The sequence below is a fragment of the Halobacillus sp. GSS1 genome (assembly GCF_017307035.1).
GTDB classification, from domain to species: domain Bacteria; phylum Bacillota; class Bacilli; order Bacillales; family Halobacillaceae; genus Halobacillus; species Halobacillus litoralis.
In genome coordinates, this window is sequence record NZ_JAFLHE010000009.1 from 57,672 (window position 1) to 108,989 (window position 51,318).

Here is a 51,318-nt window from a genome sequence, read left to right on the forward strand (position 1 = left end):
GTTAATCGTACCATTCAAAACAGGAGAGAACTGAATGCCGTCATAGATTACGCCATTCAGGGAATCTGGGAAAAGATCACTTTCCACACGGTTTAAAACAACTGTGGCTACGGCAACCTTACCTGAATAGCTTTCACCCTTCGCCTCTGCTTCAACTAGACGAGCGAGTAAATCTTTTTCAGATTCACTAAGAGCAACGGGAAGCTGCAACTGCTCCCCAGGATAAATTTCTGCGTTCGATTTATTGTTCATGGCCTGCAATTGTTGGGCAGAAACACCATGTTTCATAGCAATTTTATAAATAGAATCGCCCTTTTGGACGGTGTGTGTGTTGGCGTGGGCAAAACTTTCGACAGGGAAGGAAAAAGCGAGCAAACTAACGGTAGCAATTCCTGTCAGCATCAATTTTTTGAACATTTAAAATCTACCTCCTTATCAGGTTCCCTAATAAGGTAACATAGGCGGATTGAGAGATTCATTATTAATTCTTTCCATCGTTTCCATGGAAATTTTCAGTATAAAAAGAGGCCCCTAGAGGAGCCTCTTCCCAATTGTTAAGCTTTTTGCCAATCTACATTCAGGGTAACCCCTGCTGCTTTCAGTGTTGTGAAAACAGGACAGCGTTGGTCAACGATTTCCTGAAGCTCTTCAATACGCTCTTGGGGTTCTGATGTTTCTACTTCCGCTTTAATGTTCACCGTGTCAAAGTAAGGCTTTACATCTGCCGTCCCCATCAACCCTCGCATATCCAGAGTTCCATTGATATCAAACGAAATGCTTTGAAGATCAAAGTTCATTTCCTTAGCCACCATGTTCGCAACGACCGTTTCACAGCCTGCGAGCGAACCTAACAGCGTTGCAAGTGGATCAGCACCTTCGTCTGTCCCACCCATTTGCTTCGGTTCATCAATCGTCAATGAATGTTTTCCTGCCTCGATTTCCGATTTCATCCCTTGAGACTTACTCGTGATCGCTACTTTATGTTCGGACATGTACAATTCCTCCTTGTTTTTGGTTACAGGGATACTATACACCCTGGCCATTTTCGGCAAACCTCATGTGCTCACCGTTGTAATCTGCCTTACAAAAGAAGCAAGGTGATTCTATTACCAGGGAACATGTGCTATCGTCTAAAGGAAGACCAATTAGGGTAAAGTGGTAACAAGACGTTGATATTATTTGCTAAAGCAGGTGTTTTTTATGCTCGATACCCACGCAAGGAAATTCGTTCAACCATCCATTGAACGAACCGCTTCTTACTTTCTACAAAAAGGGCGCTCCGCCAATGAGATTACCGTGCTCGCTTTGTTTGTCGGGCTTGGTACAAGTGTCCTCTATGTGCTCGGTTTTCCGATATTAGCGGTCGTATTTTTGTGGCTTTCCGGATTTTTAGACGCCGTGGATGGGACAATGGCCAGGAATACAAAAACCTCCCCCTTCGGAACCGTCATGGATATTACATTCGATCGAATCGTTGAAATCGGGATGATCGTAGCCATTGCTTATGTTCACCCAGAAGTCTTATGGCCCCTTCTCCTTCTCAGTGTGTCCATCATCGTGTCGATGACGATCTTCTTAGTTGTAGGAGCCGTTTCCGAAAAAGCAGGAATTAAATCCTTCTACTATCAAGCGGGACTTGCGGAGAGGACAGAAGGCTTCGTTCTGTTCAGTGTGATGCTCTTATTCCCTCAATTCCTCTTCTGGTCAACACTGTTGTTCTTTGCTGTAGAATTGTTTACAGGTACTCAAAGGTTCATGGAAGCAAAACGAATATTAAAATAAAACCCGTCCCGGCTTATGTCACCACTAAGCCGAGATGGGTTTTTGCTTTTTCTGCATCAATGGATAATACTTGATCCTTTTTCAAATAGCCTTCCTTGTTCAAACGACTGATCTCTGCACTCGTTGTCTCCCTAGTTGCACCGATCATCGTCGCGATGTCCTGATGGGTCAACTTCACCTCGACGGTTTGTCACTCCTGGTGACGACGGCCGCTTTTTTCACTAAGCATGAGCAGCAGATAAAGAATCCGCTCCCGCACCTCACCTAAAGCAATCTTCTCACTTCTTTTGTAAAAATCGTTCAATTTGGACGAAAGTAACTGAACGAGACGAAGCGTGATCTTGGGGTACTTTTCCATAAATCGTTCGAACTCTTCCCTGCTCATCAAACATACATATGTATCAGTCATCGCCTCTGCGTACATTTCATAATCTGTCAGAGTCAGCGTAGAGGCCTCCCCAAATAGATTTCCGTCTTTCAGTATGTCCAATGTGAACTGTTTCCCCTGCTGGTTTGTTCGGTATAAACGGATCTGTCCTTTTTTCAAAATATATAAATGCTCAGCTGGATGTTCAGGGGAGAGAATTACTTCACCTTTCCCTACTTTTTTCATTTCACTGATGGCATCTACGTCCATTAGTTCTTCTTTTGTTAATTCTTCAAACAAATTCACTTCGGATAAGAGGGTCTGTTTATCCATCATTCCACCCCTTTCAGTACCATCAATATACTTGATCCAAAGGCGCACGCAAAGTTAAACGTCCAAGGTCGCCTCCCCCACCCGTTTCACACCACGGATTTTCGAAAAGTCTTCGACAAGTTTAGAAAGGGCGCGGTCCTTTTCTTTCGCTTCAATCATAAAGTCTACAGGTGTGCCGAGATCCTTCAACTCTTTCAGGAGAGGGCGAATGAAATCAGCATCCACAAAATCGGCATGACTCCTGTACGCCTTTTCCGACTTCGGCGACGAAATATGAATTTTTGGTGGAAGGCCCAGCCTGTCCCACGTTTTATAAAAGCGAGGCAGGATTCCAGAAAGAGGTTCATCTTCGGTGTGATTCGCCATGTAATGGTGGTAATCAAACATCATCGGAATGTCCTCTTTTTCACAGACATCAAGGGTTTCCGTTGTCGTATAGGTTTTGTCATCATTCTCAAGTGTCATCTGCTGTTTAATTGGACCCGGGAGCTTTTTAATATTTTCATGAAAACGAGAGACGGCTGCTTTTTTATCCCCATACGCGCCACCTACATGTAGATTGATATGTGATTCATTGTGCAGCCCCATCGCTTGAAGCATCGCATAATGGTACTCCATGTCCTGGACGGCATTGTCCGTCACATGAGGGCGGTCACTCGTGAAAAGGGTGAATTGGTTTGGGTGAAAACTCGTACGCATATTGTGCGCCTTTACCAGATCACCAATCTCCTCGAACAGATGGCGGAATGGCTCGATATAATCCCACTCCACTTCATCATGAGTAGCGAGTGGAATGATAGAGGAAGAAAAACGGTACAAATGGATTTCCCTCGCAATGTTATAGTGGATGATCCGACGTGTGCGCTCCAAGTTCATTTCCGCAATTTTATGAAGCTGCTCAAGCGCAGTTTCGTGACCCAGTTTCTTATAACGTGCAAATGTCATTGTCTTCGCTGGCGTCGCTTCCCATAGGTCGAGCGCATGCGATACGTAACCGAACCGGATGATCATACAAAAGCTCCTTTATCGAAAAAGTGATACCTTTATGTTCCCCATATTTGGTGGGAATAACATAAGGGTCGGTTTATGGAGTTTTGCTAGCGGGGCCTTCGCACCTTGCGCGCGGGTCCTGGCCCCTTGCGCGTGTTCACTCGCTTCTTGCGCGCGTTCCTGACTTCTTGCGCGTGTTCACTCGCTTCTTGCGCGCGTTCCTGACTTCTTGCGCGCGTTCCTGACTTCTCGTGCGCGTTCCTGGCTTCTTGCGCGCGTTCCTGGCTTCTTGCGCGCGTTCCTGGCTTCTTGCGCGCGTTCCTGACTTCTCGCGCTCGTTCCTTGCTTCTTGCGCGCGTTCCCGGCTTCTCGCGCGCGTTCACCGGCTTCTTGCGCGCGTTCTTGACTTCTCGCGCGCGTTCCCGACTTCTCGCGCGGGTCATGCTATTGCCTAGAGCAGATACTTGATATATTTTCCTCCACCAACCGTACTTCTTGCATATGCAGAAAGAATTCGGTAAGCCACATGCCTGGAACTTATTTTAAGGAATTCTTGAGCTTCTTTATTACTAATTACTTTGGATACTAATGCAGCATATTCTCGCAAAGCTTCTTCATGTGAACTGTAAGAGCTATAAGAGCACACGGCACATATCCATTTCCTTTTTGCCCTCCTCATAAAATACTTGCCACACTCCGGACACCTCACACCTTTCTGCAAATCAGAGTAACTCAAATTGAACCGCTTCATATAATCAGGGACAAGCTCTTGATGATCTTCAGCAAGCGCACGACCTATGCGCATCATATCAGCCCGAGTCAGAACTTCTTCCTTATAAAACTCCTTCTTCCTTTCAATCGCACCCACCAACGATGTAGCGCGTATGACTTTCTCATGAATGCTAGGGTCTGAAGAGTCAAATTCAAGAACGCACCTTCGATTCGTAAAAACAACTAAGAAATCTACCGGTACCTTAAGCCCCGTATGGCGAAGCAACCATTCTTCGAGTAAATCTTTTTGCCGCTCCACCTGCTCCACGGGATCCTGAAAGCCTTCCAGGTCGCGACGCATTTCCTTTTTCTTGCGGTGAATGGATATTTGACCTTTCATATTCTTTGCTTCAATGATCAGGATGAACGAAGGGAACAGGAGAAGGGTGTCCATTTGGAAAAAGTGGTGGCCATCATGAAGGCGAAGATTGTGAAGGATGATAGGAGAGTCTTTCAAGTAGTCCAGGTGAAAGTCGAGAGATTGTTCGCCGTTCCAGCCGGCCTGTTTGGTGGAGAGCATTTCTTCTACTTGAGGAGTTACAGGGTGGTTAGGTTTGAGACGTTTCAGCAGCATACTTAAATGGGTAATATCGGGTGGGATGACGCGGGGTTTTATAATCATGTGTCCGCTCCTTTCTCCTATATTAAAGTTGATCCTCTTCCTTTTGTCCACAAAAAAAGACTGCCGCTTAATGCGGCAGTCTTCCTCTATTTATCTTACGTTCATTTCAGATGGTTTCGGGCCTTTGCGCTCGCCGCGGTCCAGCTTGTTGATGGCAGCCATGTCGTCTGCTGTCAGGTCAAAATCAAACACGTCGAAGTTCTCTTCGATGCGGGATGGCGTAACAGACTTCGGAATGACAACTGTGTCGTTTTGCAGGTGCCAGCGGATGATGACTTGTGCTGGTGTTTTGCCGTGCTTTTCAGCGATCGACTGGATCGTATCATTTTTCAATACTTCTCCACCCTGCATAAGCGGGCTCCATGCTTCAAGCAGAATGCCATTGTCGCGGCAGAAGTCTTTCAGCTCGTTTTGTGCCAGGAATGGGTGGCACTCGACCTGGTTGACTGCCGGCTTCACTTCACACTCGTCAAGCAGACGCTGTAAGTGATCGATATCAAAGTTACATACGCCGATGGCTTTGACTTTGCCGTCTTTTTGCAGCTGTTCAAGCGCTTTGTATGTTTCTACGTAATCATCATATTCTGGTGTCGGCCAGTGGATCAAGTAAAGGTCCACATAGTCTAATCCAAGTTTATCAAGGCTCGTTTCAAAAGCCTTCAATGTATTTTCATATCCTTGATCTGTGTTCCAGACCTTTGTCGTAATGAACAATTCGTCACGAGCTACACCGCTCTGGCGAATCGCTTCTCCGACCTGTTTTTCGTTTCCATAAATCGCAGCGGTATCAATTGCACGATAACCTGTTTCAATCGCTTTTGTAACGGCTGGAACCGCATCTTTTTCTTCGACTTGCCAAACACCAAAGCCTAGTTGTGGCATTTCGATGGTGCTATGCAGCGTAACTGTCTTCATTGATCATTCTCCTTTTCTTATAAAGGTTTCACATGGGTAAGTGTAGCACAGCGACTCCCAGCAAGCTTTTATTCTGCTCATAGACAAAAGAAAACTCCCCACAGAAGCGGGAAGTTATTTTTCAAACTGGATGGTCCAATTTGAACCTGTGCGGATGTTGTAAGCTCTGGCAAATGAGCCTTGATTGATGGCCACCGCTAAATTATCAAGACTGTTTACATAGACGAGCGGCTCGCCCTTGTGGGTATCTGCGAATGAGCGTCCGAAGGTCATGGAATTATGATAGACCTCATCACCATTATGCAAAATGGACACGTTCAGGGTATCTCCGTAATGGATCTCCATTTGCTTGAAAAATTCACGCGGAATGTTCGTCCAAAGGTTGCCGAACCGGATATCAAGGATATCGATGATGCCGGAGACCGTGGATTCGTCCACATAAGGGTCTTTCACAGAGATACGCTCAATAGATCCAGGGTCGAGGGCAGGGCCTACTTCTTCAAAGGTGATGACACCGGCCGCCAAACGCGCTCCCGTGTAGGCATAAACATCTCGACCATGGAAAGTGTAGGATTCTCCAGAGCGTGGCAAGCGGTTCACTTTTTCATCAATTTCTCTTACTTCAACGATTCCCTCCGTACGGGCGATATGAGTCAATGTTCCATTATCCGGAGTGATGACAAAATGCCCGGATCCTGTTTTTACACCGATACTCTTGCGTGTGGATCCTACGCCCGGATCGACCACAGATACGAATACTGTCCCTTCTGCCCAGTAAGCCATCGTCTGCCACAGCCTGTAAGACCCTTCCCAAATATTGAAAGGGGGGATGTCGTGCGTCAAATCGAAGATCGACAATTGATGATCAACAGAATGTGCCACCCCATGCATGGCACTTACGGCTCCATCACTGATTCCAAAATCTGATTGCAATACTAACGCTCTCGTCATCATACCCCCACCTTTTTTATTAAATAATGAATATTCTAACATATAGAAAAGATAAATAGAAAAAGTACCCGCAAGAACTCAAGGTTTTGCGGGTACTTTTGGATAAACCGTAATCATCCGATACATGTAGTACACGAAGATCGCCATAAAAATAAGGGCGCTGATGGCGTTGGATACGGTCATATATTTTAATAATACGCTTAGAATTAATGGCAGTGTACAAGCATAGGCGGTCAACTTCCAAAGCTGCTGGTAGGCAAGCTTCCTGGAAAGAGCTTTTCGCATAAGCAGACTCCCCCCGGCAAGAATGGATACGCCGACAAGGATAAGGAAAACGATCAGCAAAGGATAGAAAACGAGAAACTGTGCAATGTACATCCCCCGCGATACCTCTGTCAGGTTCGTCTCTAAATACAAGATCGATGCAACCATATCCGGTAAAAAGAGGAGCAGCAGCAATACGAACAAATAACCAATCGTATGAGTAATGCCTTTCCGATTTAAATGGAACATTGCTTCTTTTTTCGGCAAACGTAAGCTGTTGATCAGTGAATCAAAAAAACCCATGGTCTTCTCCTGCCTTATTCAGCGTAAATCGCTAATTCTTCTTCGATTTTTGTACGGATTTTCTGTAAAGCTTCTTCAGGTGTTTTTCCAAACACCCGCTGATTATTGACTAGGGCGTACGGACGGAGGGCACACATGCCACAGAAGGACAGGCATTCACTGATGAGTACCGCCACTTCCGGGTATTCGGATTCAATGATGCTCTCGATATCCATTTCATTGATCAAGTTTCCATCACAAACTTCAACAACGACAATTCCCATGGTGCTTCCCCCTTTCTAAGATGTCAGTATCGTTTATAATCCTAAAATTGCACGAGCATTCTTTTCATCCTGATGCATTTGTTCAATCAATGCATCCATACCGTCGAAATTCTCTTCATTGCGCATGTGGCGCAGGAATTGGACGGTCACTTTGTGGTCGTACAGGTCACCGGAAAAATCCAGAAGATAAGCTTCCACTTTATAGGAATCACCATTGACCGTTGGACGATAGCCGGCGCTGATTAACGTGTAATAGTATTCCGGTGCTTCCTGGACTTTTTTCACAAGCCCGAGATAGACCCCTGGTTTAACTTTGACATATTCCTCAATATCTCCGATGTTTAATGTCGGAAAGCCTAGTTGTCGTCCAAGCTGTTCGCCTTTTTCCACGACCCCTGTGATTTCAAAAGGTCGTCCGAGCATCGCTTGAGCGGCTTCCATCCGTCCTTGAGTCACATGAGTACGGATATCTGTACTGCTTACTTTTCGGTCGTGAAGCTGGACACCCGGGACAATCGAAACATCAGCACCGATTTGCTGGCACAGCTCGGCCAGCCCTTCAGCGTCAGATCCTCTCCCTTTGCCGAAACGGAAATCTTCCCCGACGATCACATGACGGACGTTCAACCGGCTCAAATGCTGAAGCACGAATTCTTCAGGAGATGTCTTTGCATATTCTTTTGTGAAATGGACGTGATAATAACGATCGACACCGAACTGCTCCAAGCGGGTTTGGCGATCTTCAATCGTTGATAATGAATATTTGTATGATTCATCACCTCGCAGTACCCATTTTGGGTGATCAGAAAAACCATACACAGCGATTTTATCTTCCTCTGTGGCCAGCCTTTCTGCCTCCTGTAGAAGAGACTGATGCCCTAAATGCACACCATCCATTTTCCCGATGATTAGAACGACGGGCTCTGAGTTGTGAGGCGGTTGTCCTTGTACTTCAATCATTTCCATTTGCAAAGCATCCCCTTCAACCTGTTGATTAAACCTATTAATTATATAATATCCATTCTTATTTAATCAAGCTTTATCACTTTTTGCAATCATTCTGCCCCTTTATTTGTTATGATGAACAAAAAAAGGGCGTGTCGTCGATGATTGAAAAAGCAAAGGCATTTGCAGCTAAAGCCCACGAGGGGCAGAAGCGTAAAAACTCCACGGAAGACTATGTCATCCATCCCATCCGGGTTGCGAACCTCTTAGAACAAGCAGGATTCCGTGAAGAGCTGATTTGTGCCGGCTACCTCCATGATGTGGTCGAAGATACCATCTATACCCTCCAGGATATTGAACGTGAATTCGGAAGAGACGTGAGAGGTTTCGTCGCAGCTCATACGGAAGATAAAAGCAAGTCATGGATGGAAAGAAAACAGCACACGATTGAAACCGTGTGGAAAGCTCCGTTTGAATTGAAAGCGTTAATTGTAGCCGATAAGCTGGATAACTTACGCTCTCTACAAAAAGACCTCGCCACCTACGGAAATGAGGCTTGGAAAAACTTCAACGCAGGTGCTGAAGACCAAAAATGGTACAACCAATCCATCGTTGCCGCCATGACAAACGAACGGAATCCTGATGAGCTTCCGAATTACTTCTATGAATACAAACAATTGGTTGAACAAACGTTTGATTAACGAGAAAAACATCCAGCCTCAGGTCCGGAGGCTGGATGTTTTATTGAGCGACAGATGGAAAAAAGCTTTCGATGATCTTTTCATCTGAGTGAGGAATTTCTTCACCTTTAACAATCTGCGAATTGTTGATGCAGCCACTTGTCAGCAGGATAATATCCCCTTCCTCTCCTAACTGCATGGATTTACGAACACCTTCTTCTCTTGTGAGGGTGGGATGAATATTCAAAGCCGTTGGATTGCTGAACCCTGTCATCACCTGATCAACGATGGTTTGCGGGTCATGATAGCCGGGGTGATCGACCGTGACGATCACTTCATCCGCTTTTCCTTCAATTGCTTTCGCCATCTTCGGCATTTTGTTGAAATCACGAATTCCAATGCCTGCGATCATGACGATCAAGCGTTTGTGTTCAAGTTTCTTAACTTCTTCCAACAACCTGTTCAAAGCTACGGGGGTATGAGCATAATCCAAAATCACTTTTTGCTTGAGAGGTGTTTCAATCACCTGGAATCTTCCTTCCGGTCCTGTCAAAGTTGGAAGCACGTCCAACACTTCCTCCCAAGAATAGTTGAGATGGAAGGCTGTAGCAATCGCAGCCAGAACGTTTGCGACATTGTAGGTGCCATAGACGGGAACGAAGACTTTCTTCGTGTCTCCCTTATAGGTAAGGTCAAAAAGTGACCCTTTTTCCATAACCTCAATGTTTTCTGCTGACAAATCAGCCTCTAGGTGACCCTCAATACTGTATGTCAGAAGGCCATCCTTCCCCATCGCCAACAGTTCCGATGCCATTCCGTCATCATCAATATTAACGACACGGTGGTTCGCCTGTTTGAACAAACGCATTTTACATTCTCTGTAATGATCGATTGTTCGGTGGTATTCCAAGTGCTCTTCAGAAAAATTCGTATGAACGGCCACATCATACTGAATGCCTTCTACCCTGCACTGATCGAGAGCAATCGATGAAACCTCCATGACCGCCCCTTCATCATCCAGGTTTCTTAAGTCCCGAAAAATCCGGTGGAGATCCAGGGACTCAGGTGTTGTTGGTGTGCTTTTCTTATAGTGTAATTTCTGTTTTGATGACCAAATGCCCGTCGTGCCGATCGAACCAGTCGGAAGACCAAGTAATGTCAATAGAGAACGGATATAGGCTGTAACCGTCGTCTTGCCATTCGTTCCGGTGACCCCAATGGTTTTCAGTTCATCATCAGCAAATCCGTAGAAATCCTTTGAAAAAACAGACATGACGGAACGGACATTGTCTACAAGTAAGAACGTTGTGCGGTCATAGATCTTTGAGAGCTCCTCCAATACCTCTTCATCACTGCCAATGATTGTGGCAGCTCCCAGGCCTATAGCTTCTTCGATATATTCATGACCATCAAAGTTCTCCCCTTTTAAACAAAAAAAAGCGGCTGCTGGTTCGACTCTTTTTGAATGAAAAGCAAGAGTTCTCACCTCTTGTTGAAGGGGGCCGTAAATATGTCTGATATGAAGTTTTTTTATATGTTCGAATTGTATCTTCATAGTCATTATCCTCACTCTTTATATATGGTTTATCGTCGTCTTTTCGTAGCAAAAGTATGTATGGGAGACGGGTGGTTTTGACGGAAACACAGCCACAATTTACCGTACGTCCATAAGGCCCTCTTCCCTTTATCCCCCTGCTCACAAACCCAAAAGACACACACAAAACAAAAATGGTTCACCCTGACTAGTTTTCTTCCAAATAAAACCACACCAGGTCATCCAGTATTTGGATGACCTGGTGTGAAAAAAGGGATCTATATATCATCATTTATCTTTCATGAGGAGGATGGTAAGACTGATGAGGGTGACAAGAATCGTTGCGCCCATATCAGCCAGAATGGCGAACCATAAAGTGAGCCACCCTGGAATGGTTAGAAGAAGGGCGATCACCTTCAAACCAAGGGCAATTCCGATGTTCCATTTGACTACGGCATTCACCCGTTTCGCGATACGGAAGGCATTCGGCAGTTTACCGAGGTGATCCTGCATGAGCACGATATCGGCGGTTTCAATCGCACTATCCGTTCCTTTCCCCATCGCAATCCCTAAATCAGCCATTGCGAGAGCAGGAGCGTCATTGATTCCGTCTCCAATCATGGCGAGTTTGGAATTTCTTTTTAATTCATCGACTTTTTCTACTTTTTGATCGGGGAGAAGCTGCGCATAGATATCAGTGACGCCGATTTCTGCAGCCACTTTTCCAGCCGTTTTTTCGTGGTCACCCGTCAACATGATCGTGTGCTTAATCCCCAGAGAATGGAGACGCTTCATCAGGGTTCGACTTTCTTCCCGCACTTCATCTGCCACTCCGAACATACCCAGTACTTCTTTTTCATCCGAAACGATAACAAGGGTGAATCCATCTTCTTTCAGCTTGTCGATGTCTGCTTTTACATCCTCTGAAGGGTTGAGATGCGTAAGCGTCTGCTCGCTTCCCACGTAGTACGTCTTTTCTTCAATGACCGCTCGAACGCCTTTCCCAGGAATCGTATCCACAGAGGAAGGTTCCAAAGAATTTGCCTGTTGAACACGAGAATCTTCTAAGATCGCTCTCGCAATTGGGTGAGAGGAATTTTTCTCAACGGCTTGAGCAACTGAAAAGAAACGCTTCTCCTCATAAACATTCACAGCATGAACTTTTGGCTCTCCTTTTGTCAGCGTACCCGTCTTATCAAAAGCAATGCTTTCAATTTTTCCAAGTTGTTCAAGAAAGGCTCCCCCTTTAACGAGAATGCCGTTCCGAGCATTTTTCGTAATCCCGGATAATATAGCAATGGGTGAGGACAAAATCAATGCACATGGGCAGCCGACAATAAGAACCGCCAATCCCTGGTAAAATGAACCTCCCCAGGTGGCAGAGAAAAGCAATGGTGGAATGACCATGACAAGACCGGCAATCACCATGATTAATGGGGTATAGTATTTAGCAAATCGATTGATGAAGAGCTCTGTCGGTGTCTTTCTTTCCTGCGCTTCCTCAACCAACTGGAGGATTTTAGCGAGAGAAGAGTCATTGTAAGCCTTTGATATTTCAACTTTCATCAACCCTTCATTATTAATGCTTCCTCCAAAAAGCTTTTCTCCAGGCTTTTTGTCTACTGGAAGGGATTCTCCTGTGATTGCTGCTTCGTTCACGGAACTGTAACCTGCCATGACCACACCGTCTGATGGGATTTTCTCGCCCGCTTTAACAAGGACAAGGTCTCCCTCATGCAGTTCTTCAATCCCTACGATTTCTTCCGTTCCATCTGCGAGAAGGCGAGTCGCTTGTTTGGGGGCGACCTTCAATAATTGTTCCATTGAACTCCGTGCCTTTTCCATTCCGAGACCTTCCAAATATTCATTCAGCCCGAACAGAATCGCTACAAGGGTCGCTTCTTTCCATTCACCGATGGCCACAGCTCCGACGAGAGCAATCGTCATCAGCGTATCAATATTAAACTTCAAACGGATTAAGTTTTTCAAACCTTTCCAGAATGTCTGGTAACCACTAATCGCAATCGCGGCCAAATACAGGCCGATCATAACGAAAGGAGCAACCCTTCCTTCCAATAAAAACGTTGCGCCAAAGATCAGCGAGGAAATAATGACGAGCTGCTTCATGTTCGGACCATGACTGTGATCGTGTCCGCCCTCATCATCGACAAGAGAAGCCCCGTCAGATTTCAGAATCCGGCGTACTTTCTCCATATCAATACCGTCATGAACTCTTAATTTACTCGATGAAAACTGAAGTTCAGAACCTTCCCCATGATGGAGCTTACGGATTTCGTCTTCCATCTCTGCTGCGCAGTTCGCGCAGGATAAACCTTGCAGTTTGTATTCCTTCATTCTCTTTCTCCCCTTTAATGGTGAAGAGCGTGGTTGATGGTTTGTCGCAATAGATCGATGACGTGTTCATCATCGTGGGAATAAAATAATGTCGTACCTGCTCTTCGATACTTCACTAAACGTAAATTCTTTAGAAACCGCAGCTGGTGGGAAACGGTCGATTGGCGAAGTTCTAATGTATCAGCGATTTGATTTACGGACATTTCTTGTTCACATAGTAAATGCAGGATTCTGATTCGTGTCGGATCAGAAAGCGCCTTGAACGTCTGTGAAACGACGAATAATGTTTCTTCATCCAGTTCACTGGCATGCTTTTTTTCCTGATCTTCTGTTTTATTTTTATCTTCACTCATGAATTCGACACCTTCCTTATATGCGCATATATTCATATATACACTTATCGTATGCGCCGCATGCCATTTTGTCAATGTGTGCTCGCCCATGTTTGATTGATTTAAAAACGGGAAAATTATTTTATGTGCGACAAAGCAGAATGTTTGGCACTGTCAATTTTCACATATTACAATGACACCCACTACCAAAAAGGAGGACAATCATGTCTAAAAAAGTACTAATGGTCGTTACGAACCACGAAAAGATTACGGATGAACAGCCGACAGGGCTTTGGTTATCCGAATTCGGTGAAGCCTATAATGAGTTCCAAAAACACGGCTATGAAGTGACAGTAGCAAGTCCGGAAGGCGGCCGTGCACCTGTCGATCCAGGTAGTGTCAGCGAAGATGAACCACAGGAGATTTTAGATACAAAACCACATTTAGAAAATACCACGCCGATTGCAGACGTCGAAGCCGATGACTACGATGCGATCTTCTTACCGGGCGGTCACGGAACCATGTTCGACTTTCCGGATAATGAAAAACTTCAAAAGCTGCTTCGTAACTTCTATGAAGCGGATAAACTCGTCGCAGCCGTCTGCCATGGTCCCGCAGGGCTTGTCGGAGCTACCTTGTCTAACGGTGAACCACTAGTCAAAGGAAAACGCGTCAATGCATTCACTGACGCCGAAGAAGTAGAAACAACGCTCGATCAACACATGCCATTCCTGCTTGAAAGTAAGCTGAATGAGCTGGGAGCGACCTTTGTGAGCGGTCCGAACTGGTCCGAGCATTTTGAAGTGGACGGCAACCTGATCACCGGTCAAAACCCTCAATCCACAGAAGTCGTTGCCAAAGAAGTCGTGAAACAACTGAATTAATAGGTAAAGGGGTCCTGTGTTGCAGGACCCCTTTTCTTATTCATCGTCGTCTTTCCAACGGCCGAACAGATACGCGTACAGCTTTTGAGCTACACACACATATGAAACGAGCCAGAGGATCAACAAGCCGATGACGATCAACCCTTTGATCCACGTCAATCCAGTAACAATAGTATAAATCGATGTTCCGAATAAAAGTAGACTGACAACCACGTGCAGGGCAGCGGATGACAGGATCTTAAAACTATTGCTGATCCAGGCAGGCATATAAAATCACCTCCTGCTCTACTTTATGTGATAGAGAAGAATCAGCTTGTACGTTTTGATAGATTCTATAAAAAAGGGCACTTCACGGTGACCCACCCATAAGTGTCTGGGCTATCGTTATGTTAAAATGGTTGGGAATTTGCTATAGAGGAGAATGAACGTGGAAAAGAAACTGGATCACATTGGAATCGCTGTCCGCAACATCGAAGACAGCATCATCTTTTACACCAACGTCCTTGGAGGCACATTAATTGATCGTTACCGTAGTGAAGCTGAAGGAGTAGAGAGTGAAATTGCGATTATTGATATTAAAGGGGACCGTACAGAATTATTGATGCCGACGAATAATACGACCTCCCCTATCGCTCGTTTCATTAAGCAAAAAGGGAAAGGGGTTCACCACATAGCCTATGACGTCGGCGATTTGGATCAAGCGCTGAAAGACTTAGAGCAGGAAGGCATCCGAACCCTGGAATGGTCGTTACGGACAAATAAACACGGACGCCGCCTCATCTACTTAAACCCGGCGGATACAGAAGGAACGATTATCGAGTACTGTGACTACCCTGAAGAACCATAAAAAACCTTGCAGCTTTATCAGGCTGCAAGGTTTTTCAGTAGAGACATCATTCAGATCCCAGCGCTTCGGATACATCATAATCTGCAGGATCAAGCTCGGTATCTTTTCCAAGTACCAGCCGGGCAAGCTCCGCACCCACGTATGGACCGGATGTAAGTCCAGAAGCTCCAAGGCCATTCGCGACATATAAATTCGACCACTCAGGAATACCACCGAAAACAGGGAGAGACCCTGGTGTAAACGGCCGGAAACCGACACGCGTTTCAGCAAACGTGCTGTCGTAAAGACCTGGCGCGACTCCGAGTGCCTTATCAAACACATAATGGAGACCACCTACAGTCGATCGCCCATCAAAACCTGCATCCGTTTCATGTGTGGCCCCAATGACAACACGACCGCCTCCGAAGGAAAGCATGTACTGATTATTCGGTGGCATAATGACAGGCCAATCTCCCGTTTCTGTATCAGGAAGGTCCAAATGGACAATCTGTGCTTTTTGAGGGTGGACTAGAAAGTCAATGCCCAACGGCTTTAGAATCGGTTTCGCCCATGCACCAGCTGTCACAAGCACTTCATCCGCTTCATAGCGGACGCCGTCCACCTCGACAGCGGTAACCTTCCGACCTTCATGAATCAGGCTAGCATCTCCTTGTATCCTTTGAACCCCGAGTTTCTCAGCTACTCGAAGAAGCGCATCTCTCAACTCACGTCCATTCACGCGGGCCGCACCACTGACGTGAATTGCATCGTACCCATCCGCGAGCGGTGGGAACATTTTCTTTGCTTCTTCCGAGGAGATTCTTGTGATTTCACCGATTTCAGGAGCGCCGTCTTCTCTTCGCTTCAACGCGCGCTCCATAGTTTTTTCTAATTTAGCTTCATCTCTTTGGAGACTGATTGCCCCTACGCGGCGATAGCCCGTCCGGGTTTCTCCTTCCGCTTCCAGCTCGCGAATCAATTCTGGATAGTACCGGGCACCGCCTTTGACAAGGCGGTACCATCGCTTGTTGCGCCGTTGAGCGAGCCATGGACAGACAATTCCTGCTGCTGCTTCTGTCGCCTGTCCCTCATCTTTACGGTCGATGATTTTTACGTCGACGCCTTCTTTTGCTAAGTGATAAGCAGTGGATGCACCCAGCACTCCACCGCCGACAACGATATATTTCTTCATAGGTAAACACCTTTTCATTCGTATTTTCATTTCCATGACCATTGTATAGAAAAAGAAACCTCCACTCAAATCCCTATTCAAGTGTATGGCAGGTTTCTTGAAGACTCAGTTTCGAGATGATTTTTGAGTGGATGGGGGCGGAGGGAAACGGTGAGACTCCTATGGGACGTGTGGGACAGGTGTGACCCCGGAAGGCATAGCCTGAGGAGGCTCACCGCCCGCCCCATGGAAAGTGTTCAAATGCGGAATCGTCCTGGTAGACACGACTGGCATAAGCAGAACAGCAACGGAATGTGTTTTTTATTCCTTTGCTGTTCTGCTTATGACGCGAGTGTCTGGACGATGGAGCTAGACGAACCTTTTCCCGGAGCCCCTAGAATCACATGAACATCTCGAAACTGAATCTTTATGAAAAGGGAGCTTTAGTGGAAGAAGAGTGGCATAGGTAAACCCCGGAGTGTAGACTCCGGGGTTTGGGTTTGAGCTTATTTATTTAAGTTACACAAATACTTATAACAGGCTTCAAGGTCGCCGACGCAATCATGAACCCCATCACTTTCAATTTCTATTAAAGCAAAAGGATTCAACGTGATGGTATAGGAGGCGATTCGTATACTCGGGTTCTCCTCCGTTAAATTCTGCAGTTCTTCATAAACCGGATCCCGCTCTTTTTCAACGAAATCAAACCAGCTCGCTTGCTCCATACCGCCACTCCTTCGCGAATGTTCTACTTAAGAACTATTCGCCATAAGGAAGAAAAATCCTCTTATTCTGTGATCACTTCTACTTCCCACTGGTCGTTGACGTATAAACCAATGGCATCCACATTGAATCCCCAGGATTTCACAAGCTCTACAGATTCCTTAATTTGGCCGGCTTTGACATCACGGTCTACAGGGTTACCAGCGCAATTGTAGTGGCCGACAACAGCGACAACGCCGGATCCGTGCTTGTCTACGGAAATGCCAATTTTCGTTTTGACAGCGGCCAGCTGATCTTCAGAGCCTTCCAGCAAGAACTTGGTCGGGCCTGCTTCTGTAATCATGTCGATATATTCCGTGCCGTAACGTTCCTGCATCCAGTGGATAACGGGAAGCTGAACACGTCCATCCATACAATTGATTGCTGTTGCAAATGTTTTTTCTGCCATAAAAAATCCCTCCAACTAGTAAATTCTATATATATTTTATCATAACAAAAAAGCAGCAGGAGCGGGTGTCCTGCTGCTTCTCATTAATTGATGCCCTGAATCTGCATCTCTTCTACTGTGGCTGTGCCATTCTCGCGGATACGTGCCTGAATAGTCACTTGGTCTCCTTCTTTCAGGAAAATAGCGAGAGGGGCTTTGCTGGTGTTGACCGTATAGATGGTCGTTTCCCCTTCTAATAAAAATTGAACAGACTGCCTGGAGTCGGTGGAAGTCACAAGAACCCGGTTGATCGTTCCTGCCTTTTCGGTCAAATCGACACCCTGGCTTCCCTCTACGCTGCTCGGATCCTGGGCAATTTGCAGACGGTAGGCGTTCAACGTCTGCTTGGCTGTATCTCCGAAAACGGCAAAGTCTGAATCTGCTGCCTTAATGTACGCATATTGCTTGAACAATCCGTTTGGATCAAGGACGTTTACGATCCATGTCGGGTGGCCATCCACGTTATAGAGCACCGGCATCGTTCCTGTCCAGTTCTTCTCTGGATACTGTTTGTTGACGATCTGCACAGCTCCTTTACTATCCATAATTCCCTGGTTCTGCTGGCCGTTGTAATAGGTAAGGTCCCCTGTCCGGGCATTGATTAACGTATAACCAAGGGCAGAATCGATATTTTCTTTCGGCGAAGCCATATCTGTGAAGTAGAACATTTCACCTGCTTCATTGAAAATCGGTGTGACACTGCTCTCAGTGCCTGACTCATTCGGGATCTTCACATCTTTTTTCCCAAAGATCGAATTCAGCCAACCATTGACATATTTACCGAAGTACTCGTTTTCAATGGCTGCTAGTTCAGAGCTTACTGATCCTTCAACGAAATCGGGAGCATTGGAAGAGTCGAAGGTTTCGATGTCACCAGAGACTGGATCGACAATCGCCACTTTGATATCGTTCATGTCGGGGCGGTTGGAAAACAGAAGTGGCTTATAAATCGTTTGAACGTACCACGGTTTCCCTTCATCATCGACTTCAATCTGTGCATCTCCACTCTGGATATAATCCGGATGCTTCCCATAAACGACACGCTGCACATTATGATTGAAGAAGCTTGAGTTCGTGTACCTCATTTTGCTTTGAACAAACTCCGGCTGTGCATTGATGTTGGTAGCTGCAATCGTAAAGTACCCTTCCGTCTCTTTTCCTCGCAAATAACGCCAGAAGCTTGAAAACTCGACGGGCGCTACATAAGTGATCTCCCCATCAATTTGCTGGGCCTGCAGTTTTCCTAAATCATAGAATTGTGTATTCGGAACAACACTCATCGCTTTTTGCACTTTGTTCCTTGCTGACTCAGGTGCAACAGAGATCGGTGTATTTTCCTCATTCAAAGGACGGGCTTCCTCTTCCTCTGATTTTGAAATGCTGTCATAGCTATCCTGTAAAGCTAAAATGCTGTAAATGAAAACACCAATGACCGCGACAGCTACTCCCAAAATAACGATGCCTGAAAGCGACCGATGCATCGTTTGATATTGCACCGGCACTTTGGCTCCTCCGTACACTAACGGCACAAAAAGCACAGCGACAATCACATTGAGAATCAACATATTCGGCACTGTAATCGTCGGCATGAATGCGTAAACGACGAAGAACATGACGATGATCCCGAATACCAGGACCCCCACTGTGGTTTTCATGATTTTCTTTCTTCTCATTCGATTTTTTACATAGACGATGATCGACAACGTCAAAAATAACAGAAAAGATAAGACCGTTGTCATGATTATTCCAATCATTATGTATCCCCCTTCTTTCTCCATATTCCATACGTTTGAATACAGCGTTATGTTTCAATTATATGTGTAACCACGAGAAAAAGCAGAACAATTACGTTCTGCTTTGCCTTTTCAAATAGTCAGTGAGACCCATGGAACAAACTTCTATATCCAGTTTCAGAATGTCATAGACCTTGTGGGTCTGTGGAATTCCTTTTTCCTCTAAATAAGACGCCACTCGTTCATGAAGCCGCTGTTGAACGCCCTCAAGCCCTTGACCTTGTTCTAAAGCATCCTTCGCTACACTCACAAAAACAGGAATCCAGGCACTGACTTGGTCAAACGTTTGATCAGGAGCTTCTGTCTTCCCAAAATGACCGAAATAGAGACAAGAAGGATTCATATCTCGAAAACGATCGATGCATTCAAGCATCGCATCCGGATCGAACTGGTTGGGTGAAGTCGTTGGTAAGTAAAACGTCAATCCATGATCTTCTGTCTGATGATACCGAATCCCTGCCGTATCCCCTGTGAAAATTCCATTGCTGAGCGAATCATAAATGCCAAGGTGGTGCTTGGCATGCCCGGGAGTGTCATAAAACGTGAGTGTACGTTTTTCTGAAAGCGTAAGCGTGTCTCCCTCTCTTTTTGCTTCCAGGCGATCTTCCGGTATAGGGAGAATGGGATCAAACAATTCATCAAACGCTTCTCCATAAACCGCCTTCGCTCCTTGAATCAAACGCGAAGGATCGGCAAGGTGCCGTTTTCCTTTTTCATGGACGATGACCTGTGCGTTCGGGCATTCCTGTAAAAGCAGACCCGCTCCACCCGCATGATCCAAATGGATATGTGTCAAAATTACGTACGCTACTTTTTCTTTTGGAATCTTCAACTCTTCCAAACCAACCAGGACTCTAGGAACCGAAGGACTCGGTCCCGATTCTACTAGCGTAATGTCATCCCCTAACAACACATATGTACCTGTCCGTCCTTCAAACCCCATATCGTAGCCATCAATCAAAAACACATCATTTCCTAAATCCATCGGCGCTCTCTTTTTCAATTCCTTCACCTCACCTTATGAATTATCTCTAGTGTACTAGAATTTAACAAATAATGATAACGCTTTCTTTAACGGGCATGTTTCTTTTTGTTGATTCACATTAGCTCCCAATTGCGGAAGACTCAGTTTCGATACATTTTTTAAGTGAATGGGGGCTGTGAGCATTAGCTCGCTTTCCCCGGGAGCGCAGTGAACCTCCCCGGCGCTCCCCACAGGAAAGTATTCAAATGCGAAATCGCGATGGTAGACACGACTGGCATACCCTTTAACAACTCATATGAAATGGATTGTCACACTTTTGGGCTGGGTGAATATCATGGATTTTGAGGAGTTGGTTAAAATGACAGAAGAACGAAACATGCAACAAGGTCATACGCAGCCTTCCTATGAGCAGTGCAATAAAATGAAGTACTACCATGTTATGGTCCAAACTAAGGATGGACGCAGTTTTGATGGAATCATCACTGACGTGAATCATGATAAGATGACGATCTTAATAAGTGAAGACGTTATGGTCGATGAGGATGGCAATGCTATGGAGGAACGCCAATACGGTTATGGACGCCGGCGGGCACGCCGTTTCCGTCGTGAAGTCCTTCCAATAGCGGGACTAACTACTTTGGCGTTATTCCCCTACTTCGCACGCCCGTACCCCTATTACTACCCTTACGGATACGGATACCCTTACTACTACTAAGCGACCCATGCTCCCGTCGCGACCGGATGTTCACTTATCTCAATTACATGGAAAAAATTACCGTACCAGGTCATCCATATTATGGAATATCCGGTACGGCATTTTTTTATGTGTGGAAGATATTTTTTTCGATTTGTTTCATTTCGTAGAAGTGCCCCTGCTTTTGTATGAGTTCATCATAAGAACCCGCTTCTACGACTTTCCCTTCTGCCATGACGATGATCTGGTCCATCTTTTCCAATCCGCTCAAGCGGTGGCTGATGAGCACCACTGTATCCTGTGACGCGCGTTCATACAGGTGATCGAAAATCATCCGTTCGGTCAGAGCATCGACAGAAGATGTCGGTTCATCAAGCAGCCAGAGGCGCTTACCTTTCAGAAAAGCTCTTGCTATGGACAGGCGTTGACGCTCCCCACCTGAAAGGTTCTCTCCTTTTTCAAAAACCGGTTGGTCCAGGTCAAATTCCAATCCGACTTCTTTCAGCACGAGCTCCATCTCTTCATCTGAGAGATCTTCTCCGGCAAGTTTGAGGTTTTCACGTATGGTCCCATAAAAATAATGGTTTTCCTGAAGTACGACGTTGCTGTTCTCCCAAATGCTCTCTTCTGATAGATCCCTAATATCCATATCGTTGACCATCAGCTCACCCGCAGACGGAAGTTGGAATTTCATGAACAGTTGCAAGAGTGTTGATTTTCCCGATCCACTGGCTCCGACGATGGCGGTCTTACTGCCTGCTGGAATCGACACATTCACATCTGTCAGGGCCTCTCTTTCTTCGTCGGGAAAACGGTAACTGACATGAGAAACCTCCATGGCAGGGACAAGATTCGGATCAAGGTTATAGGATCCTGATCCATGATCTTCTTCCTCCACAATGGAAAAAAGACGCTCCGATGCCCGCTTGCTATCATCAAGGTGGCTTGGTAGAACAGCCATTGGTGCTGCGTTTTCAAAAACGGTCAAAGAAACCATCACGAGCATGGCAAGAAACAACCCGTTCAAATCTCCTTCCGCCACAAGAACAGCCCCAAGACCTGTAACAATCCATGAGACGAGGAGTGTCGCAAATGTGTTCCAGGAGTGACTGGAAAGCATCTGACGACTGTCCCGCTCATCCTCTCGAATATAATCTTCGGACGACTGCTGCAGCTTTTCTTTCTTCTCTTCAAGCTGCTGATAGATTTTCAGATCGCGAAAACCGTAAAGCCATTCCGCCGCTTCGGTCGATAACTCCCCGCGTGCCTGTCTTACACGACTGGCTAGTTTTCGCTGTTTCACCGTGTACCAGGCTGGAATCAGCAGCCCTGTAACGATGAGGCCCAAAAGAAGAACGATGGCTATAGAAATAGAGAAGATGGATGTGAAAACAATCGTCCCCAGGAAGATGATGACAAGGACGACTGGTGGATAATACACACGCAAAAAGAAGTTTTGCAGACTCTCCACATCGCCCACAATACGTGAAAGCAAATCTCCACTCCGGTATTTCTGAAAAATTCTAGGAGCATGAGGTTCTAATTTTTTATAAAAAGCAAGCCGCAGGTTACTTAAAATCGTAAAGGTTGCCCTGTGTGAGAAATACCTTTCCGCATAACGCCCGAGTGCTCTCGCAAATCCGAACAGCTTTAAGAAGGCGATGAGCACCGTCAATGCATACAACGGAGGGATGAGGGCCGCTCTGGATATTAAATATCCACTGGCGCCAAACAGTCCGACCGCCGACATTCCGGCAAGAAAACCAAAGACGATGGAAAGCACAATGTCCCTTTTTTCCAATGCAACTAAACGGATGACTTCCTTCATTTCTTTCATGCGGAGTCCCCTCCTTGCTGGACGGTCACCATATCCCTGTACTCTTTCACCGTTGTCAGCAGTTCTTCGTGTGTACCTTTTCCGATAAGGCGACCACGATCGAGCAGCAGAATCTGATCGGCCTTTTTGATTGTATGCAGACGGTGAGCAACGGTGATGATCGTCGCTGTCTTCGCAAGCTCTTCCATAGAAGCTTGCAACACCCGTTCTGTTTTCAGATCCAGACCTGTGGTCGGTTCATCAAACAGAATGACGGAAGGCTTTTTAAGAAATGTACGCGCAAGAGCGAGGCGTTGTTTCTCGCCTCCCGAAAGTCCGCGTCCCGCTTCTCCAACCGGGGTATCGTACCCTTTTTCCAATGAAGCGATCAACTCAGAAATCCCCGCCTTCTCGGCGGCCTCAAAAATTTCCTCTTTGGAATGATTCCCTCGTCCGCCAATGGCAATGTTCTCAGCAATCGTTCCAGAAAATAAATAGGGATGCTGAGAAATGTAGCTTACCTGAGAAAACCATTCTCTTTCCTCATAGTCAAAGAGAGAACGATTATTGATTTCGATAGCTCCTGAGGACGGTTTAGCAAGGCCTGCTAAAAGATGGAGAAGCGTTGATTTTCCCGATCCGCTTTTACCGACGATGGCGACTTGATGATAAGGCGTGATGGTTGCTGCCAACCCCTCCATCGAAAAACCTTTATCGTAGGAAAAGCTTACTTGATCGAGCTTGATCTCAGGAGGCTGGCCCTCTTCAAGCTTTCTTCTTCCCCACTGAATCTGCTTTTCTTCTTTTTCAACCTCTTCTGAAAGCAGGTTTGCCGCACCCGAAGCACCTCTCCCCGTATGAAAGGCACTACCGAAGTCTTTCAACGTCAAATAAAATTCCGGGGCAAGAATGAGAATAAAAAAGGCGGTAAAAAAGGAAACACTCTCATAAACGACGAGCCGGATCGCAATTTCTAATGCGATCAGACCGATACTGAGCATGGAAATGAACTCAAGCATCAAGGAGGAGACAAAGGCGACTTTCAAGACTTCCATGGTGGCATCACGGAAGCCGAGGCTGCTCGATTCAATCTCTTCTTTTTGCTGCTTGGAACGTCCGAAAAGCTTTAATGTCGTCAAGCCTTGAAGTGTATCAAGAAACTTCCCGGAGAACATGTTCAACTTCTCCATCTGTTCTTCTGATTTCTTTTTTGTCATCACACCAATAATCGCCATAAATAACGGGATGAACGGTGCGGTGATGACCATAATCAGTCCTGAATAGATATGCTGGGTGAAAACCACGACAAGGATCATCAATGGAATGATCATTGTCTGGATCATTTGTGGAATATAACTGCTGAAATACCCATCAATCTCGTCCACGGAATCCATCAGTACACTGACTTTCCGTCCCGACTGCCCTTGTAAAGAAGCTTGAACGGGATTGCGGGCGTACTTTTCAATAATCGATTGACGGAAATAACGCTTCGCTTTGGAAGCAAGCTTTACGCCGGTACGGCCGTTCAGCCATGTGAACAGCGTCCGTCCAGCCAGCACAAAAAACAATCCTCCAAGAAGGGGAAGGATATCCTGAAAACGTTCCTCACCAAGAAAAATCCGGTCGACGATCGCCACAAAAAAATAGGATTGACCAATGATCGCAGCACCAATCAACACGGACGTGAGGACCAACAGCATGAAAACTTTTCGATCTGAGAAAGCTAGTCTGCTGAGGTGCTTCATTTATATAAAAACTCCTTAAAAGCCATTTTGTGAATTAATTCACATTATCATCATTATAATTCATGAAGCGGATGATTGCTAAAATAAATCTGATGATTCTATGACAATTCTATATCATCGTCCCCTTAATAAACAGCTATCATACTAACCGGATGGGCACATTTTCTCTATCTTTTCCCTCTATGTAATGATGGAGACATTTCAATGTGTGCGAGCATCTCCTTTCCTCTTTTGATAATCATCAAAAGTCCACATATTCGAATCCTTCGATGCCAGCGAAGAAAGCGGTCCTATTCAATACATTTTCACAAGAATTGATGATATAAAAAACTGCAGGGGGCTTATCCTGAAGGATTGGGGCGTGTTTGATCATGTTTAAAGTGGGGCTTGTGCGTTTTGTTTCCTGCTCATGTTTCCATCTGTGCTGCAACCATAGGAAAAGTAATCTACTCCAGGTCAGTCAGAGCGTTGTTTTATAAGGTAAGAAATTGTTTCAAGTGAGGATGAATGCGGGGAGCGCTGAGCATTAATCTGCAGCTTTAACGACGTATGGAGGGTGTCGTGTATTTTTCCAATGTTATCGTTCTTCTTTTCAAATTTACTTTCATAACTTTTGTGCTTAGAAATTATTTTGCGATGCAGAACGCAGCAAAATTCACCGGTTATAAATTTTGTTTTTTGCGGTTGCTTGACCAGTGAGAACAAGCCAGACCATATATAATAGAGTGAGCAAGCAAAACGTCCTCCTCTTTATTTTGATTGTTCCAATCCTTAAGGCAAGATCTGCAGATTCTTCCGGGAGGTGTTAGTGATCCCTTATACTTTATAAAGTTCTTCCTCGTTTCTCCCTTTCCATGACATCTGAAATTTCCAGTTGTGCTACTGAACATTATCAGCCCGCATTAGATACGGTTGGATTCACAATTCCTTCAGTAACCCACCCTTAATTTCTTCTCCTCTAAGATATCGTTAATTTTGTTAATAAAAAATTTAACTTTTTGAATACTTTTTACGTTAACAAGCCTTTACAAGCTTGTCAAAGTGAAATTTTTTTTAAATCGCCTATAACCTATGAGATGATAGGGCTTAAGGCGATTTTTTTCTAAAATGGATTTTGACAAGCGATTTTTATTCGTTAAGATAAAGTCTGTAAAGAAAAAATTTAATAAAGTTAATTGCTTTTACGCCTGTGAGGAGGTTTTTAATGACAAATCATCATGAAGAAAGCTCCCGACAGACCATTGAGCACGCGAAAGGACTTGTGATCGATTCCATTGCGGAAACGATGGATTTGTATGGAGTGACCCGGAGTGCAGGGACCTTATATGGGACGATGTACTTTGAGGATGATATGACGTTGGATGAAATGCGTGAAAAACTCGGAATGAGTAAGCCGAGCATGAGTACAGGAGTGAAAAAGCTCCAAAATTACAATATTGTGAAGCAGACATTCCGAAAAGGAACGCGCCGGCAGACTTTTGTCGCTGAGAAAGACTTCTTTAATTTCTTCTCCAACTTTTTTACAAAGAAGTGGTTGAGAGAAGTTAAAACCAACTTGGACGCAATCAAACATGCTCAGAAGGAATTGAAAGATGTCATGGAGGATTCAGAAGCGGACGAAGTTGTAAAACAAGAAGCAGAACAAATCTATCAGCAACTCGAAGCATCCAAACCTTATTACCATTGGCTGCAGAAGCTCGTCGATTCTATTGAGAGCGGAGAAATTTTCGATTTTCTTCCTGCCGACCAAGAAAAATAAGATACTGCCTCTCTAAATAACATTTCAGCTGATTGTTATTCTAGGGAGACGTATGGACTTTATAATTTACAGAATATTCAGATAATAACAAAAGGAGTGATGTCATTGCAATCGAATCAACATACATCTTTTTTCGCTAAAAACAAAGCCGCCATCATGCTCGGGACACTTTTAGGTGTTTTCGTCCTCTATATGGCCCTCACTAATGAAAACATTCAATGGGGCGGATTTATCGCCATGATTGTTTTCTATGCCCTCGTCTATTACATCGGTGCAGTCTTCGCTACAAACAAATCCGGATCTCTAGCAGACATGATGGTCGCAAACCGCAGCTTACCCCTTGGGATCGCCATGTTCACAATGGCCGCTACATGGGTCGGCGGCGGTTATGTCAATGGTACAGCAGAGTTCACTTACAGCGACGGTCTCGTTTGGGCACAAGCTCCATGGGGGTACGCATTAAGCCTGATTATCGGTGGAATTTTCTATGCACGTAAAATGCGTCGCTATGAATTCTTCACCATCATCGATCCACTGGAACAACGTTTCGGTAAAAAAATGGCCGGTGTCCTGTACATTCCTGCCCTTCTTGGAGAAATGTTCTGGAGTGCTGCGATTCTAACGGCTCTCGGCACAACATTCGGTACCATTCTGAACATTGACTTTACTACATCCATCATCCTTTCTGGAGTCATTGCCATCGCCTATACCGTAGCCGGAGGCATGTGGGCAGTCGCCTATACGGACGTTTTCCAAATGGCCATTCTATTAATCGGTCTTATATTAGTCGTGCCCTTTACTTTAGGTCATGTTGGCGGCCTTGAAAACGCATGGAGCAACTATTCCGTAGAATTCGGATCTTACGCCAATCTATTTCCACCTTTGAATGGATGGCAGGATCCCGCCTGGGGCAACTGGTTCTGGAACTGGATCGACTATGCCCTCCTTCTTATCTTTGGTGGTATTGCGTGGCAAGTATATTTCCAGCGTGTTCTTTCTGCCAAAAATGAAAAAACAGCGATGTGGTTATCCATCACCGCAGGAATCATCTGCATCATTGCAGCTATCCCTGCTGTACTAATTGGAATTGTCGGTGTCAATATGGACTGGGCAAGCATGGGACTTCCAACTCCTGAGAATCCAGCAGTTATTCTGCCGCACATCCTTAGATATTTAACACCTGAACTCGTGTCCGCAATCGGACTCGGAGCGCTAGCGGCAGCAGTCATGTCTTCCATGGACTCTTCCATTCTTTCAGCCTCTTCCATGGCGTCCTGGAATGTGTATCGTCCATTAATCAAACCGAACGCAAGCTCTGAGCAATTGAAAAAAGTGATCAAGCGCACAATCATCATCGTCGGTGTTGGAGCTATGATCATCGCATTAAATGTGAAAAGTGTTTATACGCTGTGGTATTTAGCATCCGATCTTGTGTACACCATTCTTTTCCCACAGCTTACGATGGCTCTCTTTTATAAGAATGCGAACCTTTATGGATCGATCGCCGGCTTCTCTGTTGCTTTATTCCTTCGTTTAGGTGGCGGTGAACCTGCGATGGGACTACCGGCATTCCTGCCGTATCCAATGATCAATGCTGACGGGATCGTCCTGTTCCCGTTCCGTACACTTGCCTGTATTGCAGCGTTCGTCATGATTTTCGTAGTATCTGAATTAACAAAGAAAAAATGTCAGCCGATGCCTCTTCTCATGCCAGAGGAGAGAGATCAGGAGAAAAAGGCTTCCTAAAACCAAAAGCGCACCTATTGCTGAATGGGTGCGCTTTTTTATCTGAACTTTCCATCTGAAACTCTAATCAGAAAATGCGTGATCAAGAAACTTCTGTATATCTTTTTTCGATCTTAATTGAATGACCCGCTTCTCACGGCCAATCTCTTGAAAAGAAAGGAGTCTTTCCTGCATGTTCTTTTTCCGTTTCCGATAGGTCGTTACAATGAATTTCAGAAAGGCTGCTTCCATTCTTTCACTGCACCCTTCACCAAGGTCCGGGCGAGTGCTTCCACGGTGGATCCACCATCGCTTCAAAACTCGAAACAGACAGATCCTTAGAGGCAGTTCCAAGTAGATAATCGTGTCTGCCCTTTCTGCGCGTATTTCGTACGTAGGTCTATAATTTCCTTCAATAATCCACTGGTCTTTTTCTACGACTTCCCTCTGCCTAGCCGAGAAGTCCTCCAATGTCGCTTCCTGCCAGCCCGGCTCCCAATAAAAACGATCGAGATGATACACGTCGATATCAAGCTTCTCCCCTAGTCTTTTCGCAAAAGTGGATTTGCCCACACCTGCCGAAACCCCAAGCACCATGATCCTCTTCACTTCCCTACCTCCTTTTTCCAACCGAAAAACCTTCGAACAAACGACCTCCGTATGGATTCAGCACCTCATCCACCAGCTCAACAACGCCTTGCCTCTCCCCGTTTTTGTGAAATCGGTCAAAGCGCTGAATCAACCGTTCTGCAAAAGCAGGATCATAGTTTCGCAGTGACCGAGCCATCCATTTCGATGATCCGCTCCACTTTCCATTCGCACGCAAATAAAAATCGCCTAATTGCTCTGATAGTTTTGCTGCTATGAAAAGAGCTTCCCCCTGGTCTGTGCAGCCAATAAAATCGTCCAAGGCATCCGTAAGGAAATAGCGCTTATGCATGAGAGTTTCCTCTGACCATGGGTCCGGACCCTTCTTCAGTAGGTCCGCTGCTTCATCTCTGACACTTTCCAAACGATCATCCCACTTAAGGATCTGTCCCTCTGTCACCATTCGCGGCATCGAAGGTTGACCTCTTTGGCAATCACTATCGAAAAAAACACGATAAGTAGACCAATTATGTACAAAAACCTCGACCGGCCACCGGCTCGTGTAAAAAGACTCACGAAAAGAAGACGTTACCTTTGAATCAAAAACCACGACGTCCAAATCCGATGTGCTTGTTGCCTCTCCCCTTACGACGCTTCCGGCAAGAAGTGCGGCATCACAATTCACATACCGTTCTTCGATCACACCTTTTGCTGCTTCAAAAGCTTTCATTCACTCATCCTCTCCAGAATGATCTGCGCTCTCTTGTCGATATTCTCAGGAAGAGAATTACTATTGAAATATCTCAAATCCAACGTTTCTTCATGATCTACTCTAAGTTCACCACGTATATTGGAAGCTATAAAACAAGCAATGACATTATAAACCTCATCCCCATTCGGGTACCTGTAAAAAAAATCTCCCCCCGAAAACGTGGTGACCTGCTGCACACCTTCTGCTATAAGTCCCGTTTCTTCCTCCAGTTCCCTGACAGCCGTTTGCTCGAGAGTCTCTCCTGGTTCCATCGCCCCGCCAGGAAGTCCCCATTCTTTCGTATCCTTCCGATACTGAAATAGCAGATCTCCCCGCTCATTCTTAACAAGTACCGTAGATCCTGTAATTACCAGAGGCTGCGTCCCTATCAATCTCCTCATTCTTTGTACGTAGTCCATTTCACGCCCCCTATCTCTGAATATTCAGTATATCAAACAAACCACCAAATCTTGCTAACAAACTCACCAATATTGATGAAGAACCTGAACAAGCTGGTGAGTTAAGATTCAAGTATATGGAAGGATTATTGAAGACTTCGAGACTTTTACTGAGTTGATGGGACTGCGGGGAATGACTCGCTTTCCCGGAGCCCCTAGAATCACACGAACATCTCGAAACTGAATCTTAAAGAAAAGGGAGCTTTAGTAGAAAAGGAGGAATGTTGATGTATCGATCTTTATGGAAGCAGAAGAATATACGATTCTATTTATTAGGAGGTGGTGTTTCGAGACTCGGGGATGTGCTGTCTGCGATGGCTTTTCTTTTCCTTGCTTATGACATGACAGGCTCCAATGTCCATACGACTGGAGTGGCGCTGGCAGAAACGATGCCGTATTTGCTCTTCGGTTTGATCGGCGGAGTGGTGGCAGATTCTTTCCCTCGAAAAAAGCTGCTCATCCGGCTGGATTTGCTTCGTGTACCTCTCATGTTATCAATCAGCCTCTTACATGGGGTCCATCTGCTTACCTATCCAGTGCTGATCCTCGTCAGTTTTTTAGTACAGACGATTGGATGCTTTTTCAATCCTGCACACCGCGCTGTTCTGCCAATGGTGACGCCAGAAGACGAACGCACAGCGGCTAATAGTCTTTATGACACAATTACACGTGGTGTGACGATTTTGACTCCACTCATCGCTATTACGCTACTGAATACGGTCGGGGTCCTCCACTTTTTCACTTTGGATGCATTAACGTATTTTATTAGCGTCTACTGCTTGGCTCAACTTAACCTGGAGGAACCGTTGAAGAAATCACAGACAATCCGATCCATCTTTCTGTCCATCAAAGAATTCTTCGTATGGATGGTTAGGCAAACTACGATTCGGAATCTTTTTTTCTTCACGTTTTATACGGTTTTTCTCAATACATGGGTATGGCAGGTGGGGTTGCTGTTAGCTCTGGAAGAAATGACTACAAAAAGTGAAGAATGGTACAGCGGGATTCAGGGTGTTTTTGGAGCAACGGTTATTCTCACGAACATGGTGCTTCCTTTTTTCATTAAACGATTCTCCCTCCACCATTATGTAGCGGGGGCAGCGATATGGGGAGTTGGCGTCGCTTATTACGGCTTTTTTTATGGAGTGGGGCACTTTTTCATTGGCTGCATAATTGTGGGAGTGGGCATGCCGGTGGCCAGTCTTGCACGTGTTTTCCTCATACAGTCTAAGGTTCCGGAAGAAAAAATGGGAAGAGCGTTCAGCACGAATGCGGTTCTTTTATATGCTTCCAATACGCTCTCTTTGATGCTTTACGGCGTCTTATCCGCATACATCCCCATCCGGTGGCTGATGTTTACGAGCGGAGGGATGATTGTAGCGGGTTGTCTCATTTTAACGACGATTCATTTTATAAAACTCTCGAAATTGCGTGGGCGTTTTCTGGTAGATTCTTTTAAATAGATGATTGTATGTCGTCATACTGGAAAATCCATGACCGAAAGCAATGGATAAAATGGAATCCTCCGTATCCATCAGAGAAGACTGACTTCGAAAAAGTCGATAAACCTGCAGCCATGAGTAAGGAGAGAAGCCGGTTTCTTTTTTAAAAGCGTGGGAAAATTGATACTTGTTCATACGGGCCACGGCAGCCATGGCATCTAAAGACCAAGCTTCTCTATAGCTTTCTTTCATCGCATTCATTGCCCTGTGAACAGGCTCCTGCCCGTGAACAACCGGCCATTCTGCCTGATGAGAGCCTGGACCATACTCCATCAATAGAACCGCGAGCTGCATGAGACTATGATCCAAAAAGAGATCCACTCCTTCTCCCTTTTGATAGAAAAAGAAATCCCTCACGAAATGAGCCCACTGATTTAAGTGGGGATGCTTATAACTTAGAGTAGCGAATTCGACTGGCGAACGTGTGGAAGCGCGCTGCATACCCGCTTCCATCAACAATTCAGGACGAATTTCCACAAGGAACTTTTCCTTCGTCGCCCGGAGCTGTTTATGTTTATGGCCCGGATTGAAAAGTAAAAAACCTTCTTTCTCTATCGAAACATCACCCTGTGGCGTCTGATAGAGACCTTTCCCATAAGGAGAAAAGATCAGCTTATAACAATCATCCATTCGCCAATCCCTTTCTCCAAGAAAGTCCGTCCGCTTTAATATTAATCCTTGATCATGACTCCAAATCAAAGGGCTCCCTCCTCTGCATCTACGTTTTTTAATGAAGGGTGTAAATAAATAAAAGAGGCGATGATAGAAACGGTTCCTCCAACAGCGATGGTCATAGATGTACTTATGTATTCACCGATGATTCCAGCGACCAACGCACCTACGGGCATCAACGCCCACGTCATGAACCGGCTCGTCGCCTGCACCCTTGCGAGTAAATACTCCGGCGTCAGCTTTTGTCTTAACGTTACAATACATGGACTGCTGATGGAAGCACAAATTGTTCCGACAGCATTTAAAAGGGCGAGAGCAACAAAAGTGTGGTAGAAACTAAACAGGAGGATGGAAAGGCCTCCGACAGCGCCACACCCGAACATTAGAGTACGGTAAGTGACCCTGCTCCTCAGAACAGGAGAAATCAGCGCTCCCCCGATAGCCCCTAACCCGCCAATGGATAGTAGCCAGCCGATCGAAACCGCTGAAAACCCAATCTCAGCTTTTAAATGAACGATCAACATCGTCAAAAAAAGTGTGGTTCCGAATACCGAAAAGAACATGGCGATGTTTGTATAGAGCAGAGGCTTCTGATGGATCACAAAACGGAACCCCTCGCTGATGTCATGGATGAACGAACGCTTTTCCCCTTGCATCTGCTCACTCTCCACCCGCAAACTCCAAACGACCAGGAAGCCGATAAAGAATGAAAAACTATTGATGATCATCCCGACTCCAGGATTATAAAGGGTCACAATCCAACCACCAAGGCCCGGGGCTAGAAAGACAGCCGTATGAAACACCCCCGTGTTCCAGGCATTCACAAGATCGAGATCCTGCTCCCTTACGAGTTTCGGAATCGATGCAAACTGAGAGGTTTGGTATAGCTGGCCAAGCACACCAATAGCGAAGGCAGCTGCGTAGAGAACATAGATAGTGATTATTTCAAACAAAAACAATACCCCTATGCTCCCAAGTAAAAGGAAACGGAAAAAATCACAAAACAACAGGATCCGCTTCCGATTCAATCGGTCCGCAAGTACACCTGCGAGCGGCTGTAACAAAACAGGCACACGCTCGATAGCAGCAACGATGCCCATATTGAGCGGTGAACCTGTGAGAGCAAGCACCATCAAAGGGAACGCAATCAAATAAATCTGATCCCCGAAGAAGGATACTAGATTCCCTCCGATAAAACGCAAGGCTTGATGATTGGACTTGAATGACGGCTTCTCCTCGCCCTCCCATGCATCCGCACCGCTCATTTTTCCTCTCCCAAAAAGATTTCCAGTTCCTTCGGCAACATTTCCCATGCCCGTGGGCTTACATGATAACGCGGACCATAAGCGACGATAAGTCGTGCAGATTTCAACAACTTCAAATGGTGATAGACGGTCGTTTTACCCATCCCGATCTCCTCGGTCATCTCTTTCAGGGTACGCCCTCCACCCATTAAAATTTTCAGCATACGCAGGCGATTCTCATCTCCAAGTGCCTTGAACTTCTGAACGAGCATCTGATCTGGAACATTCGGGTCATGTGGGTGGATACTTTCATTGGCTACAGGATAATAGAAGATTTTCGCCCCCTCTATATCGGCTTCCACATTCCACGGGCGATAAATAAAGTGGGGAATCAGGATAACCTTATAGACGCTGGGCTCGGGGATGTACCGAATTCCATGTGTCGCCCACTCTACAAAATCCTCCGCTTCCAGCTTTTCCAGTCGTTTTTTCTTGGAAAGGGCGTCGCGCTCCAGCATACCTTTGAATTTCGCCTGATCCGGCTTGATCACCGATTCATACCAGCCAGACATTACCTCTTGGATATGCTTTTTTAATTGATGCAAATCCCTCTGACTTATGTAAGAGATGTAACGTGGAAAGAATGCATGATCCCTGGATACTTCCTGAAGCCGCGCCGCGGCCTCCCGGTCCCCTTGCGAAGCAAGCCTTCGATCTTCTTGATGATTTTTTCCTAGATAAGGAATAGCAATGTAACGCAGCTCTTCTTCACCTAATTCATTTACAAAATCATTAAATTCCTGGAGTGAATCCAGGTCCTTTTCATGAAGCAAAAGCAAGATTGTTTTCCATGTATTCTGTTCCTGGACTGTTTCCAAATGAACGAGCATTTCCGCAGACAACGATTGCTTAATCACCTGCCACTGATTTTCTGTATAGTCCAACGTGTCCAACAATCGTTCGTTTGTAATTGCAGCGATGCCTAGTGCCGCTTCCCACAGAAGGGAATGCTTCACTTCCAATTGATACGTCTCTCTTTTTCTCGAACCCATAGAAAATACTTCCATTTCATCACCTCTTGCAATCATTCTATACTTATAGAACTAAAAATACAATATATATTGAATAAGTTTTCAGATTATTACATTAAAACACCTCCAATAAAAAAACCACCATTAGGGGTGGTTTTTCCATTATCTGTATGACCTGGTACACCATTATTTAGGAGACAGCATTCCATACGTGTAGGCAAGGAGCTGGAAGTTGAGTCTTTCTAATATGGGGCGGCTCATTGGTCTCGCATCAACAGTGAGGAAAGAATAGTCGTATTCGGAAGCTTTCTTCGCTCTGGCCGCGACAAGATCTTTGTAATAACCTCGTCCACGGTAGGCAGGCTGTGTGGCGCCGCCCCATAAGGAAGCAAAGGAGGATTCTTTCTCTAAGTACATCCATGCTCCGGAGACAAGCTGATTTCCATCATAAATCCCATATAAAAACAAATCATCCGGTTGTTGTTGCTTATCTTGCCACAACCTTTTACCTAGGGAGTCATGCTTCTCCTGCCAAATCTCATCCATCAAGCGGACGATATCTTTCACACCGTTTTCATCCGTAATCTCTTTAAGCTCAGCAGGGATTTGCCTATCTAATAAATCTTTATCCATAGTTAGATCCAAGACAAGGAGAGCTTCTTCTTCATCCTCTTTAAAACCCTCTGCTAATAACAGCTCCTTTAAATTAGAAGGAGAATCGTAACTGAACAGCTTCCATTCAAAAGGCTGACCTATTTGTTTGAAATACTCTTTCTCTGCTTTGATCACGGATGTTGCGTTTTGTTCTGTCAATGAAGAGGCAAGAATAAACCCCCGGTCATCATATTCAGAGATGTGACGCACCACATGAGACGTTTCCTCTCTTCTAAAGCCAGTCGTTTGTGCATGCACCCGAAGTTCCTTGTGGTACTTGTTCAACAATTCGCGATTCATCTTCCATCCCCTTTATCATTTAATCACTGACGATTCCATTGTACCACCCACCCATACATCAGAGGTTTTTCTTGCCGAAAAGTGACCTAACCCGAGAGGAAAGTGCCTTAACACCAATTCAAAGTGACCTAACGTATTCCTGGTACAAAAAAAAGCACCGACCTGTAAGAACAGATCGGTACTCAATCGAGGAATCAGGATAAGTTTTCGCTCCAGTCAATTGTCGCTTCTCCCTCAAGGAAACGCTCCGTATCCATAGCTGCCATGCAGCCTGTACCTGCAGCTGTAATCGCCTGGCGATATTTCTGATCCTGTACATCGCCACAAGCGAAAATGCCTGGAATATTCGTGTTGGTCGTGCCGGGATCAACGAGAATATAACCTTTTTCATCCATATTCAGTTTTCCTTTCACAAAATCCGTGTTCGGGTTGTGACCGATCGCAACAAATATTCCATCGGTTTCAATGACTTCCTCTTCTCCGGATTCGTTGTCACGAATCTTGATGCCATTGATCTTCATACCATCGGACACCATTTCAACCGGTGTTTTGTTCAACGCCCACGTAACTTTTTCATTCTCCTGCGCTCGTGTCTGCATGATTTTCGATGCCCGGAGATCATGGCGACGGTGGATGACCTGCACTTCGCTCGCAAATTTCGTAAGGAAGGTAGCTTCTTCCATCGCAGAGTCTCCTCCACCGATGATGACAACTTTCTTCCCTCGGAAAAAGAACCCATCACAAGTCGCACATGTGCTGACACCTTTTCCGAGATTTTCTTTTTCACCTGGAATGCCGAGCATTTTAGCAGAGGCTCCTGTAGAAATGATCAACGTTTCCGTCTCTAATTCACCCAAGCCATCGACTTGAAGTTTGAATGGACGATCTGCCACCTCTACGTCGGTCACCCATCCACGCTTGAAAGTCGCGCCAAAGCGTTCCGCCTGCTTTTTCATGTTATCCATGAGCTCAGGCCCCATAATTCCATCAGGGAACCCTGGAAAATTTTCTACTTCCGTCGTAAGCGTCAATTGCCCGCCAGGTTCCGGTCCCTCTATGACGAGAGGTTCCATATCCGCTCTGGCTAAATAAACAGCTGCCGTTAATCCGGCAGGGCCTGTGCCTAAAATAATGGATTTATAAGCCATTCAAACTCCTCCTTCAGCAAAAGGTCTTCTCATTAAAGGTATAACCTTATTTCACGCGAGTCATGCCTATTTCCACTATATTCAGTTTAGCCCGCTTTGTTTTTCTTACTCTCCTGTTTCAGCGAACTTCTGTATGCGTGCCTCAATTTCGTCACGTACACGCTGGAAGAATGCCCATTTTTCTTCTTCCGTTCCTTCCGCTTTCGCCGGGTCATCGAATCCCCAGTGGAAACGAGTAACTTGAGAAGGCGTCACCGGGCACTTGTCGTTCGCATCACCACATAGAGTAATTGCAAATTCAGCATTGTTCAGAATATCCGGATCGATAACATCAGATGTTTGATCTGTAATATCCACATCGACTTCATTCATCGCCTTAACAGCATTCGGATTCAAGCCATGCGCTTCAATCCCTGCTGATTTCACCTCATACTTATCGCTCAAATATTTCTTTCCGAACCCTTCTGCCATTTGGCTCCGGCAAGAGTTCCCTGTGCATAGAAAATAGATGACTGGTTTGTTAGACATGTAGCATTTCTCCCTTTTCGAAAATTAAATAATTAATAACCATAGATAAAGTCCGACTAGTGTAATGAATAAGGTCGGTACAGTAAGGATGATTCCCACTTTAAAGTAGTATCCCCATGAAATCTTAAAGCCTTTCATGGATAAAACGTGAAGCCACAGCAAGGTCGCCAAAGATCCAATTGGTGTAATCTTCGGCCCAAGGTCTGATCCGATGACATTGGCATAAATGAGGGCCTCCCTCATCGTTCCAGCTGTATTTGTATCAGCAATAGCCAGCGCATCAATCATTACCGTCGGCATGTTATTCATGATGGACGATAGAATGGCCGCAATGAATCCCATAGAAATGGTCGCCGCAAACAAACCTTGATCTGCTGTGTATTGGATGACATTTGCAAGGATATCGGTCAAGCCTACATTACGAAGGCCATAAACGACCACATACATCCCTACAGAGAAGAAGACAATCGCCCATGGAGCTCCTTTGATCACTTCTCCTGTCTGAACGGCCGTACTCCTTCTAGCCATCAATAGGAAGAAGATCGCGACAATGCCGGCAATGATGGAAACAGGAATCCCCAAAGGCTCACTTGCGAAATATCCGATCAACAGAACAGCAAGAATGCCCCACGACATGCGGAACATCTTATCATCCTGGATCGCTTCCTTCGGCATTTTCAACTGAGATAGATCGTAATTAGCCGGAATACTCTTACGGAAAAATAAGAACAAAACAAGAATACTGGCCCCCAGTGAAAACAAGTTCGGAACAATCATCCGTGACGCATACTCTACAAATCCAATATCGAAGAAATCTGCAGACACAATGTTCACAAGGTTGCTGACAATGAGCGGTAAGGAAGTTGTATCGGCTATGAAACCACTCGCCATGATGAACGGTAAAATCATCGCTTCCTTGAAGTTTAGATTCCTGACCATCGCAAGTACAATCGGCGTTAAAATTAAAGCTGCTCCATCATTTGCGAAAAGGGCAGCAACAACCGCTCCCAGCAAGGTCACATAAACAAACATCCGCTTCCCGTCACCTTTCGCTACCCGGGCCATGTGAAGAGCCGCCCATTCGAAAAATCCTATCTCATCTAAAATCAATGAAATAATGATAATGGCGATAAAAGCTAATGTCGCATTCCAGACAATGTCTGTAACGGCGAGTACATCCTGAAAATCAACGACACCAAAAATCAAGGCGAGTATGGCACCCGCACAAGCGGACCAGCCGATTCCAAGATTCTTTGGCTGCCAAATGACAAAAACGAGTGTAAGTATAAAAATAATCGTGGCAATCAGTGCTAAACTCAAAAACAATCCCCCTAGCTATTGCATTGGATGCGTAGTCCCGCTACTTCCAATGCTGTCAATTTCTCTTTTTGGTCCGGGATCTGTTCCAGAACCTGTTGAATGATGGGGTATGTGGCGTGTTCTCTGTTCAACGAATAAAAAATCCACTGCCCTCTTCGTTGTTCCTTTACAAGACCAGCATCACGCAGCTTTCTTAGATGCTGACTAATGGAAGGCTGGCTCATTTGCAGTACTTCCACAAACTCACATACACAACATTCACTATCTTTCACCAAACCAAGAATGGTCAGTCGCGTTTTATCTCCTAAGAGCTTCAACGTTTGTGCAGCTTGTTCCAATTCAATGATTGTCTCTTTCATCAGAATCACCTCACCCTTCATTATGATATAAGCATATACTTATATACGCAAGAGAAAAAAACACAAAATAAAAACCCCCTGCGACCAGGGACTCCTTATCCAGTCAATCATGAATCATGCTACCTGTTTTCAAGCTTCCGCACATTCATAGCAAGCTTTGGCACAATCCTGGCAGTGCTGAAGGTCATGTTTCTTACATTCATCTCCACATGCCTGACAGATCTTCGCACAAACGCCAGCCAATTCAGAAACAAACGGAGAATTTCTGGTAATCGCCTGTTCTAAGTATCCGCAAATATCGGCACATTCACGATCGGTACGAATACACTCCGCCATCATTTTTACGTCTTCCTCTTTCAAGCAAGCGTCATAACAATGGTTACACGCTTCCATACAAGCGTGAAGCTTTTCCATTAGATTTTGATAATTTTCACGTGACATCTTCTATCTCCTCCTTATTGGTATTATTTAGCATATAACTCAAAGGGGAGTATTATAAACCTGGTAAGGGTACGAGACCAAACCAATTCCACAGCCTCATCATACAATAGTTGTAGACAATCTTTTTGATGGAGGAGAACCACATGTATAGAAGAAGAGAACCGATGCGCAGACCGGGGTTCTGTGTCTTTCCCGGCTATAAGTACTGTGGACCAGGATGCAGCGGGCCGGGTGAACCCGTCAACGCCGTAGACGCTGCCTGCAAAGCCCATGATGAATGCTATCGTTATTACAGAGATTACTGCGATTGTGACCTTGCTTTCATCAATAAGCTTGAAAGATTACAAAACCCTTATACCCTTGAAGGTCGTCACGCCAGAACTTTATATAAATACATGAGAATCCAGCGAATCTTCACATGTTTCTAAATAGACATCAATTCAATCACCGTACTTTTGGTGATTTTTTATTTGAATTAAATGATGTTGAATATGGGTTATCAAAGAACATGGCAGGATTGTGGAAGACTTGATTTCGAGACTTTCGTTGGAGTTTAGGGGCTGCGGGAAAAAGGTGCAGGGTGAGACCCCACAGGACGCAGTCCGAGGAGGCTCACCGCGCTCCCGCGGAAAGCGAGCTATTCCCCTCCGCCCCCATCCACTCAACAAAAGTCTCGAAACTGAGTCTTCCACAATCAGGAGCTCATCTGATACATAACGTACTTTTTCACGCCCGTGAACGAAAAGAATGCTTTATAATTGAAGAATAAGGAAGAGTTCACTTTTCAAACGTGTTACATGTGCTTATAATAGTCAACAGCACGCTTTTTTTGCTTCGCCAACATGAGAGGATGTATAACTAAAAATGAAATTCGAAGAAAGATTCGATTGGCAGCTCTTTTTTATTATGTGTTGTTTCATAGCCGTCAGCGCAGTCGCTCTTTTCAGTGCCCAGCAGAGCACACAATATAACGATAACTTTGTACTTAAACAGTTGGTCTGGTATGGACTAGGTGGCATTGTCATTGGCTTTATGCTCCTTGTTGATCCTGAAGATTTCAAGAAAATCAGCTGGTATTTATATGGATTCGGTATCATTCTTTTAATTGCTCTAATCGTCGCCCCACCGTCCATCGCTCCTGTCATTAAAGGGCAGAAGAGTTGGTTCGCCATGCCGGGGTTATCTTTACAACCAGCAGAGCTTGTGAAGATATTTACTATTCTTGCCCTTGGGCGGATTGCGGTTGATCATAATCAAAAGCACCACTCATCAATGAAAATGGACATGTTCCTTTTGCTGAAATTAGGAGCAGTGACCGGTCTGCCGGTTCTTTTGATCATGCAGCAGCCGGATTTAGGGACAAGCCTGGTGTTTATCGCGATCTTAGCAGGATTCGTCTTGATCTCAGGCATTTCATGGAAAATCATTTTACCGATTTTCACTGTGATCTCCGCTCTCGGAACAGGATTGATCTGGCTTGCTCTCAAAGCCCCTGAGCTTCTTGACCGTTATTTAGGGGTGAAGGAGTACCAGCTCGGGCGTATCTACTCCTGGTTCCAGCCGACCAAGTATGAAGATTCTTCCGGATACCATCTCGTTAAAGCGATGAGAGCGATTGGTTCCGGACAGTTGTATGGAAAAGGGTTCGGCGAGCGGGAAGTTTACTTACCAGAAGCCCAAACGGACTTCATTTTCAGTATCATCGCAGAAGAATACGGATTTCTCGGTTCTTGTATCGTCATCATCCTTTTCTTCTTGTTGATCTACCGCTTCACAACCATCGCTTTTAAGGCCAACAGCAACTACAGCTCGTATGTGATGGTCGGAATTATTAGTATGATTGCTTTCCACGTTTTCCAGAACATCGGAATGTCTGTACAGCTGCTTCCAATCACAGGAATTCCGCTTCCGTTCATCAGCTACGGTGGAAGTGCCCTCCTCGGAAACTTAATGGCACTCGGGATTGCTTTTTCAATCTCCTATCACCATAAGACCTATATGTTCGGGGAGTAGAAAAACATCATTTACACAAAAGGGGGCCGTCCTGGAACGGCCCCCTTTTGTTTTCTCCATAAAGCATTAGTTTCTCAAACAGTCATTCACTTTTGATGGAATTGGCTATATCCACTAATTCATCAGGGAGAAATTGATCAGTAACGCGTTGATCCATACTCAACCTGTACTGCAACTCCTCCGTTTCAAAAATAAAAACGTGAAAATCCGGAACTTTCACGAATTTTCCTTTTCCTCCAGACTCGAGCCTCACCTGTTCTATGATTCGCTTCTCATGAATCAATAGTTTATTTTTTGCCGGACGGATGTCCACATTAAAGTGATTTTCAGGTACATGCTCATTCAAATACTCCACATTTAATTCCACATTCCCGTTTCCACCTAACCGATTCACCCTGGCTAAGACGTGAGTAAATGCCAGGGATGGAAGTTTCTTAGGAAGAGCTACTCCCCTTTTCATTTGCTGCTCAAATTCTTTAACTGCTTCTTCCAAAGATTTATATCCATATTCAGCATAGAACTCTTCAAGGGGTTTAGGTTGATCCACCTGGGCATGAACAGGCCTATGGACGACTAGCATGCAGGTTATGCACAATAAAGCCATAACATATTTCTTCATATAAAACAGACACCCCTAACTGCATCGAATAGATCTATTTTCTCCAGGTTGTCTTTTCCCTATCCAGATGCAGGCAAGTAAAAAAGCTGGCATCCGCATCGGATACCAGCTCCTTAAATCTTTATTCTACCGTAACACTTTTCGCAAGGTTACGTGGTTTATCCACATCACAGTCACGGTGAAGTGCTGCATAGTAAGAAATCAGCTGCAATGGAATGACAGATACAAGCGGTGTCATCAGATCATGCACATGTGGAATGACGAAAGCATCGCCATCTTTATTCAAGCCTTCCATGCTTATGATCATGCTGTTTGCCCCACGCGCCTCTACTTCCTGGACATTTCCACGGATGGAGTAGTTGACGTTTTTCTGTGTGGCAAGAGCAATGACAGGTGTACCATCTTCAATCAAAGCGATCGTACCGTGTTTCAATTCACCACCAGCGAAACCTTCTGCCTGGATGTAAGAGATCTCTTTCAACTTCAGAGAACCTTCCAATCCGACGTAATAGTCGATGCCGCGGCCGATGAAGAAACAGTTACGCGTTGTAGATAGGTACTCGCGTGCCAAGTCTTCCAGTTTTTCTTTTTGATCTGTTAAAGCTTCCATAGCAGTCGCCACGATGGCAAGCTCCTGCATAGGGTCGAAATCAAGCTCAATGCTCTTCGCACGTGCTGTATCCACAGCAAGGATCGCAAGAACAGCCATTTGTGCTGTATAAGCTTTTGTAGATGCTACAGCGATTTCCGGTCCTGCGTGCAAGTGCATGGTATAGTCTGCTTCACGGGAAAGGGTGGACCCTGGCACGTTCGTGATCGTCAATGCCGGATGACCAAGTTCTTTTGTTTGGACAAGGACAGAACGGCTGTCTGCCGTTTCACCACTTTGAGAAATGTAAACAAACAACGGTTTCTCAGAAAGAAGTGGCATGTTATATGAGAATTCACTAGCAACATGAACTTCTACTGGAATGTTTGCGAGTTTTTCAATGAACTGTTTCCCTAGAAGTCCGGCATGGTAACTCGTACCTGCAGCGATGATATAAATACGATCGCAGTCTTTCATCGCCTGGCGGATTTCAGGGTCCAGCTTGATCTCGTCATTCTCATTTTGATATTCCTGAATGATTTTACGGATGACGAACGGCTGTTCATCAATCTCTTTCAGCATAAAGTGAGGATACGTTCCTTTTTCGATATCTGTAGTATCCAATTCTGCTGTGAATGGTTCACGCTCAACCTTTGTACCATCCGGCTTTTGAATTTCAACACCATCACGGCGAACGATGACGGTTTCTTTATCCTCAAGCTCAAGGAATTGGTCGGTTACGTGAAGAGCCGCCATGGAATCACTGGCTACAACGTTGAAGTCATCACCGATTCCAACTAACAGAGGGCTCTTATTCTTAGCGACATAAATCGTATCAGGATTTTCGCGGTCGATCATTGCAATCGCATAAGAACCAGTCAGAAGCTCGACAGCTTTACGGAAAGCTGCAGCTACATCGTTCATCTCATTATTCAGTACTTCCATCAGTTGGACGATGATTTCCGTATCCGTTTCACTCTTGAACTCCACGCCGCTCAAGTACTCGTCGCGAACATCCACATAGTTCTCAATGACGCCATTGTGAACGATTGTAAAGCGGCCGGAAGCACTTTGGTGAGGGTGCGCGTTTTCTTCACTAGGAGCGCCATGTGTAGCCCAGCGTGTGTGTCCGATGCCGTGCGTCGCTTTGACATTTTGATCGACAGCTTCTCTTAAAGAAGCGATACGACCTTTTACTTTCGTCACTTCCACACCATTCTCGTTTAATGTGGCAATACCAGCTGAATCATAACCGCGGTATTCCAGCTTTTCCAAACCATTCAATAAAATCTCTTTCGTATCATCCTGTCCGATATATCCTACAATTCCACACATATTTGTTGTCCTCCTGTTATCAGAGAAGGGCAACGAATGCTCCGTAGATTTCAAAGGGGCATTTCGCTGCCCCTCTCCCGTTATTCTTGTTCACTTCGTCCAGAATGTTTTGTTCGGAAAGTCACCTTCCCGTTTTACATTTGGACATGCGGTTGAAGTGTGGCAACCGGGAGGCATCCGCCGAAAACTCGATGAACCTCCACCTCGTCAACTGTGTTCATTTAAGACGTAGCACACAGTCCTGGCGCTTTATAAATAAGGAATGACCTCGATCCTCCTTAACTATTTCAAAATAAAGTCCCTGTTGTCTGTTTCCGATTGATGATTTTCTCAAACATGATTTTCGACATTTTTTCAAGGACATTTTCAATTGTACACAGCCCTCTCATATGGGTCAATAAAAATTGAAACCGTTACAGAAATGTAAGGGGCCTGTAATAGGATATGCGCAGATCACCCCTGTGTGCGACCTGCGCAAGCCCTTAAACTACTCCTTTAAACCAAGCTCTTCCTCAACGACCTGGACAACTTTATCACAATACTTTTCACACTGTTCTTCCGTCGGTGCTTCCACCATGATCCTTACCAGTGGTTCTGTGCCGGACGGGCGTACAAGAACTCGTCCACTTCCACCCATTTCCTCTTCCACCGCCTGGATGGCTTCCTGGATTCTAGGATGCGTTTGAACTTTATTTTTATCAATGACACGTACATTCTTCAGTACTTGAGGGAACTTTTCCATTTCACCGGCAAGCTCTGAAAGTGGTTTGCCCGTTTCTTTCATAACATTGACCAGCTGAAGGGCAGACAGCATTCCATCACCTGTGGTGTTGTGATCAAGGAAGATAATATGCCCGGATTGTTCCCCACCGAGGTTATAACCACCGCGGCGCATTTCTTCCATGACATAACGATCCCCTACGGCTGTCTTATCACTCTTCATTCCATTTGCTTCTACGGCTTTATAGAAGCCAAGGTTACTCATAACCGTAGAGACAACTGTAGAATTATTTAACGTGCCATTTTCATTCATGTGCTTGGCACAAATGTACATGATTTTGTCTCCGTCCACGATATTTCCTTTTTCATCAACCGCAATCAGACGGTCACCATCTCCATCAAAAGCAAGTCCTACATCCGCTTTCTTCTCTTTCACAAGATCCTGTAATGGCTCAGGGTGTGTAGAACCAACGCCATCATTAATGTTCAGACCATCCGGGGATGATCCGATAGAAGAAATATCTGCTTCAAGATCCGCGAACAAATGGGAGGCCAGTGATGAAGTCGCTCCATGAGCACAATCCAGTGCGATGTGGAGGCCTTCAAAATCGTAATCAACGGTTTGCTTCAAGTGTTGCAAGTACTTTTGCCCACCCTCGAAGTAATCATTGATCTGACCAAGATCCGCTCCTGAAGGCCTTGGAAGATCATCCTGCTCTGCATCGATCAATGCTTCAATTTCCTGCTCTTGATCATCGGTCAATTTAAAACCATCAGGACCGAAGAATTTGATGCCATTATCCTCTACAGGGTTGTGGGAGGCGGATATCATAATTCCCGCTTCTGCCTGAAGGGCTTTCGTTAAAAAGGCTACGCCTGGTGTAGAAATCACGCCAAGACGCATGACCTCAGCTCCAATTGACAGTAACCCTGCAGCGAGAGCTCCTTCAAGCATCTCACCAGAGATCCTGGTGTCTCGTCCAATTAAAACCTTAGGACGTTCGACACCTTTGGTTACGACATATCCACCGTAACGGCCAAGTTTGAATGCAAGTTCCGGTGTTAACTCCTTATTCGCGACGCCTCGTACGCCGTCTGTGCCAAAATATTTACCCATAATCATTCGACCTCTCTTTCTATACTTTCCATTGATCTATATTTTCCAGATTGATTGTTTATTGTTGATCTGTGCCGCTTCCGTCCCCGCCTGCTTCACCTTCAACAACTGCGATGTCCACTTCAATCGTTTCAGGTTGAACAGAAGTCACTCCTTCAGGAAGTGGAATATCGACTTCTACGGTTTGACTTTCTGTCACTTCCGATACATCGACAGGTACTTCAGGAAGTGTCTCAATGTTATCAAGTACTTCCTTCGGTCCGGAAATAGTAACTTCCTCTGTTTCCGTACGGACCGATTCAATCAGTACCCCTTCCGTATTCCCTCCACGAGCGGCCACACTTAATGGGACGCTCTTCGTACGTGTGGAAATCGGTACTGATACGTTTACAGTCGTCGGATCCACAAGGACATTCAACTCATTCCCCTGATTATCATAAACCTTAACAGGAGCTTCCTGGGCTTCAATCGACTCTGTAGCTTCTCCAACATCAATAATTGCTTTCACAGAAGCTACACGTTCAATGACCGAAGAAGCTCCCGTGATTGCAACTTGTGATGGATCCACTTCTGGTTCACCAAGCTCAAGCGCACTATCCATGTTTCCTTGATTGATATAATCAATGTTCACTTCATAATCTTCTGTCACTTTTTCCTCAATCGTTACTTCGATGATTTTCGGATCGAGAGTAACTGCAAGTTGGTTGGATATCCCTGAATGCTGCAGGGACACCTCATGTGTACCCGGTCCAAGTCCGTTCAGATCTACAAAAACCGTGAAGTTCTTTTGTCTGGAAACAGGAGCAACAGCTGAGGTCGGCCCTTCTACAGAGACGGATACTTCCTGAGGGATTCCACTGACCACATATTCTTCACTATCAAATCTGATTTCCAATGGAATGTTCTCCATCACTTCTATATCAGAGGATGACTGGTTGAAGAATAAAGAATCAGAGTCCATGTTGTTATCCACGTTTACTGTCACCCAGAGGAGACCAGCAAGCATAAGAGAGATAATTCTTATAAACCATACACTTTTGAACCAATTATCCATTCTTCTTCCCCCTCCAGTTCCAGCTTTTCACCGCAGGGGCGGAGTAATCCAATTCCGTACGCAAAATCTCTTCCAGTTTCACTTGATCAAGGTCGCGATGCAGTTCGCCGTTCTTCGTACAGGAAATAGCCCCTGTCTCTTCAGAAACGACGATTGTTAATGCATCCGTCACCTCACTGATTCCCATAGCTGCTCTGTGCCTCGTCCCAAGTTCCTTTGAAATAAAAGGACTCTCTGAAAGTGGAAGATAACAGGCAGCAGCGACAATTTCATCGTTCTTAAGTATAACCGCTCCATCGTGGAGAGGCGTGTTCGGTATGAAAATATTCGTAAGCAATTCACTCGACAAATGTCCACCGACACGGATACCTGTCTCTACATAATCTCCCATACCTGTATCACGTTCAATCGTAATCAATGCACCGATACGACGTTTAGCCATGTAGTTACAGGATTTAATGATTGCCTGTAAGGTCTTCTCGGTGTCTTCTTCTTCTGAAGTATTCCTGCTGAAGAAGCTTCCTCGTCCCAGTTGTTCTAAGGCTCTTCTGAGTTCAGGCTGGAACAAAATGATAATCGCGAGGAACCCCCACGTAATCGCTTGTGACATCAGCCACCTTAATGTGGTCAGTCCAAATAAATTACTCAATAACCATATACCCAGAATAACGAAAATACCTTTTAATAGCTGAACGGCCTTCGTTCCCTGGATCAGCATGATTAATTTATATACAACAAACCAGACAAGGGCGATATCCACAGTAATCAAAAAATAATCTAAAACATCCAATCCCCCATCAAGCATGCCTACACTTCCTTTTAGATATAATAAACCTTAAAAATTCACATTTCCCATTATATCACATAACCTCCCCTGTATATATGGAGAACATACCGTCCTTCCGACAGACCCACGGTTTCTATACTCTCAGGACCCTTCCTGCTCGGTTCTGCTCAAAAAAAAAGCATGGAAGCCTGGGCCTCCATGCTTTTTCAATCCGATTGAAATGAGAAAATCTCCTTGAATGTTTTCTTCGTGTGATACCAAACCCATTCATAAACCTGGTTTACTTCGGTCAATTCTCCTGAATAGGCCCGTAAATTATTGCGGTCAAGCTCATCATCACGAACCTCTTGTCCAGAGGGCTCATTAAGAATATCGCCATTGATAAGGGTAATGTCCCCATCGACTTTTCCGTCGATCCGCAAATCCCCATTTCTAACAACTAAATCCCCTTCAACCGTAACGCCTTCCGGTACAATGACCGTATGATCACGAATTTCCAGATTCTCCTGTTTGGAGACCGTCACTTGCTGGTCCTGATTCCATTCGGTAAATATGCCGCCAAACATCAATATAAAGAAAACGGCAGCAGCTGTAAGCAGAGGATGCCTCTGAAGCTTCCGCATATAATTCTTCCTTTTCTTCTCTTTAGGCAAATTCGCCATCACATTCGCAGTAAAACGCGGAGGCGCAGAAGCAGGCGTCGTATTCTTAATCAGAGTGGTCGTTCTCTTTAATTCATGAAAGTGATGTTGGCAGCTTTGGCAGTTTTGCAGATGATCTCTCAGTCGTCTTTCTTCTTCTTTATTTAATTCACCATCTAAATACTTATGCATAAGTGCAATGGCTTCTCTCTTGCAATTCATTCCCTCTCAACTCCTTCACACATGTCGAAGCCTCTTACGTAAAGCCTCTCTACCTCGGTGGACTCTTGTCTTAACTGTCCCTACTGGAATATCCAACACATCCGCGATTTCTTGAAGCGCAAGCTCATCTAAATAACGTAGCACGATGACACTGCGATACTTAGGAGGAAGCGCCAATATTTCTTTGTGGATGTATGACTGTAATTCAAGGCTTTCCACTTCTTCTTCAGGTAGAGCTTGGTCGGCAGCTAATTGCGAATACATGTCTAACCCTTCCGTCCCCTTCACTTCTGCATCCAGATGATAGTCCGGCTTTTTTTTGCGGATACGGTCAATGGACAGGTTCGTAGCTATCCTATACAACCAAGTGGAGAATTTCCTTTTCTCATCAAACGTATGGAGATTCGTATAGGCTCTAATAAAGGCTTCCTGGGCCAGGTCTTCAGCTTCATATGAGTTCCCGACCATTCGCAGACAAATATGAAAAACTTTATTCTGATAAAAAGAAACAATGTCTTCGAAAGCGGATTGATTGCCTTTTTTCACTTCTTTTATTTTTTGCTTAATCATGGTTTCCATCTTCTAATACCTCCGCTATACGTGCGGTCGATAACCTTTACGGATGACCTCGCCACAAAGTTTCATAAATTTAATATTTTTTTCGCTAATATAAGTTTAACTTTTTTTAGTATCGGTTATAAAGCTGTAAATGTAAAAAATTTCTTAGGAGGCAATTTAATATGAAGCGAGTGTCCGCTTTGAAGAAAGAAATCGAAGCTTGTCGTCTGGAAATGATTCGTTTAGCCAGCTTCCATAAGTTGAGCTCGCCGGAAGTCGTACAAATGAGTGTAAAATTAGATCACCTGTTAAATGAATACGATGAAGAAACCTATAAAAAACAGCAACCCGCCTTACAAAAAGCGGGTTACTGTTAGGAATCGATCATTTATTTCAAGCTCTCACCAAATAGAGAACCCATTAAACCTACCGCTACGCTAGCGGTTTTATTTTTTTCATCAAGAATCGGATTTACTTCTACGAATTCAGCAGATGTAATCATACCTGACTGATACAGCATCTCCATAGCCAGATGGCTCTCACGGTAGCTCAAACCACCCATAACAGGAGTTCCCACGCCAGGTGCTTCATTTGGGTCCAGTCCATCAAGGTCCAAGCTTAAATGAACTCCGTCGGTACGATCCTTCAAATAATCCACGGTCTCTTCCATCACTTGCGTCATCCCCATACGATCTACTTCATGCATCGTATAGACTTTAATACCCTTCTCTTCAATAAGCACTCTTTCTCCTTCATCGAGCGAGCGAGCACCAATGATCACAATATTTTCAGGCTTAATCTTCGGTTCATAATCGTGGATACTTGTCAGCTTCTCGTGACCGATCCCTAAACTTACAGCCAGCGGCATTCCATGAATGTTACCCGATGGTGAGCTGTCACCTGTGTTCAAATCACCGTGAGCATCATACCAGATTACTCCGAGGTTTTCATAATGTTTCGCAACTCCTGCCAAGGTGCCCATAGCAATACTATGATCCCCACCAAGCACAAGTGGAAAACGATTATTTTCTACGACTTCATCTACCGCTTTTGCAAGGCGGCGGCTTCCTTCAGCAATTTCATTCAAGTTACGTAAATTATCCTGTTTCACATCTGTATTTTGTTTTGGACGAGGAATCTCAATGTCCCCTAGATCTTCAATGTTATATTTCAATTGCTCTAGACGTTCAATCATACCCGCATAACGAATAGCACTTGGCCCCATATCCACGCCTCTGCGCATTTGTCCAAGATCCATAGGTACACCGATTACTGAAAGCTGTTTATTCATCAAAGTTCCTCCTTTTTTCTCTACTATAATTGTATCCGTTTTTAACGTTATGACTCAACTGGACATGTTTGTGCATATATATACGATAACCAGTATGAAAACGTATGTAATCATGCATGTTTACAAGGTTTGCACTCTTTTTCAATATTATGGAAGATGATCTCAACATAAAGAGGATGATCATAATCTTTTATAATCACCCAGAAAATTGAGAGCCTCGATTCTATCATTCAATAGCGAACATTATATGACTTTAATGACCGTCCCACAGAATCTTGGATGTAATAGGAAAACACACAAAAAACCTGACATCAATTGTTGATGTCAGGTTCAAAGAGTGGAGCCTAGCGGGATCGAACCGCTGACCTCCTGCGTGCAAAGCAGGCGCTCTCCCAGCTGAGCTAAGGCCCCGTATGGAGCGGGAGACGGGATTCGAACCCGCGACCCCCACCTTGGCAAGGTGGTGTTCTACCACTGAACTACTCCCGCATATAAAGATGAGCCATGAAGGATTCGAACCTTCGACCCTCTGATTAAAAGTCAGATGCTCTACCAGCTGAGCTAATGGCTCATATACAAGAAATAAAACCTAGTATAACATCTTTTTAAAAAATGGCTGGGCCAGCTGGATTCGAACCAGCGCATGACGGTACCAAAAACCGTTGCCTTACCGCTTGGCTATGGCCCAACAGTTACAAAAATAGTATTTACCATCTAAAGATCATTATACAAGAAATGTTTATTTTCATAAAAAATAGCTGATCATGGATGTCAGCCGTTTTAGTCAATTAAAAAAATGGTGGAGGGAGTAGGACTCGAACCTACGAACCCGATGGGAGCGGATTTACAGTCCGCCGCGTTTGGCCAACTTCGCTATCCCTCCACTTTGACTAAAGAAGTGGTGCCGGCCAGAGGACTTGAACCCCCAACCTACTGATTACAAATCAGTTGCTCTGCCAGTTGAGCTAGGCCGGCTTATGAAATTAATGGTGGAGGATGCAGGGTTCGAACCTGCGACCCCTTGCTTGTAAGGCAAGTGCTCTCCCAGCTGAGCTAATCCTCCGAATAAGTGGTGACCCGTACGGGATTCGAACCCGTGTTACCGCCGTGAAAGGGCGGTGTCTTAACCACTTGACCAACGGGCCTTGTGTTTGTTCGTTTCTGAGAGCTTCCAGCCGGATTTGAACCGGCGACCCCTTCCTTACCATGGAAGTGCTCTACCACTGAGCTATGGAAGCAAGTGGCTCCAACGGTAGGATTCGAACCTACGACCGATCGGTTAACAGCCGATTGCTCTACCACTGAGCTACGTTGGAATAATGTTCATTCATCAAAAGCATTAATAAGGAAAGAGAATCAAT

At 45.0% G+C, this 51,318-nt stretch carries 53 protein-coding genes and 10 tRNA genes (1 of these 63 cut by a window edge); 11 read left to right on the forward strand and 52 right to left on the reverse strand.

The features are described 5' to 3' along the window. Both J0K78_RS15075 and J0K78_RS15080 read right to left on the reverse strand, forming a co-directional pair. Positions 1-417, reverse strand: the 5' portion of a protein-coding gene (locus tag J0K78_RS15075) for a cell wall hydrolase (protein WP_206947785.1). The gene continues 165 nt to the left of window position 1, outside the view; the window shows 417 of its 582 coding nt (coding positions 1-417); it begins with the start codon at positions 415-417; the stop codon falls past the left edge of the window. Positions 418-554: 137 nt separating this feature from the next. After that, positions 555-992: an OsmC family protein gene (locus J0K78_RS15080; protein ID WP_206947786.1), complete on the reverse strand. Its 438-nt coding sequence runs from the start codon at positions 990-992 to the stop codon at positions 555-557. A 208-nt stretch (positions 993-1,200) separates the two neighbouring features. On the opposite strand from J0K78_RS15080, the gene J0K78_RS15085 reads away from it, so the two are divergent. Then, positions 1,201-1,782: a CDP-alcohol phosphatidyltransferase family protein gene (locus tag J0K78_RS15085; RefSeq protein ID WP_206947787.1), complete on the forward strand. Its 582-nt coding sequence runs from the start codon at positions 1,201-1,203 to the stop codon at positions 1,780-1,782. 13 nt (positions 1,783-1,795) lie between these two features. On the opposite strand, the gene J0K78_RS20325 is transcribed toward J0K78_RS15085, so the two are convergent. The 9 genes from J0K78_RS20325 to J0K78_RS15125 form a co-directional block, all read right to left on the reverse strand. Further along, positions 1,796-1,960, reverse strand: coding sequence for a helix-turn-helix domain-containing protein (locus J0K78_RS20325; RefSeq protein ID WP_370551144.1), 165 nt, complete (start codon positions 1,958-1,960; stop codon positions 1,796-1,798). A gap of 12 nt (positions 1,961-1,972) precedes the next feature. Continuing rightward, entirely contained in the window at positions 1,973-2,482 is a 510-nt protein-coding gene (locus J0K78_RS15090; RefSeq protein WP_370551145.1) for a Crp/Fnr family transcriptional regulator, read from the reverse strand. A gap of 54 nt (positions 2,483-2,536) precedes the next feature. Further along, positions 2,537-3,493, reverse strand: a complete 957-nt coding sequence (gene uvsE, locus J0K78_RS15095) for a UV DNA damage repair endonuclease UvsE (protein WP_206947788.1) — start codon at positions 3,491-3,493, stop codon at positions 2,537-2,539. 430 nt (positions 3,494-3,923) lie between these two features. Further along, on the reverse strand, positions 3,924-4,865 hold the full coding sequence (locus tag J0K78_RS15100; RefSeq protein ID WP_206947789.1) for a nuclease-related domain-containing protein: 942 nt from the start codon (positions 4,863-4,865) through the stop codon (positions 3,924-3,926). A 90-nt stretch (positions 4,866-4,955) separates the two neighbouring features. After that, positions 4,956-5,780 carry an aldo/keto reductase gene (locus J0K78_RS15105; RefSeq protein ID WP_206947790.1) on the reverse strand — a complete coding sequence of 275 codons (825 nt, stop codon included), beginning with the start codon at positions 5,778-5,780 and terminating at the stop codon, positions 4,956-4,958. A gap of 114 nt (positions 5,781-5,894) precedes the next feature. Next, positions 5,895-6,734, reverse strand: coding sequence for an SAM hydrolase/SAM-dependent halogenase family protein (locus J0K78_RS15110; protein WP_206947791.1), 840 nt, complete (start codon positions 6,732-6,734; stop codon positions 5,895-5,897). Positions 6,735-6,809: 75 nt separating this feature from the next. Then, positions 6,810-7,298 carry a DUF1189 family protein gene (locus tag J0K78_RS15115; RefSeq protein WP_206947792.1) on the reverse strand — a complete coding sequence of 163 codons (489 nt, stop codon included), beginning with the start codon at positions 7,296-7,298 and terminating at the stop codon, positions 6,810-6,812. 14 nt (positions 7,299-7,312) lie between these two features. Beyond that, on the reverse strand, positions 7,313-7,561 hold the full coding sequence (locus J0K78_RS15120; protein WP_146818124.1) for a YuzB family protein: 249 nt from the start codon (positions 7,559-7,561) through the stop codon (positions 7,313-7,315). Positions 7,562-7,594: 33 nt separating this feature from the next. Further along, complete coding sequence (locus J0K78_RS15125) at positions 7,595-8,527, reverse strand: bifunctional riboflavin kinase/FAD synthetase (RefSeq protein WP_206947793.1); 933 nt, start codon at positions 8,525-8,527, stop codon at positions 7,595-7,597. 140 nt (positions 8,528-8,667) lie between these two features. Between J0K78_RS15125 and J0K78_RS15130 the strand changes: the two genes are divergently transcribed. Further along, positions 8,668-9,207, forward strand: a complete 540-nt coding sequence (locus J0K78_RS15130; protein WP_206947794.1) for an HD domain-containing protein — start codon at positions 8,668-8,670, stop codon at positions 9,205-9,207. 40 nt (positions 9,208-9,247) lie between these two features. On the opposite strand, the gene J0K78_RS15135 is transcribed toward J0K78_RS15130, so the two are convergent. From J0K78_RS15135 to J0K78_RS15145, 3 genes are all read right to left on the reverse strand, one after another. Beyond that, positions 9,248-10,741, reverse strand: coding sequence for a UDP-N-acetylmuramoyl-L-alanyl-D-glutamate--2,6-diaminopimelate ligase (locus tag J0K78_RS15135; RefSeq protein ID WP_206947831.1), 1,494 nt, complete (start codon positions 10,739-10,741; stop codon positions 9,248-9,250). Positions 10,742-11,008: 267 nt separating this feature from the next. Then, entirely contained in the window at positions 11,009-13,075 is a 2,067-nt protein-coding gene (locus tag J0K78_RS15140) for a heavy metal translocating P-type ATPase (RefSeq protein WP_206947795.1), read from the reverse strand. 14 nt (positions 13,076-13,089) lie between these two features. Next, positions 13,090-13,428, reverse strand: coding sequence for an ArsR/SmtB family transcription factor (locus tag J0K78_RS15145; protein WP_206947796.1), 339 nt, complete (start codon positions 13,426-13,428; stop codon positions 13,090-13,092). A gap of 203 nt (positions 13,429-13,631) precedes the next feature. Here J0K78_RS15145 and J0K78_RS15150 point away from each other — a divergent pair, with 203 nt between their 5' ends. Then, positions 13,632-14,291, forward strand: coding sequence for a type 1 glutamine amidotransferase domain-containing protein (locus J0K78_RS15150; protein ID WP_206947797.1), 660 nt, complete (start codon positions 13,632-13,634; stop codon positions 14,289-14,291). A 36-nt stretch (positions 14,292-14,327) separates the two neighbouring features. On the opposite strand, the gene J0K78_RS15155 is transcribed toward J0K78_RS15150, so the two are convergent. Further along, positions 14,328-14,558 (reverse strand): hypothetical protein, encoded by a 231-nt coding sequence (locus J0K78_RS15155; RefSeq protein ID WP_160916094.1) that lies wholly within the window; start codon positions 14,556-14,558, stop codon positions 14,328-14,330. A gap of 160 nt (positions 14,559-14,718) precedes the next feature. Here J0K78_RS15155 and J0K78_RS15160 point away from each other — a divergent pair, with 160 nt between their 5' ends. Beyond that, positions 14,719-15,138 carry a VOC family protein gene (locus J0K78_RS15160; RefSeq protein WP_206947798.1) on the forward strand — a complete coding sequence of 140 codons (420 nt, stop codon included), beginning with the start codon at positions 14,719-14,721 and terminating at the stop codon, positions 15,136-15,138. A gap of 46 nt (positions 15,139-15,184) precedes the next feature. Here J0K78_RS15160 and J0K78_RS15165 read toward each other — a convergent pair whose 3' ends face one another. The 5 genes from J0K78_RS15165 to J0K78_RS15185 all read right to left on the reverse strand — a co-directional run bounded on the left by J0K78_RS15165 (position 15,185) and on the right by J0K78_RS15185 (position 20,276). Continuing rightward, positions 15,185-16,309, reverse strand: a complete 1,125-nt coding sequence (locus tag J0K78_RS15165; RefSeq protein ID WP_206947799.1) for an NAD(P)/FAD-dependent oxidoreductase — start codon at positions 16,307-16,309, stop codon at positions 15,185-15,187. Positions 16,310-16,794: 485 nt separating this feature from the next. Continuing rightward, positions 16,795-17,013 (reverse strand): hypothetical protein, encoded by a 219-nt coding sequence (locus tag J0K78_RS15170; RefSeq protein WP_206947800.1) that lies wholly within the window; start codon positions 17,011-17,013, stop codon positions 16,795-16,797. 62 nt (positions 17,014-17,075) lie between these two features. Beyond that, complete coding sequence (locus J0K78_RS15175) at positions 17,076-17,459, reverse strand: carbonic anhydrase (protein ID WP_160916087.1); 384 nt, start codon at positions 17,457-17,459, stop codon at positions 17,076-17,078. Between the two features lie 83 nt (positions 17,460-17,542). After that, positions 17,543-19,252, reverse strand: coding sequence for a DNA-binding protein (locus J0K78_RS15180; RefSeq protein WP_206947801.1), 1,710 nt, complete (start codon positions 19,250-19,252; stop codon positions 17,543-17,545). Positions 19,253-19,343: 91 nt separating this feature from the next. Continuing rightward, entirely contained in the window at positions 19,344-20,276 is a 933-nt protein-coding gene (locus tag J0K78_RS15185; RefSeq protein WP_206947802.1) for an MBL fold metallo-hydrolase, read from the reverse strand. Between the two features lie 358 nt (positions 20,277-20,634). Between J0K78_RS15185 and J0K78_RS15190 the strand changes: the two genes are divergently transcribed. Continuing rightward, the gene (locus J0K78_RS15190) at positions 20,635-20,991 is read left to right on the forward strand and encodes a hypothetical protein (protein WP_206947803.1); all 357 of its coding nucleotides are present in this window, start codon (positions 20,635-20,637) and stop codon (positions 20,989-20,991) included. 106 nt (positions 20,992-21,097) lie between these two features. On the opposite strand, the gene cydC is transcribed toward J0K78_RS15190, so the two are convergent. Then, complete coding sequence (gene cydC / locus J0K78_RS15195; protein ID WP_206947804.1) at positions 21,098-22,807, reverse strand: thiol reductant ABC exporter subunit CydC; 1,710 nt, start codon at positions 22,805-22,807, stop codon at positions 21,098-21,100. After that, on the reverse strand, positions 22,804-24,531 hold the full coding sequence (gene cydD / locus J0K78_RS15200; protein ID WP_206947805.1) for a thiol reductant ABC exporter subunit CydD: 1,728 nt from the start codon (positions 24,529-24,531) through the stop codon (positions 22,804-22,806). Before cydD ends, cydC begins: the two co-directional genes overlap by 4 nt. 1,204 nt (positions 24,532-25,735) lie before the next feature. Here cydD and cudC point away from each other — a divergent pair. Continuing rightward, a complete protein-coding gene (gene cudC, locus J0K78_RS15205; RefSeq protein ID WP_206947806.1) occupies positions 25,736-26,290 on the forward strand; it encodes a choline uptake/conversion transcriptional regulator CudC in 555 nt (184 codons plus the stop codon). A gap of 156 nt (positions 26,291-26,446) precedes the next feature. Next, positions 26,447-28,036 carry a high affinity choline transporter 1 gene (locus tag J0K78_RS15210; protein WP_206947832.1) on the forward strand — a complete coding sequence of 530 codons (1,590 nt, stop codon included), beginning with the start codon at positions 26,447-26,449 and terminating at the stop codon, positions 28,034-28,036. 63 nt (positions 28,037-28,099) lie between these two features. On the opposite strand, the gene J0K78_RS15215 is transcribed toward J0K78_RS15210, so the two are convergent. From J0K78_RS15215 to J0K78_RS15225, 3 genes are read right to left on the reverse strand one after another with little or no spacing between them, the layout of a single operon-like run. Beyond that, positions 28,100-28,624: a P-loop NTPase family protein gene (locus J0K78_RS15215; protein ID WP_206947807.1), complete on the reverse strand. Its 525-nt coding sequence runs from the start codon at positions 28,622-28,624 to the stop codon at positions 28,100-28,102. A 4-nt stretch (positions 28,625-28,628) separates the two neighbouring features. Beyond that, positions 28,629-29,333, reverse strand: a complete 705-nt coding sequence (locus tag J0K78_RS15220) for a nucleotidyltransferase domain-containing protein (protein ID WP_206947808.1) — start codon at positions 29,331-29,333, stop codon at positions 28,629-28,631. After that, positions 29,330-29,773 (reverse strand): NUDIX hydrolase, encoded by a 444-nt coding sequence (locus J0K78_RS15225; RefSeq protein WP_206947809.1) that lies wholly within the window; start codon positions 29,771-29,773, stop codon positions 29,330-29,332. Before J0K78_RS15225 ends, J0K78_RS15220 begins: the two co-directional genes overlap by 4 nt. A 266-nt stretch (positions 29,774-30,039) precedes the next feature. Here J0K78_RS15225 and J0K78_RS15230 point away from each other — a divergent pair, with 266 nt between their 5' ends. Next, positions 30,040-31,275, forward strand: a complete 1,236-nt coding sequence (locus J0K78_RS15230; protein ID WP_206947810.1) for an MFS transporter — start codon at positions 30,040-30,042, stop codon at positions 31,273-31,275. Here the strand turns inward: J0K78_RS15230 and J0K78_RS15235 are convergent. The 9 genes from J0K78_RS15235 to J0K78_RS15275 all read right to left on the reverse strand — a co-directional run bounded on the left by J0K78_RS15235 (position 31,207) and on the right by J0K78_RS15275 (position 39,011). Beyond that, on the reverse strand, positions 31,207-32,013 hold the full coding sequence (locus J0K78_RS15235; protein ID WP_206947811.1) for a helix-turn-helix domain-containing protein: 807 nt from the start codon (positions 32,011-32,013) through the stop codon (positions 31,207-31,209). The genes J0K78_RS15230 and J0K78_RS15235 overlap by 69 nt on opposite strands. Continuing rightward, positions 32,010-33,251 (reverse strand): MFS transporter, encoded by a 1,242-nt coding sequence (locus tag J0K78_RS15240; RefSeq protein WP_206947812.1) that lies wholly within the window; start codon positions 33,249-33,251, stop codon positions 32,010-32,012. Before J0K78_RS15240 ends, J0K78_RS15235 begins: the two co-directional genes overlap by 4 nt. Next, positions 33,248-34,297, reverse strand: coding sequence for an ArsR/SmtB family transcription factor (locus tag J0K78_RS15245; RefSeq protein WP_206947813.1), 1,050 nt, complete (start codon positions 34,295-34,297; stop codon positions 33,248-33,250). The genes J0K78_RS15240 and J0K78_RS15245 overlap by 4 nt, the downstream gene beginning before the upstream one ends. Positions 34,298-34,447: 150 nt before the next feature. After that, complete coding sequence (locus tag J0K78_RS15250) at positions 34,448-35,215, reverse strand: GNAT family N-acetyltransferase (protein WP_206947814.1); 768 nt, start codon at positions 35,213-35,215, stop codon at positions 34,448-34,450. A gap of 194 nt (positions 35,216-35,409) precedes the next feature. Beyond that, positions 35,410-36,363 carry a thioredoxin-disulfide reductase gene (gene trxB / locus J0K78_RS15255; RefSeq protein WP_206947815.1) on the reverse strand — a complete coding sequence of 318 codons (954 nt, stop codon included), beginning with the start codon at positions 36,361-36,363 and terminating at the stop codon, positions 35,410-35,412. 105 nt (positions 36,364-36,468) lie between these two features. Continuing rightward, positions 36,469-36,891 (reverse strand): arsenate reductase (thioredoxin), encoded by a 423-nt coding sequence (gene arsC, locus J0K78_RS15260; protein ID WP_206947816.1) that lies wholly within the window; start codon positions 36,889-36,891, stop codon positions 36,469-36,471. Between the two features lie 24 nt (positions 36,892-36,915). Continuing rightward, a complete protein-coding gene (locus J0K78_RS15265) occupies positions 36,916-38,211 on the reverse strand; it encodes an arsenic transporter (protein WP_206947817.1) in 1,296 nt (431 codons plus the stop codon). Positions 38,212-38,222: 11 nt separating this feature from the next. Further along, positions 38,223-38,570 (reverse strand): ArsR/SmtB family transcription factor, encoded by a 348-nt coding sequence (locus tag J0K78_RS15270; RefSeq protein ID WP_206947818.1) that lies wholly within the window; start codon positions 38,568-38,570, stop codon positions 38,223-38,225. Between the two features lie 129 nt (positions 38,571-38,699). After that, the gene (locus tag J0K78_RS15275; protein ID WP_206947819.1) at positions 38,700-39,011 is read right to left on the reverse strand and encodes a four-helix bundle copper-binding protein; all 312 of its coding nucleotides are present in this window, start codon (positions 39,009-39,011) and stop codon (positions 38,700-38,702) included. A gap of 143 nt (positions 39,012-39,154) precedes the next feature. Between J0K78_RS15275 and J0K78_RS15280 the strand changes: the two genes are divergently transcribed. Further along, positions 39,155-39,439, forward strand: coding sequence for a phospholipase (locus J0K78_RS15280; protein WP_206947820.1), 285 nt, complete (start codon positions 39,155-39,157; stop codon positions 39,437-39,439). Positions 39,440-39,875: 436 nt separating this feature from the next. Then, positions 39,876-41,024 carry an FtsW/RodA/SpoVE family cell cycle protein gene (locus J0K78_RS15285; protein ID WP_206947821.1) on the forward strand — a complete coding sequence of 383 codons (1,149 nt, stop codon included), beginning with the start codon at positions 39,876-39,878 and terminating at the stop codon, positions 41,022-41,024. 82 nt (positions 41,025-41,106) lie between these two features. Here the strand turns inward: J0K78_RS15285 and J0K78_RS15290 are convergent, their stop codons facing one another. From J0K78_RS15290 to sigW, 7 genes are all read right to left on the reverse strand, one after another. Then, positions 41,107-41,643, reverse strand: coding sequence for a hypothetical protein (locus J0K78_RS15290; protein ID WP_206947822.1), 537 nt, complete (start codon positions 41,641-41,643; stop codon positions 41,107-41,109). 121 nt (positions 41,644-41,764) lie between these two features. Continuing rightward, on the reverse strand, positions 41,765-43,567 hold the full coding sequence (glmS, locus tag J0K78_RS15295; protein ID WP_160916043.1) for a glutamine--fructose-6-phosphate transaminase (isomerizing): 1,803 nt from the start codon (positions 43,565-43,567) through the stop codon (positions 41,765-41,767). A gap of 487 nt (positions 43,568-44,054) precedes the next feature. Continuing rightward, positions 44,055-45,404, reverse strand: coding sequence for a phosphoglucosamine mutase (gene glmM / locus J0K78_RS15300; RefSeq protein WP_206947833.1), 1,350 nt, complete (start codon positions 45,402-45,404; stop codon positions 44,055-44,057). A gap of 58 nt (positions 45,405-45,462) precedes the next feature. Beyond that, the gene (locus tag J0K78_RS15305; RefSeq protein ID WP_206947823.1) at positions 45,463-46,458 is read right to left on the reverse strand and encodes a CdaR family protein; all 996 of its coding nucleotides are present in this window, start codon (positions 46,456-46,458) and stop codon (positions 45,463-45,465) included. Further along, positions 46,451-47,263, reverse strand: coding sequence for a diadenylate cyclase CdaA (gene cdaA / locus J0K78_RS15310; RefSeq protein ID WP_089652931.1), 813 nt, complete (start codon positions 47,261-47,263; stop codon positions 46,451-46,453). The genes J0K78_RS15305 and cdaA overlap by 8 nt, the downstream gene beginning before the upstream one ends. A 188-nt stretch (positions 47,264-47,451) precedes the next feature. After that, positions 47,452-48,108, reverse strand: a complete 657-nt coding sequence (locus J0K78_RS15315; RefSeq protein ID WP_206947824.1) for a zf-HC2 domain-containing protein — start codon at positions 48,106-48,108, stop codon at positions 47,452-47,454. A gap of 15 nt (positions 48,109-48,123) precedes the next feature. After that, positions 48,124-48,687: an RNA polymerase sigma factor SigW gene (sigW, locus tag J0K78_RS15320; RefSeq protein WP_160916036.1), complete on the reverse strand. Its 564-nt coding sequence runs from the start codon at positions 48,685-48,687 to the stop codon at positions 48,124-48,126. Between the two features lie 161 nt (positions 48,688-48,848). Here sigW and J0K78_RS15325 point away from each other — a divergent pair, with 161 nt between their 5' ends. Next, positions 48,849-49,043, forward strand: a complete 195-nt coding sequence (locus J0K78_RS15325) for an aspartyl-phosphate phosphatase Spo0E family protein (RefSeq protein WP_206947825.1) — start codon at positions 48,849-48,851, stop codon at positions 49,041-49,043. Positions 49,044-49,054: 11 nt separating this feature from the next. Here the strand turns inward: J0K78_RS15325 and rocF are convergent, their stop codons facing one another. From rocF to J0K78_RS15380, 11 genes are all read right to left on the reverse strand, one after another. Further along, on the reverse strand, positions 49,055-49,957 hold the full coding sequence (gene rocF, locus J0K78_RS15330) for an arginase (RefSeq protein ID WP_160916032.1): 903 nt from the start codon (positions 49,955-49,957) through the stop codon (positions 49,055-49,057). A gap of 338 nt (positions 49,958-50,295) precedes the next feature. Then, a tRNA-Ala gene (locus J0K78_RS15335) sits at positions 50,296-50,368 on the reverse strand. A 3-nt stretch (positions 50,369-50,371) separates the two neighbouring features. Beyond that, positions 50,372-50,446, reverse strand: a tRNA-Gly gene (locus J0K78_RS15340). A gap of 9 nt (positions 50,447-50,455) precedes the next feature. Further along, positions 50,456-50,528: transfer RNA gene (locus J0K78_RS15345), tRNA-Lys, on the reverse strand. A gap of 42 nt (positions 50,529-50,570) precedes the next feature. Continuing rightward, positions 50,571-50,645, reverse strand: a tRNA-Gln gene (locus J0K78_RS15350). A 109-nt stretch (positions 50,646-50,754) separates the two neighbouring features. After that, positions 50,755-50,840 (reverse strand) — tRNA-Tyr (locus J0K78_RS15355). 16 nt (positions 50,841-50,856) lie between these two features. Continuing rightward, a tRNA-Thr gene (locus J0K78_RS15360) sits at positions 50,857-50,932 on the reverse strand. A 12-nt stretch (positions 50,933-50,944) separates the two neighbouring features. After that, positions 50,945-51,020 (reverse strand) — tRNA-Val (locus J0K78_RS15365). 7 nt (positions 51,021-51,027) lie between these two features. After that, positions 51,028-51,102 (reverse strand) — tRNA-Glu (locus J0K78_RS15370). Positions 51,103-51,123: 21 nt separating this feature from the next. After that, positions 51,124-51,195 (reverse strand) — tRNA-Thr (locus J0K78_RS15375). 3 nt (positions 51,196-51,198) lie between these two features. Beyond that, a tRNA-Asn gene (locus J0K78_RS15380) sits at positions 51,199-51,273 on the reverse strand. Between the last annotated feature and the right edge of the window lie 45 nt (positions 51,274-51,318).

What these genes read in the sequence shown, in the direction of transcription:
- J0K78_RS15080 (WP_206947786.1), bottom strand. Translation starts at nt 992, where the DNA reads ATGTCCGAACATAAAGTAGCGATCACGAGTAAGTCTCAAGGGATGAAA.
- J0K78_RS15085 (WP_206947787.1), top strand. Translation starts at nt 1,201, where the DNA reads ATGCTCGATACCCACGCAAGGAAATTCGTTCAACCATCCATTGAACGA.
- J0K78_RS15090 (WP_370551145.1), bottom strand. Translation starts at nt 2,482, where the DNA reads ATGGATAAACAGACCCTCTTATCCGAAGTGAATTTGTTTGAAGAATTA.
- uvsE (WP_206947788.1), bottom strand. Translation starts at nt 3,493, where the DNA reads ATGATCATCCGGTTCGGTTACGTATCGCATGCGCTCGACCTATGGGAA.
- J0K78_RS15100 (WP_206947789.1), bottom strand. Translation starts at nt 4,865, where the DNA reads ATGATTATAAAACCCCGCGTCATCCCACCCGATATTACCCATTTAAGT.
- J0K78_RS15105 (WP_206947790.1), bottom strand. Translation starts at nt 5,780, where the DNA reads ATGAAGACAGTTACGCTGCATAGCACCATCGAAATGCCACAACTAGGC.
- J0K78_RS15110 (WP_206947791.1), bottom strand. Translation starts at nt 6,734, where the DNA reads ATGATGACGAGAGCGTTAGTATTGCAATCAGATTTTGGAATCAGTGAT.
- J0K78_RS15115 (WP_206947792.1), bottom strand. Translation starts at nt 7,298, where the DNA reads ATGGGTTTTTTTGATTCACTGATCAACAGCTTACGTTTGCCGAAAAAA.
- J0K78_RS15120 (WP_146818124.1), bottom strand. Translation starts at nt 7,561, where the DNA reads ATGGGAATTGTCGTTGTTGAAGTTTGTGATGGAAACTTGATCAATGAA.
- J0K78_RS15125 (WP_206947793.1), bottom strand. Translation starts at nt 8,527, where the DNA reads ATGGAAATGATTGAAGTACAAGGACAACCGCCTCACAACTCAGAGCCC.
- J0K78_RS15130 (WP_206947794.1), top strand. Translation starts at nt 8,668, where the DNA reads ATGATTGAAAAAGCAAAGGCATTTGCAGCTAAAGCCCACGAGGGGCAG.
- J0K78_RS15135 (WP_206947831.1), bottom strand. Translation starts at nt 10,741, where the DNA reads ATGAAGATACAATTCGAACATATAAAAAAACTTCATATCAGACATATT.
- J0K78_RS15140 (WP_206947795.1), bottom strand. Translation starts at nt 13,075, where the DNA reads ATGAAGGAATACAAACTGCAAGGTTTATCCTGCGCGAACTGCGCAGCA.
- J0K78_RS15145 (WP_206947796.1), bottom strand. Translation starts at nt 13,428, where the DNA reads ATGAGTGAAGATAAAAATAAAACAGAAGATCAGGAAAAAAAGCATGCC.
- J0K78_RS15150 (WP_206947797.1), top strand. Translation starts at nt 13,632, where the DNA reads ATGTCTAAAAAAGTACTAATGGTCGTTACGAACCACGAAAAGATTACG.
- J0K78_RS15155 (WP_160916094.1), bottom strand. Translation starts at nt 14,558, where the DNA reads ATGCCTGCCTGGATCAGCAATAGTTTTAAGATCCTGTCATCCGCTGCC.
- J0K78_RS15165 (WP_206947799.1), bottom strand. Translation starts at nt 16,309, where the DNA reads ATGAAGAAATATATCGTTGTCGGCGGTGGAGTGCTGGGTGCATCCACT.
- J0K78_RS15170 (WP_206947800.1), bottom strand. Translation starts at nt 17,013, where the DNA reads ATGGAGCAAGCGAGCTGGTTTGATTTCGTTGAAAAAGAGCGGGATCCG.
- J0K78_RS15175 (WP_160916087.1), bottom strand. Translation starts at nt 17,459, where the DNA reads ATGGCAGAAAAAACATTTGCAACAGCAATCAATTGTATGGATGGACGT.
- J0K78_RS15180 (WP_206947801.1), bottom strand. Translation starts at nt 19,252, where the DNA reads ATGATTGGAATAATCATGACAACGGTCTTATCTTTTCTGTTATTTTTG.
- J0K78_RS15185 (WP_206947802.1), bottom strand. Translation starts at nt 20,276, where the DNA reads ATGGATTTAGGAAATGATGTGTTTTTGATTGATGGCTACGATATGGGG.
- J0K78_RS15190 (WP_206947803.1), top strand. Translation starts at nt 20,635, where the DNA reads ATGACAGAAGAACGAAACATGCAACAAGGTCATACGCAGCCTTCCTAT.
- cydC (WP_206947804.1), bottom strand. Translation starts at nt 22,807, where the DNA reads ATGAAAGAAATGAAGGAAGTCATCCGTTTAGTTGCATTGGAAAAAAGG.
- cydD (WP_206947805.1), bottom strand. Translation starts at nt 24,531, where the DNA reads ATGAAGCACCTCAGCAGACTAGCTTTCTCAGATCGAAAAGTTTTCATG.
- cudC (WP_206947806.1), top strand. Translation starts at nt 25,736, where the DNA reads ATGACAAATCATCATGAAGAAAGCTCCCGACAGACCATTGAGCACGCG.
- J0K78_RS15210 (WP_206947832.1), top strand. Translation starts at nt 26,447, where the DNA reads ATGCTCGGGACACTTTTAGGTGTTTTCGTCCTCTATATGGCCCTCACT.
- J0K78_RS15220 (WP_206947808.1), bottom strand. Translation starts at nt 29,333, where the DNA reads ATGAAAGCTTTTGAAGCAGCAAAAGGTGTGATCGAAGAACGGTATGTG.
- J0K78_RS15225 (WP_206947809.1), bottom strand. Translation starts at nt 29,773, where the DNA reads ATGGACTACGTACAAAGAATGAGGAGATTGATAGGGACGCAGCCTCTG.
- J0K78_RS15230 (WP_206947810.1), top strand. Translation starts at nt 30,040, where the DNA reads ATGTATCGATCTTTATGGAAGCAGAAGAATATACGATTCTATTTATTA.
- J0K78_RS15240 (WP_206947812.1), bottom strand. Translation starts at nt 33,251, where the DNA reads ATGAGCGGTGCGGATGCATGGGAGGGCGAGGAGAAGCCGTCATTCAAG.
- J0K78_RS15245 (WP_206947813.1), bottom strand. Translation starts at nt 34,297, where the DNA reads ATGGAAGTATTTTCTATGGGTTCGAGAAAAAGAGAGACGTATCAATTG.
- J0K78_RS15250 (WP_206947814.1), bottom strand. Translation starts at nt 35,215, where the DNA reads ATGAATCGCGAATTGTTGAACAAGTACCACAAGGAACTTCGGGTGCAT.
- trxB (WP_206947815.1), bottom strand. Translation starts at nt 36,363, where the DNA reads ATGGCTTATAAATCCATTATTTTAGGCACAGGCCCTGCCGGATTAACG.
- arsC (WP_206947816.1), bottom strand. Translation starts at nt 36,891, where the DNA reads ATGTCTAACAAACCAGTCATCTATTTTCTATGCACAGGGAACTCTTGC.
- J0K78_RS15270 (WP_206947818.1), bottom strand. Translation starts at nt 38,570, where the DNA reads ATGAAAGAGACAATCATTGAATTGGAACAAGCTGCACAAACGTTGAAG.
- J0K78_RS15275 (WP_206947819.1), bottom strand. Translation starts at nt 39,011, where the DNA reads ATGTCACGTGAAAATTATCAAAATCTAATGGAAAAGCTTCACGCTTGT.
- J0K78_RS15280 (WP_206947820.1), top strand. Translation starts at nt 39,155, where the DNA reads ATGTATAGAAGAAGAGAACCGATGCGCAGACCGGGGTTCTGTGTCTTT.
- J0K78_RS15285 (WP_206947821.1), top strand. Translation starts at nt 39,876, where the DNA reads ATGAAATTCGAAGAAAGATTCGATTGGCAGCTCTTTTTTATTATGTGT.
- J0K78_RS15290 (WP_206947822.1), bottom strand. Translation starts at nt 41,643, where the DNA reads ATGAAGAAATATGTTATGGCTTTATTGTGCATAACCTGCATGCTAGTC.
- glmS (WP_160916043.1), bottom strand. Translation starts at nt 43,567, where the DNA reads ATGTGTGGAATTGTAGGATATATCGGACAGGATGATACGAAAGAGATT.
- glmM (WP_206947833.1), bottom strand. Translation starts at nt 45,404, where the DNA reads ATGGGTAAATATTTTGGCACAGACGGCGTACGAGGCGTCGCGAATAAG.
- J0K78_RS15305 (WP_206947823.1), bottom strand. Translation starts at nt 46,458, where the DNA reads ATGGATAATTGGTTCAAAAGTGTATGGTTTATAAGAATTATCTCTCTT.
- cdaA (WP_089652931.1), bottom strand. Translation starts at nt 47,263, where the DNA reads ATGCTTGATGGGGGATTGGATGTTTTAGATTATTTTTTGATTACTGTG.
- J0K78_RS15315 (WP_206947824.1), bottom strand. Translation starts at nt 48,108, where the DNA reads ATGAATTGCAAGAGAGAAGCCATTGCACTTATGCATAAGTATTTAGAT.
- sigW (WP_160916036.1), bottom strand. Translation starts at nt 48,687, where the DNA reads ATGGAAACCATGATTAAGCAAAAAATAAAAGAAGTGAAAAAAGGCAAT.
- J0K78_RS15325 (WP_206947825.1), top strand. Translation starts at nt 48,849, where the DNA reads ATGAAGCGAGTGTCCGCTTTGAAGAAAGAAATCGAAGCTTGTCGTCTG.
- rocF (WP_160916032.1), bottom strand. Translation starts at nt 49,957, where the DNA reads ATGAATAAACAGCTTTCAGTAATCGGTGTACCTATGGATCTTGGACAA.